The sequence below is a fragment of the Bradyrhizobium sp. LA6.1 genome (genome assembly GCF_040547805.1).
GTDB classification, from domain to species: domain Bacteria; phylum Pseudomonadota; class Alphaproteobacteria; order Rhizobiales; family Xanthobacteraceae; genus Bradyrhizobium; species Bradyrhizobium barranii.
On record NZ_JBEPQK010000009.1, the window covers coordinates 218,887 to 274,438 of the forward strand.

General features: G+C 62.5%; 54 protein-coding genes, 2 tRNA genes and 2 pseudogenes (2 of these 58 running past the window's edge). 29 read left to right on the forward strand and 29 right to left on the reverse strand.

From position 1 onward, the window contains the following. Positions 1–1,048 carry the 5' portion of a type I glutamate--ammonia ligase gene (glnA, locus tag ABIB99_RS23480; protein ID WP_063982953.1) on the reverse strand. The gene continues 362 nt to the left of window position 1, outside the view, so 1,048 of the gene's 1,410 nt are visible here — the first part of the coding sequence; it begins with the start codon at positions 1,046–1,048; the stop codon falls past the left edge of the window. A gap of 152 nt (positions 1,049–1,200) precedes the next feature. Then, positions 1,201–1,539, reverse strand: a complete 339-nt coding sequence (locus ABIB99_RS23485; protein ID WP_007603495.1) for a P-II family nitrogen regulator — start codon at positions 1,537–1,539, stop codon at positions 1,201–1,203. A 383-nt stretch (positions 1,540–1,922) separates the two neighbouring features. On the opposite strand from ABIB99_RS23485, the gene ABIB99_RS23490 reads away from it, so the two are divergent. Next, positions 1,923–3,422, forward strand: a complete 1,500-nt coding sequence (locus ABIB99_RS23490; protein ID WP_354177670.1) for an NAD(P)H-hydrate dehydratase — start codon at positions 1,923–1,925, stop codon at positions 3,420–3,422. Then, the gene (locus tag ABIB99_RS23495; RefSeq protein ID WP_063982955.1) at positions 3,422–3,859 is read left to right on the forward strand and encodes a GNAT family N-acetyltransferase; all 438 of its coding nucleotides are present in this window, start codon (positions 3,422–3,424) and stop codon (positions 3,857–3,859) included. Before ABIB99_RS23490 ends, ABIB99_RS23495 begins: the two co-directional genes overlap by 1 nt. Before the next feature lie 4 nt (positions 3,860–3,863). Here the strand turns inward: ABIB99_RS23495 and ABIB99_RS23500 are convergent, their stop codons facing one another. Further along, positions 3,864–5,192 carry a multicopper oxidase family protein gene (locus tag ABIB99_RS23500; RefSeq protein ID WP_063982956.1) on the reverse strand — a complete coding sequence of 443 codons (1,329 nt, stop codon included), beginning with the start codon at positions 5,190–5,192 and terminating at the stop codon, positions 3,864–3,866. A gap of 154 nt (positions 5,193–5,346) precedes the next feature. Between ABIB99_RS23500 and ABIB99_RS23505 the strand changes: the two genes are divergently transcribed. The 6 genes from ABIB99_RS23505 (at position 5,347) to ABIB99_RS23530 (ending at position 12,956) form a co-directional block, all read left to right on the forward strand. Then, positions 5,347–5,431 (forward strand) — tRNA-Leu (locus ABIB99_RS23505). Positions 5,432–5,605: 174 nt separating this feature from the next. Further along, positions 5,606–6,967, forward strand: coding sequence for a trigger factor (tig, locus tag ABIB99_RS23510; RefSeq protein ID WP_063982957.1), 1,362 nt, complete (start codon positions 5,606–5,608; stop codon positions 6,965–6,967). A 400-nt stretch (positions 6,968–7,367) separates the two neighbouring features. Then, positions 7,368–8,000, forward strand: a complete 633-nt coding sequence (locus ABIB99_RS23515; RefSeq protein WP_063982958.1) for an ATP-dependent Clp protease proteolytic subunit — start codon at positions 7,368–7,370, stop codon at positions 7,998–8,000. Positions 8,001–8,461: 461 nt separating this feature from the next. Next, the gene (clpX, locus tag ABIB99_RS23520) at positions 8,462–9,733 is read left to right on the forward strand and encodes an ATP-dependent Clp protease ATP-binding subunit ClpX (RefSeq protein WP_014494834.1); all 1,272 of its coding nucleotides are present in this window, start codon (positions 8,462–8,464) and stop codon (positions 9,731–9,733) included. 324 nt (positions 9,734–10,057) lie between these two features. Beyond that, positions 10,058–12,481 carry an endopeptidase La gene (lon, locus tag ABIB99_RS23525; RefSeq protein WP_063982959.1) on the forward strand — a complete coding sequence of 808 codons (2,424 nt, stop codon included), beginning with the start codon at positions 10,058–10,060 and terminating at the stop codon, positions 12,479–12,481. Positions 12,482–12,551: 70 nt separating this feature from the next. Next, on the forward strand, positions 12,552–12,956 hold the full coding sequence (locus ABIB99_RS23530; protein WP_166342027.1) for a GFA family protein: 405 nt from the start codon (positions 12,552–12,554) through the stop codon (positions 12,954–12,956). Between the two features lie 92 nt (positions 12,957–13,048). Here ABIB99_RS23530 and ABIB99_RS23535 read toward each other — a convergent pair. Then, positions 13,049–13,125, reverse strand: a tRNA-Val gene (locus ABIB99_RS23535). Positions 13,126–13,558: 433 nt separating this feature from the next. Here ABIB99_RS23535 and ABIB99_RS23540 point away from each other — a divergent pair. Both ABIB99_RS23540 and ABIB99_RS23545 read left to right on the forward strand, forming a co-directional pair. Next, a complete protein-coding gene (locus ABIB99_RS23540) occupies positions 13,559–13,750 on the forward strand; it encodes a hypothetical protein (protein ID WP_014494837.1) in 192 nt (63 codons plus the stop codon). 180 nt (positions 13,751–13,930) lie between these two features. After that, complete coding sequence (locus tag ABIB99_RS23545; RefSeq protein ID WP_354177671.1) at positions 13,931–14,791, forward strand: class I SAM-dependent methyltransferase; 861 nt, start codon at positions 13,931–13,933, stop codon at positions 14,789–14,791. Positions 14,792–14,918: 127 nt separating this feature from the next. On the opposite strand, the gene ABIB99_RS23550 is transcribed toward ABIB99_RS23545, so the two are convergent. From ABIB99_RS23550 to ABIB99_RS23570, 5 genes are read right to left on the reverse strand one after another with little or no spacing between them, the layout of a single operon-like run. Beyond that, positions 14,919–15,893, reverse strand: coding sequence for a cation diffusion facilitator family transporter (locus ABIB99_RS23550; RefSeq protein WP_166342025.1), 975 nt, complete (start codon positions 15,891–15,893; stop codon positions 14,919–14,921). Positions 15,894–15,895: 2 nt separating this feature from the next. Next, positions 15,896–19,114, reverse strand: coding sequence for an efflux RND transporter permease subunit (locus tag ABIB99_RS23555; RefSeq protein ID WP_063982963.1), 3,219 nt, complete (start codon positions 19,112–19,114; stop codon positions 15,896–15,898). Further along, the gene (ihpB, locus tag ABIB99_RS23560; RefSeq protein WP_063982964.1) at positions 19,107–20,084 is read right to left on the reverse strand and encodes a divalent metal ion exporter adaptor subunit IhpB; all 978 of its coding nucleotides are present in this window, start codon (positions 20,082–20,084) and stop codon (positions 19,107–19,109) included. Before ihpB ends, ABIB99_RS23555 begins: the two co-directional genes overlap by 8 nt. Further along, a complete protein-coding gene (gene ihpA, locus ABIB99_RS23565) occupies positions 20,081–21,355 on the reverse strand; it encodes a divalent metal ion exporter subunit IhpA (RefSeq protein ID WP_063982965.1) in 1,275 nt (424 codons plus the stop codon). Before ihpA ends, ihpB begins: the two co-directional genes overlap by 4 nt. Before the next feature lie 55 nt (positions 21,356–21,410). Beyond that, positions 21,411–21,776 carry a hypothetical protein gene (locus ABIB99_RS23570; RefSeq protein WP_063982966.1) on the reverse strand — a complete coding sequence of 122 codons (366 nt, stop codon included), beginning with the start codon at positions 21,774–21,776 and terminating at the stop codon, positions 21,411–21,413. A gap of 187 nt (positions 21,777–21,963) precedes the next feature. Between ABIB99_RS23570 and ABIB99_RS23575 the strand changes: the two genes are divergently transcribed. Beyond that, positions 21,964–22,680 (forward strand): cation efflux transmembrane domain-containing protein, encoded by a 717-nt coding sequence (locus ABIB99_RS23575; RefSeq protein WP_071913348.1) that lies wholly within the window; start codon positions 21,964–21,966, stop codon positions 22,678–22,680. Positions 22,681–22,855: 175 nt separating this feature from the next. Here the strand turns inward: ABIB99_RS23575 and pepT are convergent, their stop codons facing one another. Beyond that, positions 22,856–24,106 carry a peptidase T gene (gene pepT, locus ABIB99_RS23580; protein ID WP_063982967.1) on the reverse strand — a complete coding sequence of 417 codons (1,251 nt, stop codon included), beginning with the start codon at positions 24,104–24,106 and terminating at the stop codon, positions 22,856–22,858. Positions 24,107–24,225: 119 nt separating this feature from the next. Next, positions 24,226–24,555, reverse strand: coding sequence for an HU family DNA-binding protein (locus tag ABIB99_RS23585; RefSeq protein ID WP_063982968.1), 330 nt, complete (start codon positions 24,553–24,555; stop codon positions 24,226–24,228). Between the two features lie 784 nt (positions 24,556–25,339). Here ABIB99_RS23585 and ABIB99_RS23590 point away from each other — a divergent pair. From ABIB99_RS23590 to ABIB99_RS23600, 3 genes are read left to right on the forward strand one after another with little or no spacing between them, the layout of a single operon-like run. Then, on the forward strand, positions 25,340–25,687 hold the full coding sequence (locus ABIB99_RS23590; RefSeq protein ID WP_247457566.1) for a hypothetical protein: 348 nt from the start codon (positions 25,340–25,342) through the stop codon (positions 25,685–25,687). Continuing rightward, the gene (locus ABIB99_RS23595) at positions 25,671–26,705 is read left to right on the forward strand and encodes a bifunctional DNA primase/polymerase (RefSeq protein WP_247301949.1); all 1,035 of its coding nucleotides are present in this window, start codon (positions 25,671–25,673) and stop codon (positions 26,703–26,705) included. Before ABIB99_RS23590 ends, ABIB99_RS23595 begins: the two co-directional genes overlap by 17 nt. A gap of 14 nt (positions 26,706–26,719) precedes the next feature. Further along, entirely contained in the window at positions 26,720–28,165 is a 1,446-nt protein-coding gene (locus tag ABIB99_RS23600) for a phage/plasmid primase, P4 family (protein WP_247301947.1), read from the forward strand. A gap of 611 nt (positions 28,166–28,776) precedes the next feature. Here ABIB99_RS23600 and ABIB99_RS23605 read toward each other — a convergent pair. Next, positions 28,777–28,968 carry a CsbD family protein gene (locus ABIB99_RS23605; protein WP_038937369.1) on the reverse strand — a complete coding sequence of 64 codons (192 nt, stop codon included), beginning with the start codon at positions 28,966–28,968 and terminating at the stop codon, positions 28,777–28,779. A 637-nt stretch (positions 28,969–29,605) separates the two neighbouring features. Between ABIB99_RS23605 and ABIB99_RS23610 the strand changes: the two genes are divergently transcribed. Further along, positions 29,606–30,079: a Phasin protein gene (locus tag ABIB99_RS23610; protein ID WP_212455072.1), complete on the forward strand. Its 474-nt coding sequence runs from the start codon at positions 29,606–29,608 to the stop codon at positions 30,077–30,079. 1,271 nt (positions 30,080–31,350) lie between these two features. Further along, on the forward strand, positions 31,351–33,714 hold the full coding sequence (locus ABIB99_RS23615; protein WP_247302596.1) for a hybrid sensor histidine kinase/response regulator: 2,364 nt from the start codon (positions 31,351–31,353) through the stop codon (positions 33,712–33,714). A gap of 497 nt (positions 33,715–34,211) precedes the next feature. Here ABIB99_RS23615 and ABIB99_RS23620 read toward each other — a convergent pair whose 3' ends face one another. Both ABIB99_RS23620 and ABIB99_RS23625 read right to left on the reverse strand, forming a co-directional pair. Beyond that, positions 34,212–34,385: a transporter substrate-binding protein gene (locus tag ABIB99_RS23620; RefSeq protein ID WP_247302598.1), complete on the reverse strand. Its 174-nt coding sequence runs from the start codon at positions 34,383–34,385 to the stop codon at positions 34,212–34,214. Between the two features lie 344 nt (positions 34,386–34,729). Next, a complete protein-coding gene (locus ABIB99_RS23625) occupies positions 34,730–34,939 on the reverse strand; it encodes a hypothetical protein (protein ID WP_247457569.1) in 210 nt (69 codons plus the stop codon). A 288-nt stretch (positions 34,940–35,227) separates the two neighbouring features. On the opposite strand from ABIB99_RS23625, the gene ABIB99_RS23630 reads away from it, so the two are divergent. Next, complete coding sequence (locus ABIB99_RS23630; protein ID WP_247302603.1) at positions 35,228–36,361, forward strand: sensor histidine kinase; 1,134 nt, start codon at positions 35,228–35,230, stop codon at positions 36,359–36,361. Positions 36,362–36,673: 312 nt separating this feature from the next. Here the strand turns inward: ABIB99_RS23630 and ABIB99_RS23635 are convergent, their stop codons facing one another. Beyond that, positions 36,674–36,985 (reverse strand): septal ring lytic transglycosylase RlpA family protein, encoded by a 312-nt coding sequence (locus ABIB99_RS23635; protein WP_049803044.1) that lies wholly within the window; start codon positions 36,983–36,985, stop codon positions 36,674–36,676. Between the two features lie 108 nt (positions 36,986–37,093). Between ABIB99_RS23635 and ABIB99_RS23640 the strand changes: the two genes are divergently transcribed. Continuing rightward, positions 37,094–37,318 carry a hypothetical protein gene (locus tag ABIB99_RS23640; protein ID WP_063982871.1) on the forward strand — a complete coding sequence of 75 codons (225 nt, stop codon included), beginning with the start codon at positions 37,094–37,096 and terminating at the stop codon, positions 37,316–37,318. A 6-nt stretch (positions 37,319–37,324) separates the two neighbouring features. Here ABIB99_RS23640 and ABIB99_RS23645 read toward each other — a convergent pair whose 3' ends face one another. The 8 genes from ABIB99_RS23645 to ABIB99_RS23680 all read right to left on the reverse strand — a co-directional run bounded on the left by ABIB99_RS23645 (position 37,325) and on the right by ABIB99_RS23680 (position 42,345). Then, positions 37,325–37,660 carry a hypothetical protein gene (locus ABIB99_RS23645; RefSeq protein WP_071911101.1) on the reverse strand — a complete coding sequence of 112 codons (336 nt, stop codon included), beginning with the start codon at positions 37,658–37,660 and terminating at the stop codon, positions 37,325–37,327. A gap of 12 nt (positions 37,661–37,672) precedes the next feature. Continuing rightward, positions 37,673–38,176 carry a YciE/YciF ferroxidase family protein gene (locus tag ABIB99_RS23650; RefSeq protein WP_038936050.1) on the reverse strand — a complete coding sequence of 168 codons (504 nt, stop codon included), beginning with the start codon at positions 38,174–38,176 and terminating at the stop codon, positions 37,673–37,675. Between the two features lie 57 nt (positions 38,177–38,233). Then, positions 38,234–38,446, reverse strand: coding sequence for a hypothetical protein (locus tag ABIB99_RS23655; protein ID WP_354177672.1), 213 nt, complete (start codon positions 38,444–38,446; stop codon positions 38,234–38,236). 10 nt (positions 38,447–38,456) lie between these two features. After that, positions 38,457–39,095, reverse strand: coding sequence for a cysteine hydrolase family protein (locus ABIB99_RS23660; RefSeq protein WP_247457570.1), 639 nt, complete (start codon positions 39,093–39,095; stop codon positions 38,457–38,459). 69 nt (positions 39,096–39,164) lie between these two features. Then, positions 39,165–39,722, reverse strand: coding sequence for an MOSC domain-containing protein (locus ABIB99_RS23665; RefSeq protein WP_247457571.1), 558 nt, complete (start codon positions 39,720–39,722; stop codon positions 39,165–39,167). Beyond that, positions 39,719–40,867 (reverse strand): YihY/virulence factor BrkB family protein, encoded by a 1,149-nt coding sequence (locus ABIB99_RS23670; protein WP_247302610.1) that lies wholly within the window; start codon positions 40,865–40,867, stop codon positions 39,719–39,721. The genes ABIB99_RS23665 and ABIB99_RS23670 overlap by 4 nt, the downstream gene beginning before the upstream one ends. A 78-nt stretch (positions 40,868–40,945) precedes the next feature. After that, the gene (locus ABIB99_RS23675) at positions 40,946–41,350 is read right to left on the reverse strand and encodes a VOC family protein (RefSeq protein WP_247302612.1); all 405 of its coding nucleotides are present in this window, start codon (positions 41,348–41,350) and stop codon (positions 40,946–40,948) included. 77 nt (positions 41,351–41,427) lie between these two features. Then, positions 41,428–42,345 carry a sensor histidine kinase gene (locus tag ABIB99_RS23680; protein ID WP_247302614.1) on the reverse strand — a complete coding sequence of 306 codons (918 nt, stop codon included), beginning with the start codon at positions 42,343–42,345 and terminating at the stop codon, positions 41,428–41,430. Between the two features lie 298 nt (positions 42,346–42,643). On the opposite strand from ABIB99_RS23680, the gene ABIB99_RS23685 reads away from it, so the two are divergent. From ABIB99_RS23685 to ABIB99_RS23695, 3 genes are read left to right on the forward strand one after another with little or no spacing between them, the layout of a single operon-like run. Continuing rightward, positions 42,644–43,207 carry a phosphatase PAP2 family protein gene (locus ABIB99_RS23685; RefSeq protein WP_063982877.1) on the forward strand — a complete coding sequence of 188 codons (564 nt, stop codon included), beginning with the start codon at positions 42,644–42,646 and terminating at the stop codon, positions 43,205–43,207. Beyond that, positions 43,204–43,551, forward strand: coding sequence for a DUF3147 family protein (locus ABIB99_RS23690; protein WP_247302616.1), 348 nt, complete (start codon positions 43,204–43,206; stop codon positions 43,549–43,551). The genes ABIB99_RS23685 and ABIB99_RS23690 overlap by 4 nt, the downstream gene beginning before the upstream one ends. Positions 43,552–43,553: 2 nt before the next feature. Next, positions 43,554–44,024 carry a hypothetical protein gene (locus tag ABIB99_RS23695; protein WP_038937345.1) on the forward strand — a complete coding sequence of 157 codons (471 nt, stop codon included), beginning with the start codon at positions 43,554–43,556 and terminating at the stop codon, positions 44,022–44,024. Between the two features lie 20 nt (positions 44,025–44,044). On the opposite strand, the gene ABIB99_RS23700 is transcribed toward ABIB99_RS23695, so the two are convergent. After that, positions 44,045–44,560 carry a YciE/YciF ferroxidase family protein gene (locus ABIB99_RS23700; RefSeq protein WP_247302686.1) on the reverse strand — a complete coding sequence of 172 codons (516 nt, stop codon included), beginning with the start codon at positions 44,558–44,560 and terminating at the stop codon, positions 44,045–44,047. Between the two features lie 88 nt (positions 44,561–44,648). Here ABIB99_RS23700 and ABIB99_RS23705 point away from each other — a divergent pair, with 88 nt between their 5' ends. Together ABIB99_RS23705 and ABIB99_RS23710 are read left to right on the forward strand one after the other, a co-directional pair. After that, complete coding sequence (locus ABIB99_RS23705; protein WP_038937343.1) at positions 44,649–44,843, forward strand: hypothetical protein; 195 nt, start codon at positions 44,649–44,651, stop codon at positions 44,841–44,843. 180 nt (positions 44,844–45,023) lie between these two features. After that, positions 45,024–45,212, forward strand: coding sequence for a hypothetical protein (locus ABIB99_RS23710; protein WP_038937342.1), 189 nt, complete (start codon positions 45,024–45,026; stop codon positions 45,210–45,212). 559 nt (positions 45,213–45,771) lie between these two features. Here ABIB99_RS23710 and ABIB99_RS23715 read toward each other — a convergent pair. From ABIB99_RS23715 to ABIB99_RS23725, 3 genes are all read right to left on the reverse strand, one after another. After that, a complete protein-coding gene (locus ABIB99_RS23715) occupies positions 45,772–45,987 on the reverse strand; it encodes a hypothetical protein (RefSeq protein WP_247302618.1) in 216 nt (71 codons plus the stop codon). Positions 45,988–46,359: 372 nt separating this feature from the next. Beyond that, complete coding sequence (locus tag ABIB99_RS23720) at positions 46,360–47,076, reverse strand: SOS response-associated peptidase (RefSeq protein ID WP_247302620.1); 717 nt, start codon at positions 47,074–47,076, stop codon at positions 46,360–46,362. A 416-nt stretch (positions 47,077–47,492) separates the two neighbouring features. Then, entirely contained in the window at positions 47,493–47,954 is a 462-nt protein-coding gene (locus ABIB99_RS23725; protein ID WP_038959803.1) for an Hsp20 family protein, read from the reverse strand. Between the two features lie 333 nt (positions 47,955–48,287). On the opposite strand from ABIB99_RS23725, the gene ABIB99_RS23730 reads away from it, so the two are divergent. The 4 genes and pseudogenes from ABIB99_RS23730 to ABIB99_RS23745 all read left to right on the forward strand — a co-directional run bounded on the left by ABIB99_RS23730 (position 48,288) and on the right by ABIB99_RS23745 (position 49,829). Further along, positions 48,288–48,509: a hypothetical protein gene (locus ABIB99_RS23730; RefSeq protein ID WP_247302629.1), complete on the forward strand. Its 222-nt coding sequence runs from the start codon at positions 48,288–48,290 to the stop codon at positions 48,507–48,509. Beyond that, positions 48,506–48,685 (forward strand): hypothetical protein, encoded by a 180-nt coding sequence (locus tag ABIB99_RS23735; RefSeq protein ID WP_247302631.1) that lies wholly within the window; start codon positions 48,506–48,508, stop codon positions 48,683–48,685. Before ABIB99_RS23730 ends, ABIB99_RS23735 begins: the two co-directional genes overlap by 4 nt. Continuing rightward, positions 48,682–48,915, forward strand: a complete 234-nt coding sequence (locus ABIB99_RS23740) for a hypothetical protein (RefSeq protein WP_247302633.1) — start codon at positions 48,682–48,684, stop codon at positions 48,913–48,915. The genes ABIB99_RS23735 and ABIB99_RS23740 overlap by 4 nt, the downstream gene beginning before the upstream one ends. A gap of 57 nt (positions 48,916–48,972) precedes the next feature. Continuing rightward, positions 48,973–49,829, forward strand: a pseudogene (locus ABIB99_RS23745) (SDR family oxidoreductase). 315 nt (positions 49,830–50,144) lie between these two features. On the opposite strand, the gene ABIB99_RS23755 reads toward ABIB99_RS23745, so the two are convergent. Together ABIB99_RS23755 and ABIB99_RS23760 are read right to left on the reverse strand one after the other, a co-directional pair. Then, on the reverse strand, positions 50,145–51,245 hold the full coding sequence (locus tag ABIB99_RS23755; protein WP_354177673.1) for a DNA topoisomerase IB: 1,101 nt from the start codon (positions 51,243–51,245) through the stop codon (positions 50,145–50,147). 44 nt (positions 51,246–51,289) lie between these two features. Next, positions 51,290–51,451: pseudogene (locus tag ABIB99_RS23760) on the reverse strand (ATP dependent DNA ligase); the annotation flags it as partial. Positions 51,452–52,038: 587 nt separating this feature from the next. Here ABIB99_RS23760 and ABIB99_RS23765 point away from each other — a divergent pair. Further along, positions 52,039–52,476, forward strand: coding sequence for a hypothetical protein (locus ABIB99_RS23765; RefSeq protein WP_038959808.1), 438 nt, complete (start codon positions 52,039–52,041; stop codon positions 52,474–52,476). Positions 52,477–52,911: 435 nt separating this feature from the next. Beyond that, positions 52,912–55,552, forward strand: partial view of an AAA family ATPase gene (locus tag ABIB99_RS23770; RefSeq protein WP_247302640.1) — the 5' portion only. 746 nt of this gene lie beyond the right edge of the window; 2,641 of the gene's 3,387 nt are visible here — the first part of the coding sequence; its start codon is at positions 52,912–52,914; its stop codon lies off the right edge, out of view.

Here is a 55,552-nt window from a genome sequence, read left to right on the forward strand (position 1 = left end):
CGGTGTAGGGGATGCGGCAGGAGGCCGAGCGGTTGCGCGCGGAGTAGGCGAGCAGCACGGGGGCCTCATAGCCCGGGACCAGGCGCTTGTAGGAGTTGGTCGACGGGTTGGTGAAGGCGTTGATCGCCTTGGCGTGCTTGATGATGCCGCCGATGTAGTGAAGGCAGGTCTCCGACAGGTCGGCGTACTTGTTGCCGGCGAACACCGGCTTGCCGTCCTTCCAGATCGACTGGTGCACGTGCATGCCCGAGCCGTTGTCGCCATAGACCGGCTTCGGCATGAAGGTGGCGGTCTTGCCGTAGATGTGCGCGACCTGGTGGATGCAGTACTTGTAGATCTGCATGTGGTCGGCCATCAGCGTCAGCGTGTCGAACTTCATGCCGAGCTCGTGCTGGGCGGACGCGACTTCGTGGTGATGCTTCTCGACCTTGACGCCCATCTTGGCCATGGCGCCGAGCATTTCGGAGCGCATGTCCTGCACGGAGTCCTGCGGCGGCACCGGGAAGTAGCCGCCCTTGGTGCGGACGCGGTGGCCGAGATTGCCGCCTTCATATTCGGTGTCGGAGTTGGTCGGCAGCTCCGAGGAGTCGAGACGGAAGCCGGTGTTGTAGGGGTTGGCGGAGAAGCGCACGTCGTCGAACACGAAGAACTCGGCTTCGGGGCCGACGAACACGCTGTCGCCCACGCCCATCGACTTCACCATGGCCTCGGCCTTCTTGGCGATGCCGCGGGGGTCGCGGTTGTAGGGCTCGCCGGTGGTCGGCTCGAGCACGTCGCAGGTGATGACCATGGTGGTCTCGGCGAAGAACGGGTCGATCGTCGCGGTCACCGGATCCGGCATCAGGCACATGTCGGACTCGTTGATCGCCTTCCAGCCGGCGATCGAGGAGCCGTCGAACATCGTCCCTTCGGCGAAAATGTCCTCATCGATCATGCTGATGTCGAACGTCACGTGCTGCCACTTGCCGCGCGGATCGGTGAAGCGCAGGTCGACGTATTTGACGTCGTTGTCCTTGATCGATTTCAGGACGTCTTTGGCGGTCTTCATGCATACCCCTTTTGGCTCTGCGGGTCGGTTTCCAGGTGAGCAAGATTGTTCTCGCTTTTGGCGAGTTCGCGCGCGAGCGCACAAACAAAATCAGGCCGCCGAAGCAGCCTTTTTCTTGTCGGAGTGTCGCAAAATGCGGGATAGCACCCGGCTCAGATAGCGTCCAGCCCGGATTCGCCGGTCCGGATGCGGATCGCCTCTTCGATATTGGAGACGAAAATCTTGCCGTCGCCGATGCGCCCGGTCTGCGCGGCGCGGCGGATCGCGTCGATGGCGCGCTCGACCAGGTCGTCGCCGATCACGATCTCGATCTTCACCTTGGGGAGGAAATCGACGATGTATTCTGCGCCGCGGTAAAGCTCGGCGTGGCCCTTCTGCCGGCCAAAGCCCTTGGCCTCGGTCACGGTGATGCCTTGCAGGCCGACTTCCTGAAGCGCTTCCTTCACCTCGTCGAGCTTGAATGGCTTGATGATGGCTTCGATTTTCTTCACTGCGCGCCTCCCGGCCTTTCGATCAAATAGCAACGTCTTCGTCAGGATGCGCTTTTCTTAACGCACGATCTTGTCTTCGCTATGCCGGGATGCCTGACCAGCCCGGCAACAACGGCCGGCCACACCCTGATAGATTGCCAGTGAGCACGACGAACCGAAGCGGCTTCCTCGAAAGCAGGGTCTATGCCAAGTTGCAAATGCCCTGATTATTGGAGCGTTATCAGCCTTTTAACGCGCATCTCTGATAGGTGGAGCCGACTGGCTCAAAATACCGCAGACTACGAAATAGGCAATCGGTTCAATATCTGTGCAAATCGTTGTTCTGCCAGGTGGGTCTGTACGGAACGTGCCTGTTGAAAAGGCGTTTGGACCAGGGAAGTGGCATGGAAGTTCTGACCAACGCTGAAATGCAGCGCGCCGACCAGCTCAGTATTGCGGCAGGCACGCCCGGCTTCAAGCTGATGCTCAGCTCGGGGCAGGCGGTCGCGGAGGCCGCCAATGCGCTGGTGGAGGAGGGGCCGATCCTGATCGTGGCCGGTCCCGGCAACAATGGCGGCGACGGTTTTGTCGCAGCCGCCGAGCTCGCCGCGCAAGGGCGCGACGTCTCGGTGATCCTGATGTGCGAGCGCGACCAGCTCCAGGGTGACGCGGCCTCCGCGGCGCGCGGCTGGAAGCACCCGGTGCTGCCGTTCAATCCGCAGGCGATCGGCAAGCCCGCGCTGATCATCGATGCGCTGTTCGGCGCGGGCCTCAGTCGCCCGGTCGACGGCGAGGCGCATGCGATGATCGAAGCGATCAACGCCAACGGCGCCCCGGTGCTCGCGGTCGACCTGCCGAGCGGCATCAACGGCACCAGCGCAGCTGTGATGGGCGCGGCGGTGAACGCCACCGAGACCGTCACCTTCTTCCGCAAGAAGCCGGCGCATTTGCTGCTGCCCGGCCGTATGCATTGCGGCCACGTGCGCGTCGCCGACATCGGCATCGACGCACAGGTGCTGGACGAGATCGCGCCGCGGACCTTCGAGAACGATCCGGATTTCTGGGGCACCGCCTTTCCGGTGCCGCGCATCGACGGCCATAAATACGCACGGGGCCACGTGCTGGCGGTCTCGGGCGATGCCGCCGCGACCGGCGCAGCGCGGCTCGCCGCCCGTGGGGCTTTGCGGGCCGGAGCGGGCCTCGTGACGCTGGCGACCCCGCGCGATGCGCTCGCGATCAATGCCAGCGCGCTCACCGCGGTGATGGTTCGCGCCTGCGACACAGCGGTCGAATTCGGCGCGTTGCTCGGCGACAAACGCTACAACACCTGCCTGATCGGACCCGGCGCGGGCGTCGGCGATCGCACCTGCGATCTGGTCCACACGGCGCTTCACGCGCAGCGGCATCTGGTGCTGGACGCGGATGCGCTGACGAGCTTTGCCGCAAACCCCGAGCGGCTGTTTGAATCGATCAAGTCCTCTGAGGACAGTGCGGTCGTGCTGACGCCGCACGAGGGTGAATTTCCGCGCCTGTTCTCCGACCTCAGCAACAAACATCCGGGCCGCTCGAAGCTGGAGCGAGTCCGCGCCGCCGCCGAGCGCTGTGGTGCGGTCGTGCTGCTGAAGGGGCCGGATACCACCATCGCCGCGCCCGACGGGCGCGCCACCATCGCCGCCAACGCGCCGCCCTGGCTCGCCACCGCCGGCGCCGGCGACGTGCTCGCCGGCATCATCGCAGGACTTCTGGCGCAGGGCGTGCCGGCGTTCGAAGCCGCCAGCATCGGCGTCTGGATGCATGGCGAGGCGGGAAGCGAGGCGGGGCCCGGCCTGATCGCGGAGGACCTGACCGAGACGCTGCCGGCCGTGCACCGGCGGATCTATAATGCGCTCGGGGTGGAGTATTAGTGCTCAGGCTGCTCGCACTCACCGACATGGGCGAGGCCGCGCAGGTCCATCGGATTGCGTTTGACCGGGCGATGCCGTGGCTCGTTGGGCTGCACACACCTGACGAGGACAGCTGGTTCTACCGCGAGCGCGTTTTCACGACGTGCCGTGTGTGGGGACGGTTCGATGATGGCGTCCTGAGCGGGATCATCGCCTTCCGCGAAGGTTGGGTCGAGCAGCTCTATGTGCTTCCCGCCGCCCAGGGGCGCGGCGTCGGCACAGAACTCCTCGATGTCGCCAAGCGGGCCAGCGACCAGCTGGAGCTCTGGACCTTCGAGCGCAACGCGCCGGCGCGGCGCTTCTATGAGGCGCGCGGGTTCGCACTGGTTGAGCAGACCGACGGGGCGCGGAACGAGGAGCGGGAGCCTGATGCTCGCTACCTCTGGACGGGGCGGTAGCCGGTCACTCCACCGCGTACCAGCGCACCAGCCGCGGCGCGGCCCAGTCGGTCACGACGGCTTCAATCAGCCAGCGTCCGGGTGAGGTCGCCGCGAATGCGATCCGCTGGGTCTGGCCGGGCTCGATTGCGAGCGTGTCGAGCCAATAGGGTTTCCAGCCGTCGTCGAGCTTGTCGAGCAGGCGGAAATGGTGGCCGTGCAGGTGAAACACGGTCGTGACCGGTCCGGGGTTCTTGAGGGCCAGCACGACAGTGCGGCCGGTCCTGGCGCGGAAGGCGGGATTGGAGGAGACGGAGAAGCTTGCAGGCCGTGCCCAGCCGGCCTCGGGCGCGCCGAGCGCGACATCGAACCGCAGGGCGCCTTTGAGGTCGAGCTTCTCGGGGAGGTCGTTCGGGGGGAGCGGCTGTGGCGGCAACAGCGGCGCGCGCCGCTCGAGCCTGCCTGATATCGTGAGGCTCCCGAGCTGGCGCGCCTCCTTGCCGTCATGCAACAGGAATGGGGCCGATGTGGCCGCATCCACGAAGGCGTCGGCGCGTGCGCCGGGGGCGAGCACCAGGGCGCCGTTGCGCGCCGGGAATGGCTCGGCCGGCTGTCCGTCCAGGGCCATCACCTGGACCTCGTGGCCTTCCAATTTGATCGCCAGAACAGAACGTTGCGAGCCGTTGATAAAGCGCAGCCGCAGCCGCTCGCCGGCTGCGGCTGAGAGTTCGAATGAAGTCCGGCCATTGAGGGTAAAGAGCGGTGTCGTGTCCCCGGGGGCGCGGCCGGGCGGAAGCGCGGTCCCATCGGGCCGTAGCCGCCATTCCTCGATCAACAAGACCTCGTCGCGGTCGACGGCGACGCGATTTGTCTCGCCGGCGATGATCGGAAGCGGGCGCGCGGGCAGCTTCAGACCGTCTTCGAAGAGGCGGAAGTCGGCTGCCAGAGTTCCTGCATTTGGTATTGAAACAATTGAGGTTTCGGTCACATCCGGCGCGGTCGGCGTACGCCCTCGCAACGGGTCGGCCGCGGCCGGGCCATTCAGGCCGTACCAGACTGGCGCAAGCGGGACAGGCAGGTCGTTCCGAAAGACCACCTCGCAGCGGTCGCCTCGCTTGAGACGGACGTTGCCGATATGGCTTACGGCGGCCAGCTCCCAGATCGGTGTCGCCGGCTGACCCGGCCTGAGCGCCAGGGTTGCCGGCCTTGCCTGCAGGGCAAGCTGGGCGGTGACAGCGGGGCTTGCGCCGCCGGCGATCAACCCGGCTGCGGGGGCTCCAAGTCCGGCTGCAAGTCCAGCTCCAAGTCCGGCCAAAACCTCACGCCGGGTCGGGTCAGAGATCCGCGTTTTCATGGCTCGATGCGGACCATGAAGCGCTGGATAAGTCCAGCCGTCGCGCCTACTTAAAGCCTGTCTCTATCGGGCCATTTTTTTGCTGCGAACAGTCAGGCACATGCTATAAGCCCGGCCGCCCGCGGCATCGCGGCCGGTCTTGATGCAAATTCACGCGGGCGTGGCGGAACTGGTAGACGCGCTGGATTTAGGTTCCAGTGACGAAAGTTGTGGGGGTTCGAGTCCCTCCGCCCGCACCAAGCGCTTTCAGCGTTTGCACGGATTACCGAAGGGCTGCTTCCTCACGGAGTGTTTCCGGCGGAAGTGGTCCGATGAACCACCGGCGTTGAGGCGTCTTGCCTCGCGCCGGTTCGATTAATGACAGCGTCCCGACGCATGCGTGCCGGGGCCGAGCGAGAAGAAGATTGGACGCCATGCAGGTCACAGAAACCCTCTCGGAAGGTTTGAAGCACGAGTTCAAGATCAGCGTTCCCGCGTCTGATCTCGACGCCAAGGCTGGTGCCAAACTCGTCGATCTCAAGGACAAGGTCCGCATCAACGGCTTCCGCCCCGGCAAGGTGCCGGTCGCTCACCTGAAGAAGGTCTATGGCCGCTCGGTGATGGCCGAGACCATCGACCAGACCATCCGCGACACCAACACGCAGCTGTTCTCCGACCGTGGCTTCAAGCTTGCGACCGAGCCGAAGATCACCATGCCGAGCGAGCAGGCCGAGGTCGAGGAACTGCTCAACGGCAAGACCGATCTGACCTACACGGTCGCGATCGAAGTGGTGCCCGCGATCGCGCTCGCCGACTTCAAGAGCTTCCAGGTCGAGAAGCCCGTCGCTGACGTGTCCGACACCGATGTCGACGAAGCCATCAAGCGCATCGCCGACAGCAACCGCGGCTATGCGGCCAAGGCCGAGGGCGCCAAGGCCGAGTCGGGCGACCGCGTCACCATCAACTTCAAGGGCACCATCAACGGCGAAGTCTTCGAGGGCGGCACCGGCGAGGGCATCCAGGTAGCGATCGGTTCCAATACCTTCATCCCCGGCTTCGAGGAGCAGCTCACCGGCATCGGCGCGGGCGAGACGCGCACGCTGAAAGTGTCGTTCCCCAAGAACTACATGAACGACAAGCTCGCCGGCCAGCCGGCCGAGTTCGAGACCACCGCGACCTCGATCGAGGCGCCGCAGGACGTCGCGATCGATGACGAGTTCGCCAAGACGCTGGGCCTCGAATCGCTGGACAAGCTGAAGGAAGCCGCGCGCGAGCGTCTGGCTGCCGAGTTCGCCGGCGCGACGCGCCAGCGCGTCAAGCGTGCGCTGCTCGACCGCCTCGACGAGGCGCATCGCTTCGAAGCGCCGCCGTCGCTCGTCGACGAGGAGTTCAATCTGATGTGGAACTCGGTCAAGGCCGAGATGGATTCGGCCGGCAAGACCTTCGCGGACGAGGATACCACCGAAGACAAGGCCAAGGACGAGTACCGCAAGATCGCCGACCGCCGCGTTCGGCTCGGCCTCGTGCTGTCCGAGATCGGCGAGAAGAACAAGATCACCGTGACCGACGACGAGGTCGGCCGCGCCGTGATCGAGCGCGCTCGCTCGATGCCGGGCCGCGAGAAGGAAGTCTGGGACTATTACCGCAGCAACGCCCAGGCGTTGGCCCAGCTTCGTGCACCGATCTACGAGGACAAGGTCGTCGACTTCATCCTCGAGCTCGCCAACGTGACCGAGAAGAAGGTCTCGCGCGAGGACCTGTACAAGGACGAGGACGCGGAAAAGACCGCAGCCTGAAGGCTCTAGAGCGTTTTCGAGCGAAGTGGATACCGGTTCGCGTAAAGAAAACGCGTCAAACTAGAATCTAGAGCCCCGTTCCGATTCAATCGGAACGGGGCTCTAGGAAAGCCTTCCATTAAGGATGATCATCAAAGGGGCTCGGCTAGCCATCTGGCTGGCTGGGCCTGTTTGCGAGAATCAGCTTCAAGTGCCCGGTGGACTAAGCCTTAATTCGCTCCGCACTTGTCTGGCGCGAATTGGGCTATATCTGTCGGTACGCCCTGTACCCAAGTCTTATACCAAGCGTTCTACCTCTACCCACTTCCTGCATCACTGGCGTCCATCGGCCTTCCGGCAGATCCAGCTAAACTGGCAGCCAAGACTGGCAATGTCCGCCTCCTAAAACCCTAGGTGACTCATGCGCGATCCGGTTGAAACCTACATGAACCTCGTGCCCATGGTGGTCGAGCAGACCAACCGTGGCGAGCGCGCCTACGACATCTTCTCGCGCCTGTTGAAGGAGCGCATCATTTTCCTGACCGGGCCGGTCGAGGACGGCATGTCGACGCTGGTGGTCGCGCAGCTCCTGTTCCTTGAAGCGGAAAATCCGAAGAAGGAAATCTCGATGTACATCAACTCGCCGGGCGGCGTGGTGACGTCGGGCCTCGCGATCTACGACACCATGCAGTTCATCCGCCCGCCGGTCTCGACGCTGTGCACGGGCCAGGCCGCCTCGATGGGCTCGCTGCTGCTCTGCGCCGGCGAGAAGGACATGCGCTTCTCGCTGCCGAACGCGCGCATCATGGTGCATCAGCCCTCCGGCGGCTTCCAGGGCCAGGCCACCGACATCATGCTGCACGCGCAGGAAATCCTGAACCTGAAGAAGCGGCTCAACGAGATCTACGTGAAGCACACCGGTCAGACCTACAAGACGATCGAGGACGCGCTGGAGCGCGATAAGTTCCTGACCGCGAACGACGCCAAGGAGTTCGGCCTGGTCGACAGGGTCATCGACAAGCGCGCCGAAGAGCCGGCGGCGAAACCGCAGTAACGCGAACGGGGCTGCAACATCGATCCCTGGAATACCTATCGGGATTTCTCGAGATCGTCAGGGCGACGTTCACGTTAACGGCGCACTACGCGGCGGCGCAAAAAACAGTCTTGCGCCCCGCGACAGGCAGAAAGTTCCGCTTTCGTGCTTGTTTTTCGTGGCAATCCAGCAACTCCGGGGCGATTTCGATCACTTCGTCCGTGCCAAGACGTGAAATCACGGTATTGTCACGGGTAGCCAGCGCCCCCTCGATTAGCGAATTCTTGATAGTCGGGTGACAGCATGGTTGGCTACGATTGATCGGCTATGATCGCGGAGAGTCGAGTGACCGTGATTCGCACGGGATGTAACGCGTAGGGTCTTTTTTGGTACGGAATTTGCTCTATTTGAACTTCATACGGCATGCGTGCCGGAATGGAGCGATCGAGCGGAGCGGGATCGAACCGCGGACGGAGACATGAATGAGTAAGGTCGGCACGAGCGACTCCAAGAACACGCTGTATTGCTCGTTCTGCGGCAAGAGCCAGCACGAAGTCCGCAAACTGATCGCGGGTCCCACGGTCTTCATCTGCGACGAGTGCGTTGAGCTCTGCATGGACATCATCCGCGAGGAGAACAAATCCTCGCTCGTGAAGTCGCGCGACGGCATTCCGACGCCGAAGGAAATCTGCAAGGTCCTGGACGATTACGTCATCGGCCAGAGCCATGCGAAGAAGGTCCTGTCGGTCGCGGTGCACAATCACTACAAGCGCCTCAACCACCAGACCAAGCACAACGACGTCGAGCTCGCGAAGTCGAACATCCTGCTGATCGGTCCGACCGGTTCGGGCAAGACGCTGCTCGCGCAGACGCTCGCCCGCATCCTGGACGTGCCGTTCACGATGGCCGACGCAACGACGCTGACCGAAGCCGGCTATGTCGGTGAGGACGTCGAGAACATCATCCTGAAGCTGCTCCAGGCCGCCGACTACAATGTCGAGCGCGCCCAGCGCGGCATCGTCTACATCGACGAAATCGACAAGATTAGCCGCAAGTCTGACAATCCCTCGATCACGCGCGACGTGTCGGGTGAGGGCGTGCAGCAGGCGCTGCTGAAGATCATGGAGGGCACGGTGGCTTCGGTCCCGCCGCAGGGCGGCCGCAAGCATCCGCAGCAGGAGTTCCTGCAGGTGGATACCACCAACATCCTGTTCATCTGCGGCGGTGCGTTCGCCGGCCTCGAGAAGATCATCTCGGCGCGCGGGCGGTCGACCTCGATCGGCTTCGCCGCCCAGGTGCTCGCGCCGGAGGATCGCCGTACCGGCGAGATCTTCCGCCACGTCGAGCCTGAGGACCTCCTGAAGTACGGTCTCATCCCCGAATTCGTCGGCCGTCTGCCGGTCGTGGCGACGCTCGAGGATCTGGACGAGACCTCGCTGAAGAAGATCCTCACCGAGCCGAAGAACGCGCTGGTGAAACAGTACCAGCGGCTGTTCGAGATGGAGAACATCGAGCTGACCTTCGCCGACGAGGCGCTTGGCGCGGTCGCCCGCAAGGCGATCGAGCGCAAGACCGGCGCGCGTGGTCTGCGTTCGATCCTCGAGGCGATCCTGCTCGAGACCATGTTCGACCTGCCGGGCCTGGAAGGTGTGGAAGAAGTCGTGATTTCGCGCGAAGTCGTGGAAGGTACGGCCCGTCCGCTCTACATCTACGCCGATCGGTCCGATCGCGCCGTCGAGAACGCCAGCGCCTGATTTTCGGCGCTGGAACGCTCCAATCGTCTTTGATAGTAGCGGCTGCGGAATGGTTCTCCGCAGCCGATGTTGCGTCGCTTATACGCGTGCGTAAGCGCCTGATGGCGCGCGTCTTTCAATGACTTGACACCCCCCCGGTCGATAGCCACCTAATGTCGGCGGCGAGCGAGAATTCTCTTCAAGATTCGCCTCAGTTCCGATCCGGCAAGCCCGGTCCAACCTTCGAATGGTAGGCCGGTTTTCTGGATCACCTCGGCACCTTGTGGCGGTTGCGCATGAGCATGGCGGGCTGCGTGCAAGGGGGCAAAGCAAAAGGAAAAGGCCATGACTAATCCAAAACCCCGGCCAACCATCGTCCATGGCGAAACGCACGCCTATCCCGTGCTGCCGCTGCGCGACATCGTCGTCTTCCCGCACATGATCGTTCCGCTCTTCGTCGGTCGCGAGAAGTCGATCCGCGCGCTCGAAGAGGTGATGAAGAACGACGCGCTGATCATGCTCGCGACGCAGAAGAACGCGTCCGACGATGATCCGGCGCCCGATGCCATTTACGAGACCGGTACGCTCGCCAGCGTGCTTCAGCTCTTGAAGCTTCCCGACGGCACCGTGAAGGTGCTGGTCGAAGGGCTCGAGCGTGCGCGCGTGCAGAAATACACCGATCGCAGCGAGTACTACGAAGCGACCGCGATTGCGCTCGCCGACACCGATGCGAAGTCGGTCGAGGCGGAGGCACTGTCGCGCTCGGTCGTGTCCGATTTCGAAAGCTATGTGAAGCTCAACAAGAAGATCTCGGCCGAGGTCGTCGGGGTCGTGCAGGCGATCACCGATTTCGCCAAGCTCGCCGACACCGTTGCCTCGCATCTCGCCGTCAAGATTGCGGATCGCCAGCAAATCCTGGAGACGCTGTCGGTCACCACGCGCCTCGAGAAGGTGCTGGGCCTGATGGAGAGCGAGATCTCGGTGCTGCAGGTCGAGAAGCGCATCCGCTCGCGCGTCAAGCGCCAGATGGAGAAGACCCAGCGCGAGTATTATCTCAACGAGCAGATGAAGGCGATCCAGAAGGAGCTCGGCGACGACGACGGTCGCGACGAACTCGCCGATCTCGAAGAGAAGATCTCCAAGACCAAGCTCTCCAAGGAAGCGCGCGAGAAGGCGCAGCATGAGTTGAAGAAGCTGCGCCAGATGTCGCCGATGTCCGCGGAAGCGACCGTCGTGCGCAACTATCTGGATTGGCTGCTGTCGATCCCGTGGAACAAGAAATCCAAGGTGAAGAAGGATCTGGAATCGGCGCAGGCGGTTCTGGATGCCGATCACTACGGGCTGGAGAAGGTCAAGGACCGTATCGTCGAGTATCTCGCGGTGCAGTCGCGCGCCAACAAGCTGACGGGCCCGATCCTGTGCCTCGTCGGACCGCCCGGCGTCGGCAAGACCTCGCTCGGCAAGTCGATCGCGAAGGCGACCGGACGTGAGTTCGTGCGCGTCTCGCTCGGCGGCGTGCGCGACGAGGCCGAGATCCGCGGTCATCGCCGCACCTATATCGGTTCGATGCCCGGCAAGATCATCCAGTCGATGCGGAAGGCGAAGTCGTCCAATCCGCTGTTCCTGCTGGACGAGATCGACAAGATGGGCGCCGATTTCCGCGGCGATCCGTCTTCGGCGCTGCTCGAGGTCCTCGACCCCGAGCAGAATGGGACCTTCAACGACCACTACCTCGAGGTCGACTACGATCTGTCCAATGTGATGTTCATCACGACCGCGAATACGCTCAATATTCCGGGGCCGCTGATGGACCGCATGGAGATCATCCGGATCGCGGGCTACACCGAGAACGAGAAGGTCGAGATCGCGCGCAAGCATCTGATCCCGAACGCGGTGTCCAAGCACGGCCTGGACTCCAAGGAGTTCTCGATCGACGACGACGCGCTGCTGCTGTTGATCCGCCGCTACACCCGCGAAGCGGGCGTGCGTAATCTGGAGCGTGAGCTCTCCACACTCGCCCGCAAGGCGGTGAAGGAGCTGATGATCTCCAAGAAGAAGTCGGTCAAGGTCACCGAGAAGACTCTGGAAGAGCTTCTGGGCGTGCCGAAGTACCGCTACGGCGAGATCGAGAGCGAGCCGCAGGTTGGCATCGTCACGGGCCTTGCATGGACCGATGTCGGCGGTGAGCTCTTGACCATCGAAGGCGTCATGATGCCCGGCAAGGGCAAGATGACGGTCACGGGCAATCTGCGCGACGTGATGAAGGAATCGATCTCGGCGGCGGCGTCCTACGTGCGCTCGCGTGCGATCGTCTACGGCATCGAGCCGCCGCTGTTCGACCGGCGCGACATCCACGTGCACGTGCCGGAAGGCGCGACGCCGAAGGACGGTCCGTCGGCGGGCGTGGCAATGGCCACCGCGATCATCTCGGTCATGACCGGCATTCCGGTCCGCCACGATGTCGCGATGACCGGCGAGATCACGCTGCGCGGCCGTGTGCTGCCGATCGGCGGCCTGAAGGAGAAGCTGCTGGCTGCTGCCCGCGGCGGCATCAAGATGGTGCTGATCCCCGAGGACAACGCCAAGGATCTCACGGAGATTTCCGATGCGATCAAGGGCGGCATGGAGATCATCCCGGTGTCGCGACTGGACGACGTCGTCGCCAAGGCGCTGGTGAAGAAGCCGGTGCCGATCGTCTGGGAAGAGGACACCAAGGTGACGGTGAAGCCGGACGGGGACGAGGCCGCCGGCGGACTGACCGCTCACTGAGGTTCAGCGAAAGATGATAAAACGGCGCCTTCGGGCGCCGTTTTTGTTTTGGGGGCAGGGGATCAGGGCGATGCAGATCGACGGGCAGTGCCATTGCGGGCAGATCACCTTTGAGGCCGAGATTGACCCCGAGACGGTGTCGGTCTGCCATTGCCGCGACTGCCAGACCCTGACGGGATCGCCGTTCCGGGTGACCGCGATCTGCACCAAGGCCGACGTCAGGCTGACCAGCGGCACGCCAAAAGTCTACGGCAAGCGCGGCGACAACGGCCGGATGCGCTTCCAGCACTTCTGCGCCGACTGCGGTTCCCCGCTGTTCACCAGCGGCGAGGGCGACCAGGCTGACGATTGGGGCATCCGCTGGGGCTCAATCCGCCAGCGCGACAAATTGCGGCCCGTCAGGCAGATCTGGTGCCAGTCGGCGGCGGTGTGGATCGACACGGTGCCGTTGCTGCCGGGCCGACCGCAGGATTAGGCTGGATTGCCAAGCCGAAGCTCGCCGCAAAAAGCCCGCCTTCGCCCGTTGGCATTCGGCGTGGCAGCCTGCGTCGCTGCGCGAGCGCAGGCTGGTGGGCGGTCACGGATTCGAACCGCGGACCCTCTCGGTGTAAACGAGATGCTCTAACCAGCTGAGCTAACCGCCCCAAGGCGCCTCTTTAGCCCTCCCGCGGGTGTTCGAGCAAGGCCCGAACGCATCGCAAACAGGGCTCGAGCAAGATCGCCTTTGTGATGATTGTCACAGGCGTCCGCCCGCGAGTCGGCCAATGTCCACCGCAATTCACGATGGAGGGGTCGCCAATGTGTGCTCTGCTGGACCTCATCTACCGACATTGTTGCCGGGCGTGTTTGCGCGAAGCGCGACGCATGAGCCGCCGCGGCTCGATCATTCCAATTTGGTAGTCCCGGCTGACGGCGCGCCGATTTGGCCGCTGGCGGCTGTCCTGCCTCGTTGCGCCTGGCATCGGACGCCCACGAGCCGCCCTCCAAGGGTCCAAAATTGCCCTTTTTCGGTCATCTTTTTGATCGCCATCCGAACCAACGTTACGGCTCCCTGTGGCAGCGTGGAGTATCGCCGTGATGAGTGATCTTCGCATCAAGCTGGAAAGGTACGAGTCGAAAGCCGCCCACTGCATGAAAGCGGCTCAAGAAGCTCCTGATGAGGCCGGTCGGGCCTTCTACGAGGAGCTTGCCAACTATTACGACGAGCTGGCAGCCGACTTTCGCCGCGTCCTCGCCAAGCGAACCGGAGTTTCGCTCGCGGCCGAATGATCCGGCGTAGCGCAGGTCGGCAGTTGAAGACCTCGGCGGTCCGTCAACCTCTGACGCCGTGTCGTGCGGCGTGAACGCAAGAACGTCTCGCTGACAGGTGGACCGAACAGGCCGCCTCAGTTGACGGCGTCCTTGCTTTTCGGCATCGGGGTCTTTCGACCAAGCTGCCGGAGGGGATCCATGGAACAGCCAAGCGGACACGCAGAGAATGCCGACCAGATCGCTTATTGGAACGGTCCGAGCGGGCAGCGCTGGGCCGATCGGCACGCTGCCCAGGAGAGCCTGCTCGGACCCATCGCCGACGTGCTGATCGATCGTGCTAGGCCGAAGCCGGGCGGGCGCGTGCTCGATGTCGGCTGCGGCTCCGGCGCGACGACGTTCGCGTTCGCGAAGGCTGTCGCGCCTGATGGCTTCGCGCTCGGCCTCGACGTCTCCGATCCCATGCTGTCGCAGGCGCGCGCGTTTGCGCCAAAAGGCCTGCCGCTCGATTTCGTGCTGGCGGATGCGACGGTGCATCCGTTCGAGCCGGCGAGCTTTGACCTGCTGGCATCGCGCTTCGGCGTGATGTTCTTCGCCGATCCCATTGCGTCCTTCACCAACCTCCGCCGCGCGCTGAAGCCGACCGGACGGCTCGCCTTCGCCTGCTGGCGCGAGCCGAAGGAAAACCCGTGGATGATGGCGCCGCTGATGGCGGTCTACAAACATGTCCCGAAGATGCCGCCGGTCGGGCCGGAGGAGCCGGGCCCGTTCGCCTTCGCCTCGGAAGAGCGCGTGATGCGCATCCTCAAGGGCGCGGGCTTCGTGGACGTGGCGATGGAGCCGCACAATCTCGCGATGGATGTCGCCATCGGCGGCGGGCTCGATGCCGCCGTGGACGGCGCGCTCCAGATCGGCCCGGCCAGCCGCGCGCTCCAGGGCCATCCGCCGGAGACGTACGAGGCCGCAAAAGCCTCGATCCGCGAGATGCTGGCGCCGTTCATGAAGGGACAAAGCGTAGCGCTGCAGGGCGCGATCTGGATCGTGACGGCGAAGGCGGCGTAAGGCGCCGCTCTCTCTCCACGTCGTCATTGCGAGGAGCGAAGCGACGAAGCAATCCAGACTGCCTCGTCGGAGACAGTCTGGATTGCTTCGCTTCGCTCGCAATGACGATGGGGAGGCGTTGTGCCCATTACACCACATCATCCGGCGCCAGTGCGCACCCGTTATCCGGATGCGTCTCGATCTGGAGCGTGGTGTGGCCGATGCGGAAGGACGCCCTCAGCATCTGCGCCGTCTCCATCAGGAATGCATCGCCGGCTCCGGTGGGCATGACGAGATGGCAGGTCAGTGCCGTCTCGGTGGTCGAGATCGGCCAGACGTGGAGGTCGTGGATTCCCGAGACGCCGGGCCGCTCCAGCAGAAAGATCCTGATCGCGGCGATGTCGGTGCCCCTGGGCGCCGCAGCCATCGACATGTCGATGGAGCCGCGCAGCAGGCTGGTGGTGCTCCAGAGGATGGTGGCGCAGATGACGAGGCTGGTGACGGGATCGAGCCAGAGCCAGCCGGTCCAGATGATCAGCGCCGCCGAGATCACGACGCCAAGCGAGACCGCTGCGTCGGCCGCCATGTGCAGATAGGCGCCCTCGATGTTGATGTCGTCCTTGCGTCCGCGCGCGAACAGCATGGCGGTAAAACCGTTGATGAGGATGCCGATACCGGCGACCACCATCACGGTGACGCCTGCGACCGGCTCCGGCTCGCGCAGCCGCAAGATCGCCTCCCAGCCGATCGCGCCGGTCGCGACCAGCAGGAACACCGCATTCGCAAGTGCCGCCAGGATGGTGGAGGCGCGAAAGCCATAGGTGAAGCGGCCGCTCGGCGCGCGCCGTGCCGCGATCGATGCGCACCAGGCCACGACCAGGCCGAGCACGTCGCTGAGATTATGGCCGGCATCAGCGAGGAGCGCGGTGGAGTTGCCGATATAGCCGTAGATCGCCTCGGCCACGACCAGCGCGGTGTTGAGCGAAATGCCGATCGCGAATGCCGTGCCGAAATTGGCGGGCGCATGGACATGCGCGTGGCCAGAACCGTGGTTATGCCTGTGATCATGCCCGTGGCCGGCATGATCATGGTGGTGATGACCGTGATGGTCGTGGCTGCCCAAATCTAGCGCTCCCCGGACGCCGCCAAATCAGGCGCCATTGTAGGCGTTTCGGTGTCCGCGTCACGCCGGAACAGCGCATAGAGCGCCGGCAGCACCAGCAGCGTCAGCACGGTCGAGGAGATGATGCCGCCGATCACCACGGTCGCCAGCGGACGCTGCACCTCGGCGCCGGCGCCGGTGGCGAGCGCCATCGGCACGAAGCCGAGGGAGGCGACCAGCGCGGTCATCAGCACCGGGCGCAGCCGCGTCAGCGCACCCTCGCGCACCGCGTCGGCAACGGGGCGCCCCTCGCTGCGCAGCCGCTCGATGAAGGCGATGATGACGAGGCCGTTGAGAACGGCCACGCCCGACAATGCGATGAAGCCGACACCGGCGCTGATCGACAGCGGGATTTCGCGCAGCAGAAGCGCCGCGACGCCGCCCGTCAACGCCAGCGGCACGCCGGAGAACACCAGAGCCGCATCCGCCGCCGATCCCATGCCCATGAACAGCAGCAGGAACACCAGCAGGAGCGCCACCGGTACCACGATCATCAGCCGCTTAGTGGCGGAGACCAGCTGCTCGAACTGTCCGCCCCAGCCGATCCAGTAGCCGGGCGGCAGCTTGACCTTCTCGGCGACGGCGGCTTCCGCCTCGCTCACGAAGGAACCGAGATCGCGCGCGCGGACATTGGCGGTGACGACGATGCGCCGCTTGCCGTTCTCACGGCTGATCTGGTTGGGACCGGGCGTCGCATCGACGGTTGCGACCGACGACAGCGGGACATAGCGCATCTGGGCAAGGGGAGAGGCGGTCAGCGCTGTTCGAACGGCGGTGCCGCCTGCTGCTTCCTCGCTCGGCGGCAGCGGGATCGGGATGGCCCGGATCGCGTCGAGATTGCCGCGCAGATGTTCCGGCAGGCGCACGACGATGTCGAAACGGCGGTCGCCCTCGAACAGCTTGCCTGCCGATTTGCCACCGACCGCGATCTCGACGATGCCCTGTACCTCGCCGATGCTGAGCCCGTAGCGGGCGAGCGCCTGGCGGTCGAGCCGGACGGTGAGGATCGGCAGGCCCGAGACCTGCTCGATCTTGACGTCGCTGGCGCCGCGGATGCCGCGGATTGCGGCCTCGACCTGCTTTGCGGCGCCCTGGAGGATGTCGAGGTCGTCGCCGAAGACCTTGATACCGACGTCGCTGCGCACGCCGGAGATCAGCTCGTTGACACGGAACTGGATCGGCTGGGAGATTTCATAGGCACTGCCGGGAATGTCGTCGGCGGCGTGGTCGATGGCCTCGATCACCTCCGATTTCGGCTTGCCCGGGTCGGGCCATTCCGCGCGCGGCTTCAGCATGATGTAGCCGTCTGTTTGCGCCGGCGACATCGGGTCGGTCGCGATCTCGGCGGTGCCGATGCGGGTGAAGAATTCCTTCACCTCGGGAATCTCCTTGATGCGCTTTTCCAGCGCCTTTTGCAGATCCAGCGACTGCGTGAGGCTGGTGCCGGGAATCCGGATCGAGGCCAGCGCGACGTCGCCTTCGTCCAGGCTCGGGATGAACTCGCCGCCCATGCGCGCGGCGGCAATGCCGCTTGCGATCACGATGACGGCGGCCATGACGGTGACCGCGACCCGATTGTCGATCGCGAGGCGGAGCAGGGGGAGATAAATGCGCTTCGCCACCCGCATGAACAGGTTTTCGTGTTCGGACACCTTGCCGGTGACGAAGATGGCAACCGCCGCCGGCACGAAGGTGATGGAGAACAGCACCGCGGCGCCGAGTGCCATCAGCACGGTCAGCGCCATCGGCGTGAACATCTTGCCCTCGACGCCGGTCAGCGTCAGCACGGGCAGGTAGACAACGGCAATGATCAGCGTTCCGAACAAGCTCGGCTTGATGACCTCGCGCGACCCGCGCAGGATCGCGCGCAGCCGTTCGGGGGTGGAGAGCAGCCCGCCCTTCTGGCGCTGCGCCTCAGCGAGCATGCGCAGGCAGTTCTCGACGATGATTACGGCGCCGTCGACGATGATGCCGAAATCGATCGCCCCCAGGCTCATCAGGTTCGCGCTGACTTTTGTTTCGACCATGCCGGTGATCGTCATGGCCATGGAGAGCGGAATGACGCAGGCCACCACGAGCGCGGCGCGGATGTTTCCGAGGATCAGGAACAGCACGGCCACGACCAGGGCCGCACCTTCCAGGAGGTTGTTTTCGACCGTGCGGATGGTGGCCTCGACCAGATGGGTGCGGTCGTAGACGGTCCGGGTCACGACGCCGTCGGGCAGCGATTTGGCGATCTCGTCGAGACGGGCTGCGACGCGGCGCGCCACGCTGCGGCTGTTCTCGCCGATCAGCAGCATGGCGGTGCCGAGCACGGTTTCCTCGCCGTCGCGCGTCGCCGCTCCCGTGCGGAGGTCTCGGCCTTCCTTGACGGTGGCGACATCCCTGATCCTGACGGGATTGCCGCCCCGCGAGCCGATCACGATGTCCTGGATCTCGCTGATGTTGCCGACCTGGCCCGGGGAGCGCACGAGATACTGCTCGCCGTTGCGTTCGATATAGCCGGCGCCGACATTGGCGTTGTTGGCGGCGAGCGCCGTCATGACGTCGCGAAAGCCGAGCCGGTAGGCCATCAGCTTGCCGGGGTCCGGCAGCACGTGGAACTGCCGCTCGAACCCGCCGATGGTGTTGACCTCGATCACCCCGGGCACGTTGCGAAGCTGCGGCCGGATGATCCAGTCCTGCACGGTGCGCAGATCGGTCAGCGAATAGTCGTGACCGCCTTGCGTCTTCGCGCCCGCCTTTGCCTCGACGGTGTACATGAAGATTTCGCCCAGGCCGGTCGAGACCGGGCCCATCGCGACCTCGACGCCCGCCGGAAGCTGATCCTTCACCTGCTGGATGCGCTCGCCCACGAGCTGGCGGGCAAAATAGATGTCGGTGCCGTCCTTGAACACGACCGTCACCTGGCTCAGGCCGTAGCGCGACAGCGAGCGGGTGTAATCGAGCTTCGGCAGGCCGCCCATCGCGGTCTCGACGGGGAAGGTGATGCGCTGCTCGGTTTCGAGCGGCGAGTAGCCGGGCGCGCGGGTGTTGATCTGGACCTGGACGTTGGTGATGTCAGGGACAGCATCGATCGGCAGGCGCTGGAAATTCCACGCTCCGAAAGCGACGGCGCCGAGCGCGAGCACAAGGACCAGCCAGCGCTGTTGAAGCGAGACGGCGATGAGGCGCTCAATCATGTTCCGCCTCGCCCTTGCCCATCTCCGCCTTCACGACAAAACTATTCTCCGCGACGTAATGCTCGCCGGCCGAAAGACCCGCCTTGATCTCGACATGGCGCGGATCGGAATCCCCGAGCTCCACGGGACGCGCCTCGATCTTGTCGCCGTCCTCGCGGACGAACACAATGGTCCTGTTCTCCAGCGTCTGGATCGCACTTCGGCGCACGGCGACCGCGACGTTGCGCGCGGCGAGGATCAGCCGCGCCGTGACGAACAGACCGGGACGCAGGCGTCCGTCCGGATTTGGCAGCACCACGCGGGCGAGCGCGGTCTGGGTCTCGCTGCTGCCGATCGGCGCCATGTAGGAGATCGTGCCCTTGATCTCGCCGCGGCCGTCGTCGGGATCGATCAGCACCTCGTCGTTGAGGCGGACGCGCCGGAGGTCCTGCCGGTAGATCGACAGGTCGACCCAGATCGTCGAGAGGTCGGCCACCACGAAGGCCGGCTTCTGCTCGGAGGCGTATTCGCCGAGCGAGATCTGCCGCTCGATGATGGTGCCGGCGATCGGCGCCTTCAGCTCGTAGACGGTGAGGCTCTGGTTGCTCTCGATCGCGGCGAGCAGATCGTCCTTGCCGACCCTGTCGCCGATGCGCTTCTGGATCGATTTGGCGACCCCCGGAAAGCGCGGCGTCACCTGCACGACGGCTTCCTGGTTGGCGCGCAAGATGCCGTTGAAGGACAGCGTATCGGTCAGCGTCGCACTCCCGGCCTCCGCCAGCGTGACACCGGCGGCCGCCAGCTTGACGTCGGAGATGCGGATGCGGTCGGCGCCGTGCTCGTCCTGCTCGACATGGTCGTTCGGCTTCTTCTGTTCGGAATGCTCGGCATGCTCGGTGTGCGTGACCCCGGCAGGGGCGAGCAGGGAATAGCCGTAAGCGCCGAGTGCTGCGGCAAGGATGGCAATGACGATGGTGGAGGATGTTTTCATCGCGCGCTCTCCCGGGCCAGCGCAAAGGGATTGCCGACGAGGCCTTCGATGGTCGCAACGCCGGCATGGAAGTTCTGCAGCGCCTCCTGCTCGCGCAGCCGCGCCTGGGTGACGCTCGCCTGGGCGTCGAGCACTTCGAGCAGCGAGAAGCGGCCCTGGCCGTAGCCCTGCGCGATCGCTTCGGAGGCTTCCGTGGCTTTCGGAATCGCGGTCTCGCGCAGCACCGCGAGCTCGCGCAGCGAGCCCTGGAGCGAGTCGTAGGCGCGGCCGGCGACAACGATCAGCGTGTTGCGGTTGGCCTCGCGCTCCGCCCTGGTCTTGGCGAGGCTTTCCTGCGCCGAGAGGATGTTGCCCTGGTTCTGGTCGAACACGGGAATCGGCACCGAGACGGTGAGGCGCACCGCGTCGTCATTGGTCTCGTTGAAATGGCGCCATCCCGCCGCGATCCGCGCGTCGGGATAGGGCCTTAAGCGCGCCATCAACAGCTCGGCGTTGCGCTGGGCATAGACCGCGGTCCAGCGCACCAGCTGCGGATTGGCATCGATGGCGGCGACGACCGACTGGAACGTCGGCGTCTTTCCCGTGGTGTCGAGCCGGCCGGAGACCTCGCCGAATTTTGCCGCGGGATCCCCCATCAGCACCGCAAGCTCGCGCCGGGCGCTCGCCAGCGTTGCCTTGAAGCGTTCGCGGTCGGCCTTCACCAGGGCGGACGCCACCTCGGCGCGGCCGGTTTCGGCCGGCGAGGAGGCGCCGGCCTCGACGCGGCGGCGCAGCAGCGGCGTCAGCCGGTCGATCGCGGCGATCTGCTCGTCGAGGATCTGGATGCGCCGCTGCGCGCCGAGCACGCTGAGGAAGGCGATCGCAGTCTCCGACAGCACCTCCAGCCTGACCGCCTTGCGCTGGATCGCGGCCACCTCGATGCCGGCGGCGCCTGCGGCGATCCGCGCATCACGCTTGCCGAACAGCTCGAAGGCCTGGCTGATCTGGAGCGTGGTCTCGGCCGATCTCGTGCCGCGATAGATGCCCGACCCGAACGAATTGTCCTGCTCATAGGACAGCTCCGGATTGAGCAGCGCGCCGGCCTGGATGCGCTGCCCCGTGGCGATGCCGACGTCGCGCTCTGCCGCGGTGAGCCGCGGGCTCGCGGCCAGCGCGCGCGACAGCGCGCTCCGCATCGTCAGCGTCTGGGCGTGCGTGTGCTGCGTCAGCCAGGGGCTGACGAAAATCGCCATCGCGCACGCCAGGCGCGCGGCAGTCCGTCTGCAAGACATGAAGGTGACCTGTGAACAATCGTATCGTGGGCGCGCAGGCGCCCGGCTGATCAGTTCAGGTCAGGTGTTTGGGGGGCGGAGAGTCGGTGTCGGGCGCAATGCCGAGCAGCGCAGGCTCACGCTGCGGGATCGGTGCGGCAACGATGTCGGCGGCGGATCCAGGCTGCAGCGGCTGCGCGACGGCGACCGAGAAGCAGCCGTGGCAGTGATGGCCGCCGAAGGCCTTGTGATCGCCATGGCCCGCAGAACCGTCTTCGACAATCGAGGCGATCTCCGAGCCGCCGGAGGGGCTGGTGACATCGATGTCGTGCGCGCCATGGAGCGCGCCCGACAGCAGATAGCTGATTGCGAGACACGCAGCCAACAGCCCGCGCCAGTTGCGCAGGCGAAACAATCTGATCGGGCGGCGGATCGCAGTCACGAAGTCACTCTGGTTACGTCCGGGTTCGTAGCATGGCGACCGGAAGAGTGTCGACCCGCAATAATGTTAGGTGTGGGGAGCTGAACGTCGCACCCGCATGTGTCCATGCGATTGCAAGCAGCGACGTCCGTTCATCGCCATCGTTGCGGTCCCATGGTAAGATAGAAACGACGAGAGGGAGCTCGGAATGCCCGAAGAGTCTTGCTGCTCGCACGATGCGTGCTGCGGGGAAGCCGCCAAAGCCCGTGTGGAGGAAGTCGCCGCGTCAGGTTGCGCCGACTGCTGCTCGGCGGGCGTTCCGGTCTTCGACGGGCTCGATCCGCGATACAAGCGCGTGCTGTGGACCGTCATCGCCATCAACGCGGCGATGTTCGTGAGCGAAATGGCGGCGGGCCATTTGGCCGGCTCCCAGGCGCTCAAGGCCGACGCTCTCGACTTCCTCGCCGACACGGTCACCTACGGCCTGAGCCTTTCGGTGATCGGCGCGAGCATCAAGACGCGTGCCACCGCCGCGTTGTTCAAGGGGTTGTCGCTCAGTGCCATGGCCGCCTGGGTGTTCGGGTCAACGCTCTATCAGACCCTGGTCCTGGGGCTCCCGCGTGCGGAGCTGATGGGAGCGATGAGCCTGGCCGCCCTGGCAGCGAACCTGACTTCGGTTCTCCTGCTCGCGCGCTACAAGGACGGCGATGCCAACGTGCGCTCGGTTTGGCTCTGCTCGCGCAACGACGCGATCGGCAACGTCATCGTGATGGTCGCTGCCATCGGTGTATTTGGAACCGCGACGGCATGGCCCGATCTGGCTGTCGCTGCGGTAATGGCTGGAATCTTCCTGACCTCGTCGCTGCAAATCTTGCGGCAAGCATGGGCAGAGTATCGCGGCGGGCAAGCTGCCGTGACTGCCTGAGGGGGGCCTTTGCGCGCGATCCAAACGCGGAAAGGCCCCAGCCCGGGGCTGACCGGCTGAGGCCTTATGTGCTCACATTCTCATCCTTGGGACTTGAGACGCTAACGCGCCCCGTACTGGATCGTTCCGCAGGGCTCGGAATTATTTTGCCCTGCTGCCGGGAGGTGCGGCGTTCCTACGCCTTCTCCTCCCAGATCATCGCGAGATGCACGATCGTCTGCACCGCCTTTTCCATGTCCTGCCGGCTGACCCATTCGAGCCGCGAATGAAACGCGTGCTCGCCGGCGAAGATGTTGGGGCAGGGCAGGCCCATGAAGGACAGGCGCGAGCCGTCGGTGCCGCCGCGGATCGCGGTGCGCATCGGGCGCAGGCCGGCGCGGCGGATCGCCTCGATGGCGTATTCGAGGATGTGCGGGTGACGGTCGATCACCTGCTTCATGTTGCGGTACTGCTCCCGCACGTCGAACTTGTAGGTCGAGCGCGGATAGTCCTTCATCACGTCCTTGACGATGTTCTCGAGCAGGACTTCCTTCTCCTTCAGCCCCTCCTCGGTGAAGTCGCGCACGATGAAGGACAGCGTCGCCTGCTCAAGCGCGCCGTCGATGCCGATCGGATGCAGAAAGCCCTGCTTGCCTGACGTCGTCTCGGGCGAGCAGCCTTCCTTCGGCAGCCGCTCGACGATGGCGGCTGCGATCTTGATCGCGTGCTCCATCTTGCCCTTGGCGTAGCCGGGATGGGCGCTGACGCCGTTGATGGTGATGGTGGCGCCGTCGGCCGAGAAGGTCTCGTCCTCGACGCTGCCGGCGCTCTCGCCGTCCATGGTGTAGCCGAAATCGGCGCCGAGCTTCTTCAGGTCGACATTGTCGACGCCGCGGCCGATCTCCTCGTCCGGCGTGAACAGGATCTTGATGGTGCCGTGCTTCACATCGGGGTTGTTGATGAAGAAATGCGCGGCATCCATGATCTCGGCGACGCCGGCCTTGTTGTCGGCGCCCAAGAGCGTGGTGCCGTCGGTGGTGATGATGTCGTTGCCGATCTGGTTCTTCAGCGCGGGATGTTCAGTGAAGCGGATCACCTGGCTGGTATCGCCCGGCAGCGTGATATCGCCGCCGCGATAGTCCTTCACCAGCTGCGGTTTGACGTCCTTGCCGGTCACGTCGGGCGAGGTGTCCATGTGCGAGCAGAAGCAGATCACCGGCACCTTCTTGGTCGTATTGGCCGGGATCGTTCCGTAGACGTAGCCGAAGTCGTCGAGATGCGCGTCGGCGACGCCCATGGCCTTCAGCTCGGCGGCGAGCACGCGGCCGAGATCTTTCTGCTTCTCGGTCGAGGGCGAGGCCGGGGATTCCGGATCGGACTGGGTGTCGATGGTGACGTAGCGCAGGAAGCGTTCGGTCACGGTGTGCGAAAAGGAGAGGGAGGACATTTCTGGTCAAACCGCCGGGTCTTGGGGAAGCAAGGCTTGGGGGAAGCAGGCGGTATATCAGAAAAGCGGGCCGTGATGCGGCCGAACGAAAGCGGATCAGGCTTAACGAAACGTAGCTGCTAGATCGCTTCCTTGAGCTCCTTGACCGGGCGGAAGGCGACCTTCTTGCTGGCCTTGATGTGGATCGCCTCGCCGGTGGTGGGGTTGCGGCCGGTGCGGGCGGCGCGCTTGCGGACCTGGAGGATGCCGAGCCCGACGATGCGGACGCGGTCGCCCTTCTTGAGGTGTTTGGCGATCAGATCGACCATGTCGGTCAGGACGGCCTCGGCGTGCTTTTTCGAGAGGTCCTGGCTCTCCGCGACGTCAGCGGCGAGGTGCTTGAGCGTGATGGTGGCGGGAGCGGCTGCCTTCTTCGCCGAATCCTTCTTGGCCGAATCCTTCTTAGCCATGTCTGGCCTCCTCAATGACAGGGAAGCCCCGGAAAAGCCGGTAAAGCGTGGGGATCCCTCCAAGTCCTGGAAGGCGTAGACGATTCGGGCGCGGGCTGACTATGCCACGAGTTCCCGGCAGACGCCGGCAATGCCGCGAAAGGCTTCGAGAAGTTCGGGCTAAGACTATGAAGGGATTGCCAAAATGGCGCGAGAGACGGGGCTCGAACCCGCGACCTCCGGCGTGACAGGCCGGCGTAATGGCCCCCTATTTCAATCAGAGTTTCAACTTTCCGGGAACCGAAACGAGCCCGAAACAGGGCGAAGTTGAAACCCTCCAATAGCCGGGCCCTGGTCGTCTTTGACGGGTCTAATCGCACCCAAACACAACCGCACAACCAGATAAATCGCTTTTAAGTTGTGCACAGAACAAAAGAAGGCCGCCTCGATTGGCGGGCCGCCAGCCAACCCTCATTTTTGATGGTGCCCCCCCCCACTTTCCCTGAAAATTCGTATTTGGGTTTATGGCACCAAAACCACCAATCTTAAGAACGCACGCGGGTTGACCGGCGTCGAGGAGGCGACCTATCTCCTACGATTTTTCTTCGGCCAGCCCTTTAGTGCTTTGGCCCTGCCAACCCTACTGGATCTTTATGGATCCTAAGCGAGGAGGAGCGCGGGATGGTTATGCGGGACGGAAGTTACGTCGATGACCTCTACTATGCCGGCGGAGATTTTTATTGCCCCCACTTTTCCTGAAAATTCGTATTTGGGTTTATGGGCACCAAGTGACGGGAGGGATTGCGTGCAGCCACAGCTCAATTTCCACCACAACTTTCGCGAGCCAGTTCGGCTGGCGAACACCAATCTGTTTTACGACCCCGTTCAGGTCGACCGGCAACTGACAAAACTCCTGCTAGAGGGGATGATCAATATGAGACTTCTCGAAAAGCACCAGCCGCTCGGTGCTGATGTTGCCCTTGCCGACGTCGAGGTTTGCGAAGGCATAAAGTTGTTCGGCGTCCGCATTGTGCGGGCAACTGATGGATCGCATCGAGCATACGCGCGCGGGGCGGCGTTTTCGCCCGCGGTGGTCAAATCAATCTCATCTCTCGTTTTGAAGGGCGATTGCCAACGTGAGCAGTGCAGCTAAATCGACTGACGTCCTCGCCTCCATCACCCACCTCCGCCGCGGCCTGGCCGCGCAAGGCTATCGGGTCGTCCCATGCAAGGGCAAAGCCGCGGTCGTTAATAACTGGCAGCGCTCGCGGTGGTCCGCTGCGCAAATGGACGGAATCGCCCGCAACTATCCGGACGCCACAAATACGGGTCTGCTCTGCGGCGAACTTGTGGGGCTTGATGTCGATACACCGGACGCTGAGACGGCAGAGGCCGTCCGCGCGATGGTGATGGGGCTACCTGGCTCGGATAGGGCGCCGTTTAGAGTGGGCAAGGCGCCAAAGATACTATTCGCCTTCCGCGCGGCCGAGCCGCGCGAGAAGCGCGCCACAGGCGCCTACCTGATCAACGGCGCGAAGTGTCAGGTTGAGGCATTCGGCGAACGCACGCAATTCGTGGCATTCGGGACCCATCCGGAAACCGGCCGCGAATACGAGTGGCATAACGGCAGCCCCGCCGAAACACCATTGGCCGAGCTTCCAGCAATCACACCGGAAGCGATCGACGAATTGTTGGGCCGGGCAGAGGATTACTTCGCGGCACATGGCACTCTCATTAAGAAGCCCAGCTCTCCGACCAAGGGGGCCACACCGCGCGAGGCCGGCGACCACCCGTGGGCTGACATCAACAGCCGCGCTCTCGCAAGCCTGGACACTTGGGTGCAACAACTTGAACTCGACGATCTGCGCAAGTACCAGAGCGGCTTCCACTCGATTGCATCTTTCCGTCCGTCGATTAATGCGAAGGTGAAGAAGCGGGGCCGCGCGCTGAATATCCAGCCCAACGGCATTGTCGACTATTCAGCAGGAAACACCGGCTACTCGCCGATTGACATAGTTGCAGTCTGCCTCTGCTTGTCTCCGCCAGAGGCCGCCGAGTGGCTACGCAAGCGCGTAGGCGGTGGCGACGATACCAAACCGGTCAGCGTAGCCAGGCTTCTTACTCAACCAGAGAGGCGTGCCGCGGCGCGCGCCAGCCACAACACATATTGAAAGGCGATTGCTAAGTGCAAAACGCAATTAAAACCGACGCGCCTAATTCAACCATTGAAGTCGGCAACGCTGTTTCGGCGCTTGCGGCGAACGACAATATGATGCTGACGACCACAGTTCGCCACCCCGTCCAGCAGCCTGAAATAATCGATGCTCTTACCGAGGACGACGTCGCACGGCTATTCGCGGATGAGTATGCTGGCCAGCTCCGCTATTGTCATTCGACAGGTGCATGGTTCAGATGGAGCGGACAGCATTGGGAGCGGAACGATACGCATCTGCCTCTGCACTTCGTTCGCCTGCTTGCGCGCGACCTATCGCGCGGCGGGGAGAAGACGGAAAAAACCACAGTCCGCAAAAAGTCCTTCGCGAAAGGAGTTGAAACCTTCGCGCAGGCGGACCCGTTATTCTCTGTCACCATCAGTGCGTGGGACGACGATCCGTTTTTGCTGGGGACGCCGGCAGGAACGGTCGACCTGAGAAACGGGCGGCTCCGCAATGCAGATCCATCTGACGGCATCACGAAGCTTACGTCAGTTGCACCCGCTGCGCGTGCCGATTGTCCGTTGTGGCTCAAATTTCTGGAGGAAAGCACAGGCGGTGACGCGGAGCTTATTCGCTTTCTGCAGCAGTGGTGCGGCTATAGCCTGACCGGTGATACCCGCGAGCACGCGTTGATCTTCATCTATGGCGGTGGTGGCAACGGTAAATCAGTGTTCATGAATACCGCGTCCTACATTCTAAAGGACTACGCCACAATGGCGGCCATGGACACCTTCACCGCTTCGCGTGGTGATAAGCATCCGACCGATCTTGCGATGCTTCGTGGTGCACGACTTGTAACCGCCAGCGAAACGGAAGAGGGAAAAGCCTGGGCCGAAGCGCGCATCAAGTCGCTTACAGGCGGCGATGAAATTGCGGCGCGGTTTATGAGGCAGGACTTCTTTAAGTTCAGGCCAGCGTTCAAACTCTGTATCATCGGCAATCACAAGCCCGTGCTGCAGAATGTCGACGACGCCGCCCGGCGACGCTTCAACATCATTCCGTTTACGCGGAAGCCAGTGAATCCCGATCGGGAGTTGGAAGCGAAGCTGCGCGGCGAGGCGCCGGGAATTCTTCGCTGGATGATCGACGGCTGCCTGGATTGGCAGCAGTGTAACAGACTGGTGCGACCTACCTCAATTGTCGAGGCGACTGCGGCCTATTTCGATGAGCAAGATACTTTCGCGCAATGGCTTACCGACTGCTGCCATGTTGAGCAGGATAATCAGTACTTGTTCGCGCGAACAGCAGACCTGTTTGCCTCGTGGAAGCGATATGCCGAGAACGCGGGCGAGGCAGCACTAGGCGGCAAAGCGTTCGCTGAACGCATGCGGCGGCATGGTTTTACGTCGAAGCGGAGGGCAACCGATCGCGGATTCACGGGGATCAAACTGACGGGAGAGCATCGCTACCAGTGAGCAATGACACTATGACGCATTATGGCGCCAGCTTCCGCATCCCCAGATTATACACGTGGTATGCCAGACCCTCTTTTCGAGTGCATATCGCGCGCACGCGTGAGTGGGATACCGAGATTGGTGTCATGAAGCGTCATAGTGTCACCACACGCCCACCGGGGTAGGGGCCATTCCGAAGTTGCCAGCCCACGTTCCCGCCTACCGGCCGCACATTCGCGCGCTACATCCCGCAGATTTCGAGGAAAATTTTGGCCTTTGTTACCTTTCGAAAACCTGCGGGATGACGCGTGCAACTTGGCGAGCGGTAGGTGGAGGCGACCGCGTCAGAGCCTGAACCACCCCCTGGAGCGGTCCTTTCCCTTGGAGCAAGGCACCAAACAAACCAGTGGCAGAATTCTAGTCCGAGTTTTGATATCAAAAAGAGTCGGTGCGTTTGGCATTCGGCGCCACTAACCACTAACCCGATCGAGCCGCACAAGCGGCCAGATCTGACCAGCTCATCACAGGAGGGCGCATTGACGCTAGCACTGGCGTTTCTAACCATGTGACCGAATCTCAGATAAAGAAAAGCCGCCCGAAGCCGGGCGGCCAGTTCTTAGTTGTCCAACTGCTTACTTCTTTAGGGCATCCGCCGCATCGCGCGCGGCATCTTTTACGTCGCCTGCGGCATTGTGTGCTGAGCCCTTGGCTTTATCCATCTTGCCTTCGGCTTCCATGCTCTTATCACCAGTGAGCTTACCGGCGCCTTCTTTGATGGCACCCTTTGCTTTATCAGCGGCACCTTTCACGTGTTCGCGATCCATACCGTATCCTTCCCTGTGACATTAGGCACGACAACGGCTCGCTCGTGTGGCCGTTCCTATGGAACTAAAGGTGTGGTTCCGCTAGGTGCCTCAGCTGAAGAAACTGCGGAGTCGTAAGAAGTCGCTGTTCGTGCGGGCGGTCTTGACTCACGTGATCCTCGATGATCGTCGGAACTGCAAAGCCTGTAGAAGGTCAGTCTGGAAGACGTAGCCTAGCGCCGCACAGCGACTAGGTTCGAAGGGCCACTTGCAGCGGCGCACGCTCTCAACCATGGCAATTGAGCATGTTCCCCTTGGCCGAAGGCTGCGAGTTCCTGTTCCTCGATGGCGGCTGGGTTCCCCGTAGGTTTGACATACCCGCTCTTTGACGAAACCGTACACCCTGCTCAGCGTAGGCATGTTGGTGCAGAGCGGCTCAATGGCGCGGCTGAGAATTTTGGACGTCATGCCCCTGCCAGTGCCGGTCACGCAAACATACCGGCAAGCGGGCGAGTCATTTTGCGGGACTAATCTTCGTCAGACGTGACATTCACATTGCGGCGGTGGGCTTGCTCGATCGAGGTGGCTTTCGGAACGTTGCACTGCACAGCATGTTGACGTCTCGCCGAGGGGGCGACCAACCATCCTTGGAGTGCCAATGAGCAAGCGTAAACCAGCGACGTCAAAGCATACCCGCGGACCGAAAACAGTCGCGAAGGCCCAACGGTCTGCTCAGGCTATTGTCAGAAGCCCGAAAGCGAGTGCTTCGCCTTCCATTGCCGCAGACGCGAACCAACCTCCTGCAAAGCGTCCTCAGGTGTCCCAAGAAGACACCCTCGTTGAAAATTCGCCGCCGCCTTTTGTTGAGACCGCCTTCCAGGAGACAGAGAACGATTCAAGGAAAGAGATTGATTTTTTGTCGTCGGCCAGCGCAAACATGCGGGCTTATCAAGCGATGCTACTGGAAATGGCACAAGCCAACATGCAACTTGCGATCGAATACGCCCAAAGGCTGGCAACAATTAGGTCGCCCCTTGACCTTCCCGGCCTAGTTGCAGAGTTCACTAGCAAGCGGATCGCAATGTTCCGGAAGCATTCGGCAGAGATGGTCAAATTAGGTACCAAGCGATGACCTTCTAAGACCAAGACCTAATGCCGTTCTTCTTAGGCCGAGCGCTTATTGGATTGCGTGGCTCACTCCTTAGCTTTTACGCGCATGAACCGGGTGCAGTACCCCGTAACCCACTGATCATTCGCTCGCTAGCCGACGATCCGCGTGCTCTGCACGCGTTGTTGGCGTCGCGCTCGGTGAAAGACCGCACGTTTCCAGCCTGAATAGCTAGCTTTCTTGCAGCCTTCCATACCGCCAAAGATTCGACCCGACCATCATCATGCTCGCTAGTGTCAGTCGATATCCCTACGCAAAGGCAGGGACCGACGGCAACTTTGCCTTGTTCAAGCGGCGACCAAGCGGCGATGCGCAGACGCAATATCCCGCTGAGGTCGTAAGCAGAAGCTCGGGGAGGGGTGTCCGATTTTTCGGCCAGAAACAGCCAAAGAAAACCGGCGGCCCCGGAAAATTCGCGCATCCACAATTCAGAATATGGGGTATCTTAGGTTGTACTGCATATTAACGCGCGAGCTGCGCGCAAATGTGCCGAGATCAGCGCTCGGTATTCGAATAATAGTTCCTTCATGAGGCCGCTAGCAATCGATCCGATCGGCTCGGAGCGGTCTCCGATCGATCTCCGCGGAGGACATCGGCGCGTTGCTTGGCGGTGTCGCGAGGAGACGTTAGCGGCCGCTGGCGGCCCGATCCGCAGCCGCCTGAATCCGGATATTTTCGTAGAGACGGAGGACGCTCTCGTCGCCCATCAGAGCCGAGGGGAATGGGCCGCTGCGGATCGCGCCAACGTTCGTCCTCGAACTAATCTCGGAGCAGAATGTCGGGTTGCGGGTATCGAGCGGACTCGGGGGCTGGCTGCATGAGACACGTGGCCGCGGACGAGACTGCTGGCGACAGCGACGCAGATCCGCAAATTCCCCGAGGGACAAGGCGTAAGGCCGCCTCGGTTGGCGACCTCTATCATCATTGCCACCACGTCAGTGAATAGGTTTGCTCGGTGTGTTTGCGTCGCTGTTGTCGCTGGTCGAGAAGGTGATGCCTGAGCCCCGCCAATGTCGCGCACCGATATGCTCAAATTCGCAGCCAGCTATCCGGCGTTCGTCAAACTCGCACCAATCCGCCTCTGGTTGCGAGCTAATGAGCCACGCCTTACACGCCGTGTGACCGTGGACAAAGGCCAGAAGTCAGCTGCATGACCGAAGGCCAGATGGAACTCAACCGTCTTAGTATTGTTTTACCTCAACCCTCCAGCAGTCGGCGGGCTGGATAGGACCCGAATGGAAAAATCAGACCGCTTCGATGCTGCACAATCCAGCGAGGGGCGTTATCGGCTACTTGTTGAGGCGATCACCGACTACGCGATCTATATGCTGGATCGCGACGGGCATGTCACCAGCTGGAACCCGGGGGCGAAGCGCTTTAAGGGCTATGAGGCCGAGGAGATCATAGGGCACCACTTCTCGACATTCTATACGGAGACCGAGCGGGAGCAGAAAGTGCCTGCGTTGGCGCTGGAGGAGGCGGAGCGAACCGGACGCTTCGAGCGAGAGGGTTGGCGTGTGCGCAAGGACGGAACGCAGTTCTGGGCCCATGTCATCATTGACGCGATCCGTTCGCCTAAGGGCGAGCTTGTAGGTTTCGCCAAGATCACTCGGGATCTGACCGAGCGAAGGGCTGCCGAGGCCAAATTACGCGAAAGCGAGCAGCAGTTCCGGCTAATGGTCCAAAGTGTGACGGACTACGCCATCTACATGCTGGACGTGGAAGGCAACGTGGCGAGTTGGAACGCTGGAGCCCAGCGCATCAAGGGGTACGCTCCCGAAGAGATCATCGGTCGCCACTTCTCCAATTTCTATACGGAAGAGGATCGCGCCGCGGGCCTCCCGCGAACAGGCCTGCAGACCGCATCCCGTGACGGACGGTGGGAGCATGAAGGTCAAAGGGTACGAAAGGACGGCACTCGCTTTTGGGCGCATGTCGTGATCGACGCGATTCGAGACGACGACAGGAAGCTCGTAGGATTCGCCAAAGTGACCCGGGACATTACAGAACGGCGTGAGGCGGAAGCCGCGCTCCAGGCGGCGCAAGCAACGATGATCCGATCCCAGAAGCTGGAAGCGATCGGCCAACTTACTGGCGGCGTTGCCCACGACTTCAACAACTTGCTGCAGGTCATCAGCGGAAATCTGCAACTGCTTAGGAAAGATATCGCTGGTAATGCCCGGGCCGAGATGCGGGTCCAAAACGCCCTCGGAGGTGTGGCCCGAGGTTCTAAACTCGCCTCTCAACTGCTTGCCTTTGCAAGGCGACAGCCGCTGGAGCCAAGGGTAGTGAACGCGGGCCGTCTCATCAAGAACATGGATGAGATGCTTCGTCGCGCCCTCGGTGGGGAGATCGAAGTCGAGACGGTCGTCGCAGGTGGGCTGTGGAATAGCCTCATCGACCCGGATCAACTGGAAAATGCGGTCCTGAATCTTGCGATCAACGCCCGCGACGCGATGAACGGCGAAGGCCGGCTGACGATTGAAGCAAGTAATGCCTTCCTCGACGACGAATATGTCCGCCAGCATGACGAGTTGTCTGCGGGACAATACGTGATGATCGCGGTGACCGATACAGGCACCGGAATTCCGCCGGATATCCTGGAACGGGTCTATGAGCCATTCTTCACAACCAAGGCGGAGGACAAGGGTACGGGCCTGGGCCTCGCCATGGTTTACGGCTTTCTCAAGCAGTCCGGCGGACACGTGAAAATCTACAGCGAGGTAGGGGCCGGGACCACGGTGAAGCTGTACTTCCCGCGAGAGATGGCATCCGAAGATACTCTGGTGGGGGCTCCGACCGGCGAGGTTCAAGGCGGAGTGGAAACTGTCCTCGTGGTTGAGGATGACGATGAGGTTCGCGAGGTCGCGGTCTCGATGCTTACCGAGCTCGGCTACCGCGTGGTCAAGGCGCGAGATGCAGCGAGCGCACTCGTCGTTGTCGACAGCGGCATTCCAATAGACCTTATCTTCACCGACGTCATGATGCCTGGCAGCCTGCGTAGCCCGGACTTCGCAAGAAAAGCCAAGGAGCGTTTGCCAAACGTCGCCGTACTTTTCACATCCGGCTATACTCAGAACGCCATCGTGCACGGCGGGCGGCTCGATCCCGGGGTGGAACTCCTGGCCAAACCTTACACGCGCGAGGCGCTCGCGCGGAAAATCAGACACTTGCTGGCTAATCAAGCTCAAAGGCGCGTCGCTCAGGGATCGCAACACTCGGCCAACGAAAAGTCTTTCAAGGACGCGACCGTGTTGCTCGTCGAAGACGACGACCTCATCCGCCTGACGACAACAGAGATGCTAAACGATCTTGGATGCAACGTAAAAGAGGCCAGCACGGCTCAAGAGGCCTTGAAGATCCTGGATGAGCACCCCGTGGACATCTTACTAACTGATGTCGGACTCCTGGGAGTTTCCGGTCTAGAGCTCGCAAGGAATGTCTATGCGCGCCGGCCCGATCTTTGCCTAGTTCTCGCGACAGGTGACAGCGGATTGAAATCTGAAGCCGCGCGATTGGGCGCAATACTCGTCGTGAAGCCTTACACTCCGAAGTCTCTTCGTCAGGGTTTGGAACAGGCGATGAACAAGCGTCGCTGAATAGATAGGTCTCACTGGGTGAAGCAACTTAACCCCATGCGCTTTCAACATTGACCGCTATACGATATTCAAAGTCCACGCTGGCTGGCTGGGTACGCCGAATGTGAGGTTAACGCTGCGCCGAATTACAGAAAGGCCGGCGCAACGTCCGATTTGGCACAAAGCCGACCTTTTTGGGAAAGCCCGCGACGATTAGTTTTGACTCCAGGCGGACTACATCTCATCTGAAGACCAAGAACGTGGCACTGGTCAGCGCACTAACTGTGGCGTGAGATTTTGACGCAACTAGCGATGTAAGAATCACCCAGTCCTTGAATGAAGGCTCAGCACATCCACCGCAAACCCAGAGAAATGTCCAATCGGCGGTGCGTCTCGCGCTCTCCGGAAGATATCGGCTCAACACGGATGCCTTGATCGGGCTGGCGGACTGCCAAACGACTTCGAAGGTACCCGTCGCCGCCGGCTTCGAGAGATGATGATTGGTATTCATCACCAGCTCAAAACCACTTGGCGCCCCTTACGCGTTGTCCGTACATGGCTTGCCGGACCGCCTCGACATCGACCGTGCCGGCTTGGCTGACCGCCTGAGCCCGCATCCTGAAGCCGATGTAAGTCGCCTCCTTTTGACCGTTGGTGGTCGTGTCGCGTTGTTCGTTGAACTCCGTCCACATTCTGATGAACGCGTCGTTTTCGACCGATTTGACAGACTGGAAGTATTCCGTGCCGCCAGGTGCCCGGCGAGTTTGCCGAGGTCGACACTGCGCAACTCATGTTCGCTGACGGAGAGGGCCATGAACTGGATCTGACGGGCATCTACCTGTTGCTTGATCAATACCCCAGCGACCGTCGATATCATTGCGGTCTTTGGTCCAGCTGTGCCTAAAGCCTACCTCGCGCATTGGCTTCCCTGCGGCCGTTAGCGAATTACGGACATCGCGGGCTATGATTATACGCCCTATCGCCACTCCGGCCCAAGTTCCTAAATCTTACGTTTGACTGGTCGACACGCCGATTGCTAACGAGCGGTTCTTTTCTCCGGGTCATCCCGGCGCTGCGCCATCTCTGTGTTTCGGTCGAGCTGCGCACGCTCGCTGCGGCGCAACCTTCCCGTCTTCATAACGCCATACAGAATTGTGCCACCCAAGATGAAGGCGCCGATAAACATCATCCAGAGCGCCGTCACTGAGGTATCGCCGAGTAGCATTCCGACGCCACTATTTCCCATTTTCGCTCTCGCTGTTTGTCTCAAGAACCAAACCCGCATCGGAGCGGAGGTTCCTGGGGAGCTCGCAGCAAGCCTTCCGACTCGAAATCCCATCTCTTTTTGCAGCCCCCAAAGGTACGTTGGCGATCGGCAAGCCGTTTTCGGTCGACCAGTTGAGGGCTAAATTGCGGATCGCGGCTCCTTTAGCGACCAAGCCAGCTTGTACGGTCTCGGCGCTTAGGCACAATTCATGAGGCCCGATGTTAGAAACGAATGGAGGACCACCCGACCGAACACACTGAGGGCGATGTGCTGGACAAACTCCGGCGCCACATCCGCATTTTGGTCGATATCGGTCGTCTTTCGGTTGAAGACCCCGGAGCAGAACGCTTCTTGGACCAAGCCGTGCTGCAAATTGCCCGAGCCGTGGAAATCCACCATGTTAAGGTGCTTCAATATCGTCCAGACACGTCCGATCTTCTGTTGATTGTGGGAGTCGGCTGGAAGGATGGTGCCGTCCGCACCGCCACGCTGTCGGCCGACCTCCGCTCGCCGCCTGGCCGCGCCTTCCAAACGGCCGAGCCTGTCAGCATCAGAGATTTCGCCGATCAGAACGAATTTGTTCGTTCCGAGTTCTTGGCGGAGCATGGCATTGTGGCTGTCAGCAACGTCCCGATCCTCATCGGCGGCGCCGCATGGGGCGTGCTGGAGGTGGACAGTACAAAGCCGAGAGACTTCTCGCAGGATACGACCGAGTTTCTGACCGCCGCCGCCGCGCTGATAGGTGCTGTGCTCCGTCGCGGTGCGCATCCGGACGAACATGCAAGCCTTATGGCTGCGGTCGCGGAAGCTAAAAAGGGGCAGATCTTGCTTCGAGAGATGCAACATCGGGTCAAGAACAATTTTCAGCTCGTCCTGTCCTCGATTTCCATCCAGAAGCGCCGCTATCTTGATCCAGAATCACACCGCGCTCTGGACCACGTGGCCAGCCGCATCAACGCCATCTCGCTCGCACATGATCAGCTTGCCCCTCGCCAAGAAGGGCAGATCGTCAGACTTTCCCATTACATCCGGGCTCTTTGCAGCGCGATCCGGAATCAGGTGGATGAGGTTGAAGTAGACGTCGAGTGTGACGAACTCGAGTTGGCGATCGACCGCGCCCTCCCGGTTGGCCTCATTTTAAATGAGACTGCGATGAACAGCATCAAACATGCGTTCGGTGCAGAGGGAGGCAGGATCAGCGTAAGTTTAGTGGGAGGCGTCGGCTACGGCGAGGCCCGATTGACAGTGACCGACAACGGTCGCGGCATTCAACATCCTAACGAAAACGGGTCGGGCCTTAAGCTGATTATCTCTCTGGCGAGACAAATTGGCGGTACCGTCGACCAGACCAGCAGCGACGCGGGTACAACAACAACGCTTACATTCCCTTTGATATCGTAAAGTGGGACCTGCTGAGGCAGGCACGGGATAGGCGGCGCCTCGGCTAGTCGGCCGAGGGTACACCTGCGGACCACAAGCCCACATCGTCGCTGAGGTGGGGTAGTCGGGTTGTGACCCGTCAGCGAAGTAGCGTCGCACCTCGTTGAGGTCCGCTCAGTGAGGCACGGCGGACTAGATTTGCTCAGGTTGAGTTCTTCGCATCTTGAACCGAAGCGGACCACAGTGCCGACGCGGGTGAAGCGGTAAAAGCAAGGCCCGGCCTGAAATCACAGGCCCCGTGCCTGCGTGTTTTCGCTGGGCAATGGACGTCTGTTACAACACCTCAGCACGAACCTGGGCGACGCCACGGTTGGTAAACCCCAAGCTACGCGCGGCGGCGAGCGAGAGGTCGATGACGCGACTGCGAATCCATGGTCCGCGATCGGTGATACGAACGACCACCGATTTGCTGCTCTTAGGGTCAGTAACGCGAACATGCGTGCCGAGCGGCAGATTGCGATGAGCTGCAGTTAGCGAATCCCGATCGAACGTTGTGCCGCTTGCTGCAGCTTTCATCGACGACGCCGCAATCGCGAGGTCGAAAAAGCCCTGTGACGTCTGAAAAACCTTAAGTTTGCGAGGCATTCAGGTCCAATAATCCGCGATGCAGCTTGGTTCCCGATCTTGGAAGGTCAGTTCCGAAATTGGAACGTCCGGGTCTGGAGTTCGTTTAGCCGGGATAGGAGAAGCGCCATGATCCTCGAAAGCTTCGATCGCCGCACACTTGCAAGCATGGAAGCCGTTCTCGAACAGCTCTGCCAAGGCAGGCCGGACGGCGTCAATCATGAACTGAGATCTTTCATCGCGGACAGCCTTGTCCAGTGCGCAAGGAAGGGGCAGACAACGCTCGGCGCCTTGACCGAAGCAGGAGAAGCCGCGCTGGCACGCTGGGCAATCTCGGACAGGAAACAGGCTTGAGCCAAGCTAGCGGATCGCGCGGTCCTCAGCCTGGGACGCGGCGGCTTCCTTACCGGCGCGAGGTAGCCAGCGCCATACGCCCAGCACGTTGATCAAGAGAAGCGCAGCGTTCTGGATGATGAGCGAGCTCTTCGGCTCAATTATCCCGTCGGCGATCCAGGCGATCGATGAGGCAATAAAGAGAGCGAACCCGCAGACGGTAATGCGCGCATTCCAGTTCGCCGCCACCATGGCGGCGGCGATAATCGTTATGGCGGCTGCCACCGTCCTCAATACTTCAAGGCTCATGCTTTGCTGCTCAAAAAGAGGGCCGCCTTCCGGGGCGGCCCTCTTACGTTTCATGTTGCTAACGGGTTAAGCGGCTTTCCGGTTCACGCTGCGCAGCGCCATCGTATTGAGCTTCTCGTCCGTCGCCTTCTCCTCATCGAGGTTCTGCTGCAGGACTGAGGCGCAGTCATCGCGGCCAAGCATCTTGGCCCATGCAATCAGGGTGCCGTACCTCGTGATTTCATAGTGCTCGACGGCCTGGGCCGCCGCGATCAGCGCCGCATCCAGCACCTGCTTGTCATCGATATCGCCCGCGACCTCGCTGGCTTCCTTGAGGATGCCATCGATCGCAGGGCAATCCACGCCCTTCGCCTGGGCGCCGTGCATTTCGAAAACCTTCTCAAGCCGGGTGATCTGGCCCTTGGTTTCGGAGAGATGCGTCTGAAAGCCGTTCTTGAGGCTGGGATCGCTCGCTTTCTCGATCATGTCCGGAAGGTTCTTCGCGATCTGCTGCTCGGCGTAATAGATATCTTGCAGCGTATGCACGAAGAGGTCGTTCAGCGTCTTTATGTCCTTGGTAAAAAAGCCCATGACGTCCTCCTGTTTTTCTGCTCTGCAAACAGCCGGTAAGGGAGAGCGTTCCTAATCTTACAGCGGGATGATTTCCTGGGCGCGAATGACGATCTCTTCCTGCGAAAGCTCGCGTTCCAGCCGCTCTGGCAGGGATAGGCCCTGGCCGGGCACCCGGACAAAGCTTGTCGCGCCGCCGAATTTTCCGGTCATTTCTTCCAGGAATTCCTCGAACCAGCTTTGCGAAACCGGCTCTCCGTCTCCTCGCTCTTTCGGCAGGAGAACCTGCACGAGGTAGGCTTTACTCATGATACGAGCTTGCCCTGGCGCTGCCCGGCCAGCTGCCGAGAAGCGTTTCGGTCGTGACGCACTCCACCTGCTGCCCGAAGCGGTTCAAGTAGATATTCATCATGGAGTCGTGCGTTTCGTCAGCCGAGCTGCACAGGGCGTCGGTGACAAGAATGACGCGGTAACCCCAGTCGACGGCGCCGAGCACGGTCGCCAGCACGCAGACATCGGTCTCGCCGCCGGTGATGATGATCGTATCGACATGAGCCGCGCGAAGCTGCTCGTGGAAATCGCTCCCTGTCCAGGGCGAGTAAACGTGCTTGTCGAAGATGCGTGCGGGCGGAACGAACTGCGCGAGATCCTGGACCAGACCGATCATCTTCGGGCCAAGCTCGTCGATGGTCATCGAACTCCAGCGCTCGTAGTAGTGGCGCCACATTCCCGCACCATGGCCGGGACTCTGCGCCGGAATGAGGCGGGTGAAGATGGTCCGCTCGGGATGGGCTGAGGTGATCGCGACGACGTTCGGCAGAACCCGCGGGAGCCACGGCATCGTCCAATCCGTGCCTTGCGCGAACATCCTCTGCATATCGACGCAGATATGAACCGCGTTCCGCGGTGCGCCGTGGCGCAGCTGATTTCCCTTAGACATTGACCATCCCTTAAAAAGCAAGCTCCAACCCAGGTCGAGAGAACTTGGTTCCTCCGGCTTGCGACTACGCTACAACGCGGGAAGCCGTTTTTGATGTCCATCGGGCAGCATGACCCGCGCATGATCGCCGGCGGCTACCTGTCCGCCAGCCCGCACGACGCCCAGGACGCCGCATTTGAATGCTGGACCAGTTTTTGCCGACGACACGACTTGCTTTTTCAGCCCGGTCCTGAAGCGGTCGATTAGCACGCAGGGCGTCCGCAGGCCGGTCAGCTCCACGATAGCCGTAGGTCCGAGTTCGATGCGCGTCCCGAGCGGCAAGTTTTCCAGATCCAGGCCCACCGTGGTGATGTTTTCGCCGAGTTGTCCGGGTCCTATGTCGTAACCTGCTTCCCGGACGGTCGCAAAGAGCTCGCTGGGGATGAGGTGCACTTGACGTAGGTTGGGCAGGCGAGGGTGGCGGCGAGCAAGATATCTGTGCCGTACAAACTCGCCGGCGTGGGCGTCGCCTTCGATCCCCACGCCATCTACGAGCAGAATGTGGTCTCGCAGCGGCTTGCTGAAACGGTGCCCGCGATCGGCAGCGACTATGCCTTCGACGGAAGCACGCGATACGACCTTACTCAAGATCGCGCCGCTCCCACGGTGTCCGCCATCTTGGCGCCTCTGACGCCGAGCGGCTTGGGTCGACCGGTGGTGGTGTCGCGGGCGGTCTGGTGCTCCATCTCGGCGTTGAGTTCTGCTCCGAGCAGGATCACGATGGCCGAAATCCAGAGCCAGGTCATGAAGCCGATGACCGCGCCCAAGGATCCGTAAGTCTGGTTGAAGCTGCCGAAACTCGCGGCGTAGAAGGAGAAAAGCCCGGACGCGGTGAGCCAGAGCAGCGTGGCGGCCGCACTGCCCCAAGTGATCCAGGTCCATCGCGGGGCCTTCCGGCTGGGTCCGAACCGGTAGATGCAGGAGATGGCGAGCGCGAGCGCCACGAAGAGTACCGGCCAGCGGCCGATCCGGATCAGGAGATCGGTGGCGTTCGATAGACCGACGTACTGCAGCACGACCGGAACGACGACGACCCCGCTGAGGGCAGCGAGGACGAAGACGATCGCACCAATCGTGAATCCTAGCGACATCGCGTTCAGCCTGAAGAAGCCGCGCTTTTCCTGCTCGCCGTAAACGATGTTCAAGGTGTCGAACAGCGACTTCATGGCGGCATTCGCGCTCCAGAGCGAGATCACCAGGCCGATCGCGAACGTGAATCCGAGGGTCCGGTCGCCTTTTGTCGCAACGCGCGTCAGTTGCTCACGCGCCACGTCGATGGCCCCGCCGGGTATGAAGCCGGCGACGTCGTCGAGGTGTTTGGCGATAACGTTGGGGTCGGCAAAAAGGCCGTAGATGGCGACGAGGGCCGCGATCGCGGGGAAGATCGCGAGCAGGCTGTAGTAGGTCATACCAGCGGCGAGGGCGAGGATGCGGTGGTCGCCGATGTTGCCGTAGACGCGCCAGAGGATGTCCTTCCACCCCCTGGCCGGGATCTCGGCCGGAGAGGTGGCTTGGCGTCCGTGGTCTCCGTTCTCGGTCGCAAGGCGCGAAGGCGAGGTGTCCCGCTCTGCCCCGCGATGTTGGGGGAGCGCGTCATCGCCCTCAGGCGGGCTGGCTTGGTCGGGTGGGATCATACGGTCCCACAGGAACGCGACGGCCATGAGGCCGAGCGCCGCTGCGAGACTCAAGCTGGTTCCATCCGTGCGTGCAGCTGTCTTTTCGATTTCGGCCATGAACGTTCTCCCGCACTTCCAATCATGGCCGGGAAAGAGCGTTCCTGTCCGGTGTCCGCGAGCGCCGCCTAGCTCAGGTTATTCGCGCGGCAGGAGGCCGAAGCTCTCCCTGGCCGTATAGGTCACCGCTTCGATCTTGTTACCGTCCGGATCACGCACGAACGCGCCGTAATAATTTGCGTTGTATTTCTCGCGGATGTCCGGGGCGCCTTCGTCGGTACCCCCTTGAGCCATCGCGGTCTGATGAAAGCGCCGCACGGTCTCCCGGTCGGGGGCCTGAAAGGCGACATGGACGCCGTTGCCCGGCGCCGCCGGGCGGCCGTCGACTGGAGCTACGATGCTGAACACGATGTCGGATGCACCGTAATCCAGTGACGTGGCGGAGATCTTGATCAGCCGTAAGCCGACCAGCGACATCAGCGGATCGTAAAACGCTCTTGCTCGCTGGATGTCGTTACTCCCAAGGGATACATGATGGATCATTGAGCCGGCCCTTTTTGAGTAGTTGTCGATCGCGAGCGTGTGGCGCGTAAGCTTCGGCTGCGATAGTCGTTAGAAGGTCAGCTCTCCGCGGGAAGAAGGGGCATGGTGAACGTAAATCGGGTCTCGTCCGTCGTCGAACTCACGGTTAGCGCGCCGCCATGGGCCTTGGCGATCTGTGAGGCGATGTAGAGGCCAAGCCCAAGGCCCTGACGGCTCGCATGGTTGCCCCGAAAAAAGGGCTCGAACAGCTTCTCCATCGCCGCCGCCTCGGGGATGGGCTGGCCGACATTGGATACCCATAGTTCGAAGGACTCGCCTCGCGTCTCTCCGTGAACGAACACCGGTTTGCTCGAAGCTCCGTGTGTCAGTGCGTTTCCGACAAGGTTCGAGAGCAGCTGTTCCAGGCGCGAACGGTCGCAATTCACCGGGCGGTCGATTTTGAAATCGGCATGGATGACGCGGCCGGGCGAGGCCAGTCTCAGTTCGTCAACGACCCCTACGAGCACCGGCTCAAGCGGTTTCCCCTGGTCGCGATTCAGACCGATGCCGCCGCCCAGCCGGCCGCGGGCGAGATCGAGCACATCGTCGATCAGCCCCGCCATCCGCATGACCGTGGTCTGCATCATCGCGATGACCTGATGTTCTTTCTCGGTCTGGGCCGTTCTGTCGAGAATGCGGGCGCCGGCGCTGATGGATGCTAGCGGGTTGCGCAGATCGTGGCCGAGCACCGCGATGAACTGCTCGCGCAGCTCATGTGCTTCGTGCTCACGCTGCAGCCTCTCCTCTGCAATTTGGCCTGCGGCCTTCGCAAGTTCGCGCGTTCCGAGGAGCTCCTGTTCGTAGCGGCGGCGGTCGGTCGCTCTGATGAGCGCCAGGCTGATGGAGAGGGGTTTGTCTTGCGCGTCTCGCCGTTCCTTCGCGTTGGCGATCATCTGCAGCGGTTGCCCGTTGGCCTTGATCACGTCGATAGCAAACTCCTCGAACGAGACTTGCATCCGCAGAAGCGGCGCGATGTGCGTCTCTTAGTAGATGCGCCCTGCCATCGTGGGGAAGTCGCTGAAGCGCTTTCCGACCATCTCGTCGGCGGTGTGGCCGCTCCAGCCACGGAAGGTCCCATTCACGTATTCGATCCGCCCGCCGGGCTTAGTGTCAACGTTGACTTCCGCGCACTGCGTTTCACCGAGCCTCCAATCCCTTTGACAACAACGGGTTGCGCCGCCGGTTCCATTTTTTAATTAGAACCAAGGACCCGCTTGGGAGTTGTGGAATCCCGAATCCAAACCGAGCGGACAGATGGCCTTTGTCAACGTGAAACCGACAGATGCCGACGTGCGGATCGCGCGGGCGGTAGCGCGGCATACCAACCATCTTACGGAGACGGTCTCCCGCGGATTGACCTGGGGCGCCGACGAAAAGATCCTGCTGGCCTTGGCCGCGGCGGGTTGGGTGGTTACGCGCACGCGAAGGGAGTCGGTGCGTCGCGCCGGCGACCATGCCCTGCTTGTGGCGGCAACCGCGTCGGTTCTGCCGCATCTAATGAAGTCCGTCTTCGACCAAACCCGTCCGGACCGGAAGACCGTGCTGGGGCACCTCAACGGAGTTTCATTCTCCGGCAAACGCAAGGATGCCTTTCCGTCCGGGCACGCGCTGCATATGGGCGCGCTCGCCTCCGCTGCCGGCCCGTTGCCTGCGGGGCTGCGCCGCGCGATCCGCGCGCTGGCGGTCGGCCTCTGCGTCACGCGCATCGTCGTGCTGGCGCACTGGGCGAGTGACGTCGTCGCGGGCTTCGCGCTCGGTGCGGTTCTCGAGCGAATGCTTCGCCCGTTGACCGGCTATCCGGCCAAGGAGCCGAGATGAGCGAGTACGTCATCCGTTTCCTGATCGGAGGCGCCGTCGTGTCGGCGTTCTCCATGCTGGGCGACGTGCTGAAGCCCAAGAGCTTCGCCGGTCTGTTCGGGGCGGCGCCATCCGTGGCGCTGGCGACCCTCGGCATAGCGATCTACCAGCACGGGGCCGGCTACGCCGGCTCGCAAAGTAAGGCCATGATGGCCGGCGCGGCCGCGCTCATGGTCTACAGCGTCTTCGTCTGCCAGCTTCTGATGCGCACTCGGATGCGGGCCTTGCCTGCGTCCCTACTGTCGATCGTCGTCTGGTTGACCGCGGCCTTCGGTCTCTGGGCGCTTTCGGGAGGACATGCGTGACGATCCCGATCAAGGTCTCGCTCTCGTCGCTGCACGAAGGCCGCTGGTACGAATACCTTGTCCGATTCGCGCTGGGCGGTGCTGCGACCGTGTTCACGGGCCTCGTCAGCAGCCGCTGCGGAGCTTCGGTCGGCGGGCTTTTCCTCGCGCTGCCGGCGATCTTCTGCGCGAGCGCGACCCTGATCGAGTCGCACGAAATCCGGCGCAAGAAGGAGGCGGGGCTCGAAGGAAGGCGACGAGGGCAAGAGGCCGCAGCGCTGGACGCCGCCGGTGCCGCACTGGGCGCGTTCGGCATGCTGGCGTTCGCCGCTGTGTTCTGGGTCCTTGTCGAATGGAGCGTTGCGGGCACTTTTATCGGCGCATCGCTGTCATGGCTGGCTGTCGCTGTGGCGGCCTGGTTCGTGCGGCGCCGATTCCGCCTCGTGCGCTCGGCTCGACGGAAAAGCGGCTCCGCGATGTCGCGGAGCCGCTGAGTGTGACAGAGGATTTCCGGTTACGTGGCGTCAGAGGCCTTGGCATTCACGCCCTTGCGGAGCGCCACCGTGTTGAGCTTGGTGTTCGCCGCTTTCTCCTCGTTGAGGTTCGTGGTCAGGAAGCGCACGATCTCGTCGTGGCCAAGTTCTTCGGCCCAGGCGATCAGCGTGCCGTAGCGGCACATTTCGTAGTGCTCGACGGCTTGGGCGTTGGCGACGATGGCGGCGTCCAACACGGCCTTGTCCTCGATCTCGCCGGCGGTCTCGTCGGCTTCCTTGATGATGCCGTCGATGGCGGGGCACTTGGTGCCGCTCGGCTCCTTGCCGAGCTTCGCAAAGGCCTTCTCGAGCCGTTGGACCTGCTTGTTGGTCTCCTCGAGATGGCTCTTCAAACCGGTGACCAGATCCCGGCTGGTCGCCTTGTCGATCATCTTCGGCAGCGCTTTCAGGATCTGCTGCTCGGCGTAGTAGATGTCCTGCAGACCGTGGATCAGCAGGTCGTCCATCGTTTTGATGTCCTTAGTGAAGAAGCCTATAATTCGATCTCTCCTCTCGCAATGATGGCAATGGAACGCGCTGCGGTCTTCGGCGGTTCCCCGTCTGCGACAAAGGACGGAGAGAACGATGGACAGGACCGAGACCTTCGCGGCGCTGCTAGGGCGGGCGGCCATGGACGTGTGGGGTGACATGCCGCGTGAAATCCAGGAAGCGCTTTTCGAGACGGCGATGAAGGGTCGCGAGCTGGATCGCGAGGAGTTCGCCCGGATGCTTCACGACAGGCAGAATCCGAGCCTCATCTTGGTGAGGCCTGCAAGCTAGAAGGGCTCCAGGTGAGAGACGTTCGAGGACGAAGCTCTCTTCCGCCTAATGATCCGCCGGGGCCCGTCTCATTGGGCGCAATTCAACGCAGCCGCCAAAATAAACAGGAACAGTCTCGGGCAAGGCGGGGTTGGCGCCGATAGACGAGGAAGTGTTCTGGACGAGCGGAAGGAGCAGCAAATGGACAACGAAGGAAAATCATCAAAAGCGGGGGAACTGGCCGCTGAAGGCTTGCGCGAGGCAACCGCCAAGGAGGAAGCGAAAAACGAGAGCGAGACGGGGCACGATCTAGCCAAGGGGGCCGATCGCTTCGAAGAACGCTCCAAAAGCTCCGATGGAAAAAGCGCAGAAGAAAAACAAAAAGGGTAAATGCAAATAGCAGACTCGGCGCAACGTTTCCTAGTGGGGCCTCAAGGTGAGCGTCGTTGTTTTGCGGCGTCGAAGACTAGCCGCCGGAGATGCTGTGACTACCTGCAGAGCGGGGCGGGAACAGTCGCCCCCCTCTCTCGTTGAAGGCAATGGCGGAAAGAACTCTTTACGAAAGCTCGAACGGCGACATCTGGCGGCTAGTCCGTCAACCGCACACCGGAGTTCCTGTGGTCGCACATCGGCCGAATGCTGCCTCCGGCGGGCGGGCGTCCCTCATCGAGATCGGACAATTCCGACGCGCCGGCAGCAGCGGACCTGAACATCAGGCTTTGCTGGCGTTGATAGGCACCTTGGTACAGGACTGACGCCTGTGGCTGGAGGGCCGCCATGTTCTTTTTCTTCTCCAACCGGCTCGGCTGCCTCGGCTCGCTTCTGATCTCGGCCCTCGTCACGGTCGCGCTTCTCTTCATGTTCGGAATGCTCAGGTTCTGAGAACTGCCCTCTTGATCGGAGGCGCGAGGATGCGTGTGGGCTGAAGTCAGCCTTGTGGCTTGCTCTGTCAGGCCTCTCCCGGTCCGCTGAAGATCGAGGTCGGTGGGGTCGTGCGGGGGACCGGCAGGGGGCGCTCGGCGAGCCGCGGGCCCCCGCCCGCGCGGCCGCCCTTGACATCGTAGCTCTCGGCGAGCTTCAGCAGGCGTCGCCTGGTGAAGGGGTCGGCCCTGTCTGCGAGGTCGCGCACGCGCTGGGCCAAATCACTGTAGGATACCTGCTCCATCGAGCACCTCCGGCCACCATTTGCGAGCATTTCAGGACGGGCGCGAGGTCGCCGTCAAGACGAGATCACAGGTTTCATACCTTTTGCTGTTTCCGCTTGAGGCGGGCGGCTGCGCGGGCCTCAGCTCGTCGGTGGCAGGGACACCATGACGATACGGCATCCGATCCGGAGGCGTACCCGGAGTGCGGGCGGCCACTAAAGCTCGTGCCTGGTGAAGAGGGCAACGGCCGCGAGCGCTACGTCTGCTCCTACTCGAGCAGGATCCGCTGCACAATCCCGCCACCCGGAGGTGGATCGGTACCTTGAAGCCGCCGAGCGAATCCTAGCCGGCGTGTGTGCTCGGGCGGGCTTCGCGTATGTCGGCGGGCTCGTCTACTCGACCATATCTTCCTTCACGCCGCGGGCCACGATGCGCAGCGCCCCGTCCGGAAGAGGTCGCTGCAGCTTCAGCGCTTCTTCCGCCGGCGCGGCCATCCACGTCTCGACCTCGTCGGGTGTCGTCAGGATTACCGGCATCGCCTTCCGGTGCACGCCGCCGACTTCGGCGTTCGGCTCCGTCGTCAGGAACGCGAAGAGATCGTTGTTGGACTCGCCTTCCTTCACCTTCCGGACTGAGGTCCAATTGGCCCAGATGCCGGCGAAGCAGGCGAGGGGCCGGGTCTCGTCAAATGCGAACCAGATGTCGCCGCCTTCCTCCTTGTTGAACTCGCTAAACGAATTGAAGGGCACCACGCAGCGATGCTCCGCACCTAGCCAGCGCGTCCAGTGCTTCGACTTCACGTTTCGGATGTTGGTTGTGCCGGAATCCGGCTCCATTCGGAGAAGCTGCTTGAAGTCGACCGGCTTGCCCTTCGCCTCCAGCTTCGCAGCGCGTTTCTGGGTCGCCTTCAGAAGAGCCTGCTGCGACGACGGCATGCCCCAACGCGCGGTTGCGAGCTCGCGGCCATCGATACCGGTCCGGACGATGGGCGCCTTGTAGTCGGGAAAGACGCCGGGCATCGGCGCGAGATTGCCGACGTATCGGTTGACTACACGAAACAGCTCGCTGATGGCGATCTGGTTGGTAGTGATCGAGTAGAGATTGCACATGTCAGGTCGGTTCAGTCGTGTGACGGGGCCGCTGCGCCAGCTGCCGCAGCGTCGCAGTGGGACCCCGCCGCCGCGGGGCGGGTCGTCGTCGTCGCCGTCCAATTTGCGCAGTGCCGCAAGGATTTCCGCGAGCCGGACCGGGCGGCCCATGCCGGGAATCTCGCGCAAGGCCGGCGAGGATTCGACTGCGAACGTGTCGGAGGCCCACGACGACAGGACGACCCGCTTCTCGGGAGCGGTCAGCTCCTGGTCGTTCAGGACGTCGTCCGGAGACGCGTAGTGCGCGGCCGGATGGAATAGAGGGTGGTGAGTGCAGGAATTCGTGTTGGCGTTGGTCATTGGTCGTCTCCCTTTTACGCTCCTTTCCAGGGAAGGTTTGAATGCGGGCGGCGGACCAACCACCGCCCGCATGGCCGTCAGGCGGCCTTCTTCTGCTCGATCTGGGGCGAGGAAGCCGTCGCGCCCGCGATCTGGATCCGGCGGGGTTTCATGGCTTCCGGGACCTCGCGGACGAGATCGATGATCAGGAGGCCGTCGCGGAACGCGGCCTCCTTCACCTGGACGTAGTCGGCGAGGTTGAAGACGCGGCGGAAGGGGCGCGCGGCGATCCCTTGGAAGAGATATTCGCTCGCCGGCTTCTCCGGCTTCCGGCCCTCGATGGTGAGCGCGTTCTGCTCGGCCGTTACGCTGATATCGTCGGCGCCGAAGCCCGCGACGGCGAGCGTAATCCGGTAGTGGTCTTCGCCGGAGCGCTCGATGTTGTAGGGCGGATAGTTGTCGTCGCTCGCCTGACGAAGCGCGCTATCGACCAGGCCAGCCAAGTGGTCGAAGCCGATGGTGGAGCGCCACAGGGGCGCGAAGTCGAAGGTCGTCCTCATATCCAAGTCCTCCTAGGAGCAAGATGGTTACGAAGGGACGCAAGTCGGCGGTCCGAGGACCTGCCGGCCGGCGCCCGCGCCGGGCCCAACCTGGCGTCCGGCACACCGCTCTCGCGGCGAAAAATGAATTAGAAAAACGAAAAGAGGTTTCAAGAGGACCGTCGGAAATTTTTCGGGCCAACGTGATTTGGTTAACCCGGTGGCACAAGCATTCGCACGCTGCACCACTGCCATCTTGACAGCGGTTTTGCGCCGAATATTTTTGCGACGGGGAATTCGTTTTCCCGTTTCTCGCAGCTGAAAAGGACAAGAAGACCGTCAGGAGTGGCGACGATGCTCAATGAAGATTTTGCCCGTATCCGTGCGCACCGCAACAACATCCACCGCTATCGCAGCCTGTTGAAGACCCGTCTCTCGGACCTCGAACGCCAGTTCATCGAACGGCGCCTCTCCGAGGAGAGCTCGGCGCTGGAGGTATTGACCTCCAAGACCTTCCCCATGGCATTCACGTTACCCCCACAATCGTCGCCGGCGACCGCGGGGGCGGTATCGTGACCGCCGTCACAGATCTGCTGATCCGCGGCAGCGAGAAGGTCATCGCCCACTACCGCCTGCTCCTTGCCAGCGCGAAGACCGAAAGGGAGCGCGAACTCTACTGCAGCCGGATCGAGCGCGAACAACGGCTTCTGGACCAGCTACGCGACGGATTTCCGGAGCGGTTCGCGGCATGAAGGTCGAAACCGACGAGGACCGTTTTGCCGGCTACGACGTCGTGCCGAAGCAGCGGGGACGCGGCCGCTGGAAATGGGCCGTCTGCACCGCCGCGGGCGAAGTCGCCATGTCCGGCTCGGAGTGCAGTCGCGCAGGCGCGAGATACAGGGCGGAGCGGGCGCTGTTTCTTCTTCTTTGCGCAAGCGCGTCGCGGATGCCTACAGCCGGTGCGGGGCGGGCAACGGGCTAGGAACCTTGGTTGTCGTCAGTTGGTTGTCGCGCTCTCAACCCGCGGAGACCGATTCCGATGCCCGACTATCCGAAGCCGCCTTACCCCAGTCAGAAGCAGTCAATGCCCGGGTTGACCGCTAAGATGGACCCACGCCCCGATCACGGCGAGGCCAGCTACAAAGGGGCGGGCCGCCTGAACGGCAAGCGGGCTATCATCACCGGTGGCGACAGCGGAATAGGGCGAGCTGTCGCCATCGCCTTTGCCGCGAGGGCGCCGACGTCCTGATCGCCTATCTCGAGGAGCACGAAGACGCCAAGGAAGTGGCGGCCCTCGTCGAGGCGGAGGGGCGCAAGGTTGTTCTGGTCGAGGGCGACCTGAGGTCCGCGGACCACTGCAGGAAGGTCGTCGATCGGGCGGTCCGGGATCTCGGCGGGGTCGACATCCTCGTCAACAATGCCGCGCATCAGGCGACCTTCAAGGATCTTGGCGACATCAGCGACGAGGAATGGCGAATGACGTTCGATGTGAATATCCACGCCATGTTCTTCCTCGCGAAGGCCGCCGTGCCGCACATGGAGCCGGGCGGCGCGATCATCAATACGGCATCCGTGAACTCGGACATGCCGAACCCCACTCTCCTGGCCTATGCGACGACCAAGGGCGCTATCCAAAACTTCACAGGCGGGTTGGCCCAGATGCTAGCGGAGAAGGGCATCCGCGTGAAGGCGGTGGCGCCCGGGCCGATCTGGACTCCGCTGATCCCATCGACCATGCCCGAGGATACCGTGAAGAATTTCGGCAAACAGGTGCCGATGAAGCGGGCCGGGCAGCCGGCCGAGCTGGCGACGGCCTATGTGATGCTCGCCGATCCGCGGTCGAGCTACACCTCCGGCACCACGGTCGCGGTGACCGGAGGGAAGCCCTTCATCTGATGCCGGGCCTGCAGCATCCAGTCACGCCCGACGGGCGCTATTTCGTCGTCCGCGGTAGACTCTGGCGGATGAGCGATCCCGACCTTGCTGCCCAAGACAAGGAGCGGCTGGTGAAACAGCTGATGGATGCGCGGCGAGCCGTGAAGGACGCCAGGGCGGCTATAGATCTGAACGCAGAGACCGTCGCCCATCGCCTCGTCGACGAAGCTAAGCGCCGGCTGGGAGAGCGGGGACCGGTGTGGTGGAAGGATGGCGCGCCCGACTTCAACCGACACGCGGTCAAGAACACGCCTTATGCCGAATGGTACGCGGGGCTCAGGCGGCCTTCAGGGCATCGAGACGCTTGCGGAGAAATGCCAGCACCATGACCTCGTCGGGCGTGAGCTTGGCGTACTGGCGCTTGAACTTCTGCGCGATCTTGGCTTCGATCATCTCCACCAGGTCGCCGGACATGTAGGCATTCAGCACCTCGGGATGCACGTAGCATTTGCGGCAGATGGCCGGCGTGTTGCCGAGTTGCTTCGAGACGCTCTCGATCGCAGCGACGACGTTGCGCTTTGCCTCGGCCTGGCTGTCGTACTTCTTGAACTCGGACAGCGCCAGCGCCGCCAGCACGGTCCCGGCCCAGGTGCGGAAATCCTTGGCGCTGAAGTCCTCGCCCGTGACGTCTTTGATGTAAGCGTTGACGTCTCCGGAATCCACGCTGCGAGGCTCTCCGTCGTCGTCGAGGTACTTGAAGAGCTCGTGTCCCGGGATCTCCGCGCAGTGTTTCACGATTGAGGCGATCCGCTTGTCTTCAAGGCGGAGCTTCCACTGCTTGCCCGACTTGCCCGTGAAGTCGAACCGAAGGACGCCGCGGCCGACCGCGACGTGCTTGCGGCGCATGGTCGTAAGCCCGTAGGACTTGTTCTTCTCGGCATACTCGGCATTGCCGACCCGGATCAGCGTCTTCTCAAGAAGACTGACGATCGTCGCCAGCACCTTCTCGCGGGGCAGCCCGTCCCGCTTCATGTCGGCGGCGACCCGGTGCCGTAGCGCTGGGAGGGCGGCCGCGAACTGGATGATGTGCTCGTACTTGGTCTGGTCGCGCAGCTCGCGCCATTTCGGGTGATAGCGGTACTGCTTGCGCCCGCGTGCATCGAGCCCTGTCGCCTGGATATGGCCGTTGGGTGAGGGGCAGATCCAGACTGACTCGTAGGCCGGCGGGATGCCGATCGCCTTGATCCGCCGAACGACGGCGGCATCGGTAATGCGCTTGCCGTCCTTGTCGTAGTAGGTGAACGTCGTGCCGGTCCGCTTGCGCGTGTAGCCTGGCGAGGAGTCGCTGACGTACCGGAGGCCTTCTTCCGCGATGGTCGCCGCCAACTCGACGGTACGATCCAGAACCTGTTCTTCGTTTCCGGTCTGACGGAGCATTGGCCTGTCCCTCGGAAGCACCCTGGGATCGAGGCTCCGCTTCCTCATAAGGACCGAAGGCGCCTGTTCGTTCCGTTCGGAGGTCGGGCCAGGCTACAGAGATCCTCGCGCAGCCCTTTGTAGAACGGATGCCGCACCTTTCCCTCGGCGGACTTGGCGCGGTACTCGATCTCGGCCAGCAGCTTCGGCTCGACCCAGATACCTCTACATCGTCAGCGAGGGGAAACTGCGCTGTAAAAGCTGCTGGCGCCTTTCGGCGCCGGCAGACCCTGGGGCGATGCGCGAGCATCACTCCTCCCTTAAACCTCCACCCCGCAGCCCGAGAGGGTTGCGGGGCTTTTTTGTGTCTGGAATTCTAGCCGAATTGGTCCGAGACGCGCTTGAAAGCGGAGTGCGCGCGGTTCTTCACCTCCACCCAATCGCAGGTCCGCCGTCGGTACCGCCGCTCTCGGTGCTTGGAGACGAGTGCCTCAAGCCTCATGCGGCGGGGCGCTTCAAACAGGCCGGGGCCTATCGCACCTGGTTCGAGAGGTGCCACGAAGATCCCATCAGGCTGGCGCGGCAATAGGTCGGCAAGTCGGCGCTTGCGAGCGGCGAGGGGCTCGTCGCGGGCCGCTGGCATCTTCGGCCTAACACACGCTGCCTTCCGTTCGCTGGCTGTCCTCCGCCATCGTCACGTGTCTTTGAAAACGGGAACAAGGTCGTATTTCAAATCGGCTTTGACAGCGTGCCCGATCGGGCATCGAATGCTCGACACCGCCCATGGGTGGTCAGCGAACCTCAGGAGGAAAGCATGGGTGAAATCGATCGGCGATCTGCTCTGATGTTCTGTGTCGCGACAGCGGGAACTACTCTCGTTGCAACCAATCCAACCGTGGCTGAGCCTTACCGGCCCGATGAGGGCAAGGAACTCGCCCCGGGCGTTCGGCTAGTGGAGGTAAGCGAGCGCGAGGCGATGCATGGGCGCGACTCCGTACTCCCGGGCTACAAGCGAATTAAGATCTTTGACATAGTCTTCCAGCCGAAGGTGAGGCACAAAGATGATGCCATGCGAAACGATATGGTTTGCCAGTGCGTCGACGGCGAAATGCGTCTAGATCATCGCGATGGCCATCCGTTCACGGTGAAGAGAAACGACGTATGGACCTGTGTCAAAGGTGAACCGGAGGACACTGAGAACATAGGTGATGGGGCCGCCATCATGAGAGTCATCAATCTGATGCCCGCTTGAGTTCCGACTGCCTACGTTCGAACCGCCCAGCATATTCAATCGACGAGGCAAACTGAACTGCAACGGAGCGAGTCCGCAATGAGGCACAGGCGGACATCCGAAGCTGGGTCGATAACTGTTCGGTCTCGCCTCGAAAGCGGACCCCTGTTGCGCCAACCGCCAGGGCAACTTAGGGCCATTTGCAGATCTAGAGGCATCTCCGCTGCGAGCGGAACCCGATCAAGCGACCCAGGTTGAAAGGGAACGCGTAGATGCTCTCGGATATCTGCAATGCATCCTGACAGGGCGACTTTTCTGAGCGTTGAGGCGTGTGACTTGACTGGTACCCTGCCCGCAGCAGTCAGCTCGTGACGTTTCACCGCGCTCCCCGTCAGCCATTTTGAGGTACGCTAGAGCACCTAGCGCCTCTGAGAACAGCGGAGCCGGGAGGAGCCCATGGACGTCGTGGCCTGGCTGCGTGATCTGGGGCTGGGACAGTACGAGCAGTCGTTCCGCGAGAACGATGTCGACGCCGAGGTCCTCGCCGATCTCACGGCGGAGGATTTGATCGGACTCGGAGTCACCTCGATCGGCCATCGCCGCAAGCTGCTCGCGGCGATCGCCGCTCTGCGCACCGGCTCAATTCCGGTTACCACCCCTCGCATGACAGCACCAGCCGCGGTCCCCGGGACAGCCCTGCCGTTCTCGGAGGCGGAGCGGCGCCAGGTCACGGTGATGTTTGCCGACCTGGTCGGTTCGACTGCAATGGTGTCGCGGGTCGATCCGGAGGAGATGCGCAAGGTCATTCGCGCCTATCAGAACACGGTCTCGGGCGAGATTTCGCGTTACGCTGGGCATGTAGCCAAGTTCATGGGTGACGGGGTCCTGGCCTATTTTGGTTGGCCTAAGGCGCACGAGGACGATGCGGAGCGGGCCGCCAGGGCAGGCCTCGCCGTTACTCAGTCCGTAGCTGGGCTCACATCTCCGGACGGCCAACCGTTGGCCGCGCGCGTCGGCATCGCGACCGGTCTCGTCGTTGTCGGGGATCTGGTCGGCTCGGGGGAGGCTCAGGAGCGCGACGTGATCGGAGAGACCCCGAATCTGGCCGCTCGATTGCAGGCGCTTGCCCGACCCGGACAGGTCGTGATTGCCGAAAGCACGTGGCGACTGCTCGGCAGGCTGTTCGAGGTTGAAGACCTGGGCCAGCGAGCCCTGGATGGTTTCGACGAACCGCTGCGCATCTTTCTCCTAGGCCCAAGCGTAGCGGAGGATCGCTTCGAGGCCTTGCACGGGACAGGCTTGGTGCCGCTCGTCGGTCGTGAGCAGGAGTTGGCGTTATTGCTCGACCGGTGGGCACGGGTCCGTGACGGCGAGGGGCAGGTCGTTCTGTTGTCTGGCGAGCCCGGTATCGGCAAGTCGCGCCTTGTCCGCGCGCTGCGCGAGCGCCTGGCCAGAGAGACCTACACGCCGTTGAGTCACTTCTGTTCGCCATTCCACCAAACGAGTCCGCTCCATCCCGTGATCGATCTGCTCGAAAGAGGCGCTGGCTTTGCGCGGGATGACGGGCCACTGCAGAAGCTCGATAAGCTGGAAGCGCTCATCGCTGTAGCGACCCGAGACGTCGCTGGGGCCGCGCCGCTGCTCGCAGCGCTGTTGTCGGTCCCGACCGCCCCCCGCTACCCGCCCCTCGAGTTGAGCCCCGAGCAGCAGAAGCGGCGCACCTTCGATGCGCTCGTGGATCAACTGACCGGACTGGCCGCGCACCGACCGGTGTTGGCAGTGTATGAGGACGTGCATTGGGCTGATCCATCCACGCTAGAATGGTTGGAGTCGGCGATCGAGCGCGTGCAGACCCTGCCCATTCTCGTGCTCATTACCTGCCGTCCCGAATTTTCCCCGCGCTGGACTGGCCACGCGCATCTCACGCTACTGACTCTCAGTCGTCTTGGGCGCCGGCAGGGCGCATCCATGGTCGAGCAGCTCACGGGCGGCAAGGCACTGCCTGCAGAAGTGCTCGCGCAGGTCTTGGCCCGAACCGATGGCGTGCCGCTGTTCGTTGAGGAGCTGACCAAGGCGATCTTGGAGTCCGGGATGCTGGCGGAAGAAAGCGACCGCTACATTCTCGGCGGCCCCCTGCCGCCGCTCGCAATCCCAGCCACGCTGCACGACAGCCTCATGGCTCGCCTCGACCGGTTCGCTCCCGTCAAGCAAGTGGCCCAAATCGCCTCCTGCATCGGTCGGGAGTTCTCCTATGACTTGGTCTCCATGACCGCCCCTCTGGGTGAGGCCACACTGCAAGATGCACTCAAGGGACTGTGTGCTTCGGAACTTGTGTTCTGCCGCGGCACACCGCCGAACGCGACCTACCGCTTCAAGCACGCGCTCGTGCACGAGGTGGCCTATCGGAGCCTGCTCCGGAGCCGTCGCCAGCAGCTTCATGCGAGGATTGCCACCGTTTTGGAAGAGCATTTTCCGGAATCTGCTGAGACGGAGCCCGAGCTGCTCGGCCATCACTATGCGGAGGCGGGGCTGACAGAGCAGGCCGTCGCTTACCTCCAGAGGGCGGGCGTCCGAGCCCTGGAGCGCTCGGCCTACCTTGAGGCGATCAGTCATTTGGCCCGCGGATTGGAGCTGCTCGAGGCTTCTTCAGACACCACCGAACGCGCCCAACGCGAGCTGGAATTGCAATTGGCGCTCGGGTCCGCGCTGATGGCGACTAAGGGCTATGCCGCGCCGGAGGTGGAGCAGGCCTACGTTCGGGCAAGGGCGTTGTGTAGCCACATCGATCTCACACCCCAGCTTTTCCCGGTGCTGCATGGCCTGTACAGGATTTATCACGTCCGCGGCGATCTGATCGCGGCGCGGGGGGTCGGGGAGCATCTCACCGAGCTGGGGCAGAGTCTGGGCGATCAGACCCTCCTCGTGGAGGCCAACCGGGCCCTTGGGGTACCCTTGCTCTGGCTTGGAGAGGTGGCTCTCGCTCGCGCCAAACTGGAAGAAGGGACAGCACTTTACGATGCGAAACTGCTGCGATCGCATGCCAATACCTACGGCATTGACCCCGGCGTGGTGTGTCTCTCCTATGCAGCTCTCGCTT

Coding starts and splice junctions, on each gene's coding strand:
- ABIB99_RS23740 (WP_247302633.1), top strand. CDS start 48,682: ATGAAGGTCGAAACCGACGAGGACCGTTTTGCCGGCTACGACGTCGTG.
- ABIB99_RS23725 (WP_038959803.1), bottom strand. CDS start 47,954: ATGAGGACGACCTTCGACTTCGCGCCCCTGTGGCGCTCCACCATCGGC.
- ABIB99_RS23500 (WP_063982956.1), bottom strand. CDS start 5,192: ATGAAAACGCGGATCTCTGACCCGACCCGGCGTGAGGTTTTGGCCGGA.
- ABIB99_RS23575 (WP_071913348.1), top strand. CDS start 21,964: ATGCCCGAAGAGTCTTGCTGCTCGCACGATGCGTGCTGCGGGGAAGCC.
- ABIB99_RS23605 (WP_038937369.1), bottom strand. CDS start 28,968: ATGGATCGCGAACACGTGAAAGGTGCCGCTGATAAAGCAAAGGGTGCC.
- ABIB99_RS23635 (WP_049803044.1), bottom strand. CDS start 36,985: ATGCCTCGCAAACTTAAGGTTTTTCAGACGTCACAGGGCTTTTTCGAC.
- ABIB99_RS23490 (WP_354177670.1), top strand. CDS start 1,923: ATGGAAGTTCTGACCAACGCTGAAATGCAGCGCGCCGACCAGCTCAGT.
- lon (WP_063982959.1), top strand. CDS start 10,058: ATGACTAATCCAAAACCCCGGCCAACCATCGTCCATGGCGAAACGCAC.
- ABIB99_RS23710 (WP_038937342.1), top strand. CDS start 45,024: ATGGACAACGAAGGAAAATCATCAAAAGCGGGGGAACTGGCCGCTGAA.
- ABIB99_RS23685 (WP_063982877.1), top strand. CDS start 42,644: ATGGCCTTTGTCAACGTGAAACCGACAGATGCCGACGTGCGGATCGCG.
- ABIB99_RS23530 (WP_166342027.1), top strand. CDS start 12,552: ATGCAGATCGACGGGCAGTGCCATTGCGGGCAGATCACCTTTGAGGCC.
- ABIB99_RS23625 (WP_247457569.1), bottom strand. CDS start 34,939: ATGGGAAATAGTGGCGTCGGAATGCTACTCGGCGATACCTCAGTGACG.
- clpX (WP_014494834.1), top strand. CDS start 8,462: ATGAGTAAGGTCGGCACGAGCGACTCCAAGAACACGCTGTATTGCTCG.
- ABIB99_RS23715 (WP_247302618.1), bottom strand. CDS start 45,987: ATGGAGCAGGTATCCTACAGTGATTTGGCCCAGCGCGTGCGCGACCTC.
- ABIB99_RS23680 (WP_247302614.1), bottom strand. CDS start 42,345: ATGCAAGTCTCGTTCGAGGAGTTTGCTATCGACGTGATCAAGGCCAAC.
- ABIB99_RS23620 (WP_247302598.1), bottom strand. CDS start 34,385: ATGTGGACGGAGTTCAACGAACAACGCGACACGACCACCAACGGTCAA.
- ihpB (WP_063982964.1), bottom strand. CDS start 20,084: ATGAAAACATCCTCCACCATCGTCATTGCCATCCTTGCCGCAGCACTC.
- pepT (WP_063982967.1), bottom strand. CDS start 24,106: ATGTCCTCCCTCTCCTTTTCGCACACCGTGACCGAACGCTTCCTGCGC.
- ihpA (WP_063982965.1), bottom strand. CDS start 21,355: ATGTCTTGCAGACGGACTGCCGCGCGCCTGGCGTGCGCGATGGCGATT.
- tig (WP_063982957.1), top strand. CDS start 5,606: ATGCAGGTCACAGAAACCCTCTCGGAAGGTTTGAAGCACGAGTTCAAG.
- ABIB99_RS23720 (WP_247302620.1), bottom strand. CDS start 47,076: ATGTGCAATCTCTACTCGATCACTACCAACCAGATCGCCATCAGCGAG.
- ABIB99_RS23675 (WP_247302612.1), bottom strand. CDS start 41,350: ATGATCCATCATGTATCCCTTGGGAGTAACGACATCCAGCGAGCAAGA.
- ABIB99_RS23615 (WP_247302596.1), top strand. CDS start 31,351: ATGGAAAAATCAGACCGCTTCGATGCTGCACAATCCAGCGAGGGGCGT.
- ABIB99_RS23730 (WP_247302629.1), top strand. CDS start 48,288: ATGCTCAATGAAGATTTTGCCCGTATCCGTGCGCACCGCAACAACATC.
- ABIB99_RS23610 (WP_212455072.1), top strand. CDS start 29,606: ATGAGCAAGCGTAAACCAGCGACGTCAAAGCATACCCGCGGACCGAAA.
- ABIB99_RS23545 (WP_354177671.1), top strand. CDS start 13,931: ATGGAACAGCCAAGCGGACACGCAGAGAATGCCGACCAGATCGCTTAT.
- ABIB99_RS23645 (WP_071911101.1), bottom strand. CDS start 37,660: ATGAAACGTAAGAGGGCCGCCCCGGAAGGCGGCCCTCTTTTTGAGCAG.
- ABIB99_RS23515 (WP_063982958.1), top strand. CDS start 7,368: ATGCGCGATCCGGTTGAAACCTACATGAACCTCGTGCCCATGGTGGTC.
- ABIB99_RS23540 (WP_014494837.1), top strand. CDS start 13,559: ATGAGTGATCTTCGCATCAAGCTGGAAAGGTACGAGTCGAAAGCCGCC.
- ABIB99_RS23670 (WP_247302610.1), bottom strand. CDS start 40,867: ATGGCCGAAATCGAAAAGACAGCTGCACGCACGGATGGAACCAGCTTG.
- ABIB99_RS23765 (WP_038959808.1), top strand. CDS start 52,039: ATGGGTGAAATCGATCGGCGATCTGCTCTGATGTTCTGTGTCGCGACA.
- ABIB99_RS23705 (WP_038937343.1), top strand. CDS start 44,649: ATGGACAGGACCGAGACCTTCGCGGCGCTGCTAGGGCGGGCGGCCATG.
- ABIB99_RS23690 (WP_247302616.1), top strand. CDS start 43,204: ATGAGCGAGTACGTCATCCGTTTCCTGATCGGAGGCGCCGTCGTGTCG.
- ABIB99_RS23660 (WP_247457570.1), bottom strand. CDS start 39,095: ATGTCTAAGGGAAATCAGCTGCGCCACGGCGCACCGCGGAACGCGGTT.
- ABIB99_RS23640 (WP_063982871.1), top strand. CDS start 37,094: ATGATCCTCGAAAGCTTCGATCGCCGCACACTTGCAAGCATGGAAGCC.
- ABIB99_RS23755 (WP_354177673.1), bottom strand. CDS start 51,245: ATGCTCCGTCAGACCGGAAACGAAGAACAGGTTCTGGATCGTACCGTC.
- ABIB99_RS23555 (WP_063982963.1), bottom strand. CDS start 19,114: ATGATTGAGCGCCTCATCGCCGTCTCGCTTCAACAGCGCTGGCTGGTC.
- ABIB99_RS23585 (WP_063982968.1), bottom strand. CDS start 24,555: ATGGCTAAGAAGGATTCGGCCAAGAAGGATTCGGCGAAGAAGGCAGCC.
- ABIB99_RS23650 (WP_038936050.1), bottom strand. CDS start 38,176: ATGGGCTTTTTTACCAAGGACATAAAGACGCTGAACGACCTCTTCGTG.